Origin of the sequence: Streptomyces cacaoi (assembly GCF_006539165.1) — a bacterium.
GTDB classification, from domain to species: Bacteria; Actinomycetota; Actinomycetes; order Streptomycetales; family Streptomycetaceae; genus Streptomyces; species Streptomyces cacaoi.
In genome coordinates this window covers 1-56,763 of the sequence record NZ_BJMM01000020.1, presented here as the reverse complement: position 1 = coordinate 56,763, position 56,763 = coordinate 1, and the positions used below count along the sequence as shown (strand labels likewise).

General features: G+C 73.3%; 50 protein-coding genes and 2 tRNA genes (1 of these 52 only partly in view). 23 read left to right on the top strand and 29 right to left on the bottom strand.

The annotated features are described in order from the left end of the window. The 4 genes from SCA03_RS19415 to SCA03_RS19400 form a co-directional block, all read right to left on the bottom strand. Positions 1-203 carry the 5' end (the start) of a LacI family DNA-binding transcriptional regulator gene (locus tag SCA03_RS19415; RefSeq protein ID WP_078874900.1) on the bottom strand. Its footprint begins 907 nt before the window's first position, so the window shows 203 of its 1,110 coding nt (coding positions 1-203); its start codon is at positions 201-203; its stop codon lies beyond the left edge, outside the window. Positions 204-549: 346 nt separating this feature from the next. Then, entirely contained in the window at positions 550-1,629 is a 1,080-nt protein-coding gene (locus SCA03_RS19410) for a chitinase (protein ID WP_141275527.1), read from the bottom strand. Between the two features lie 296 nt (positions 1,630-1,925). Then, positions 1,926-3,371 (bottom strand): HAMP domain-containing sensor histidine kinase, encoded by a 1,446-nt coding sequence (locus SCA03_RS19405; RefSeq protein ID WP_086816946.1) that lies wholly within the window; start codon positions 3,369-3,371, stop codon positions 1,926-1,928. Then, positions 3,368-4,057: a response regulator transcription factor gene (locus tag SCA03_RS19400; RefSeq protein ID WP_030877875.1), complete on the bottom strand. Its 690-nt coding sequence runs from the start codon at positions 4,055-4,057 to the stop codon at positions 3,368-3,370. Before SCA03_RS19400 ends, SCA03_RS19405 begins: the two co-directional genes overlap by 4 nt. A gap of 51 nt (positions 4,058-4,108) precedes the next feature. Here SCA03_RS19400 and SCA03_RS19395 point away from each other — a divergent pair, with 51 nt between their 5' ends. Further along, entirely contained in the window at positions 4,109-4,663 is a 555-nt protein-coding gene (locus SCA03_RS19395) for a hypothetical protein (protein WP_030889633.1), read from the top strand. A 16-nt stretch (positions 4,664-4,679) separates the two neighbouring features. On the opposite strand, the gene SCA03_RS19390 is transcribed toward SCA03_RS19395, so the two are convergent. Continuing rightward, a complete protein-coding gene (locus SCA03_RS19390) occupies positions 4,680-5,552 on the bottom strand; it encodes a spermidine synthase (protein ID WP_086816944.1) in 873 nt (290 codons plus the stop codon). Positions 5,553-5,650: 98 nt separating this feature from the next. Then, positions 5,651-6,148 (bottom strand): hypothetical protein, encoded by a 498-nt coding sequence (locus SCA03_RS19385; protein WP_371863961.1) that lies wholly within the window; start codon positions 6,146-6,148, stop codon positions 5,651-5,653. A 171-nt stretch (positions 6,149-6,319) separates the two neighbouring features. Here SCA03_RS19385 and SCA03_RS19380 point away from each other — a divergent pair, with 171 nt between their 5' ends. Next, positions 6,320-8,095, top strand: a complete 1,776-nt coding sequence (locus SCA03_RS19380) for an NsdA family TPR-like regulatory protein (protein WP_141275526.1) — start codon at positions 6,320-6,322, stop codon at positions 8,093-8,095. A gap of 208 nt (positions 8,096-8,303) precedes the next feature. Here SCA03_RS19380 and SCA03_RS19375 read toward each other — a convergent pair whose 3' ends face one another. Next, entirely contained in the window at positions 8,304-8,897 is a 594-nt protein-coding gene (locus SCA03_RS19375; RefSeq protein WP_030877865.1) for a histidine phosphatase family protein, read from the bottom strand. Between the two features lie 350 nt (positions 8,898-9,247). Between SCA03_RS19375 and SCA03_RS19370 the strand changes: the two genes are divergently transcribed. From SCA03_RS19370 to SCA03_RS19350, 5 genes are all read left to right on the top strand, one after another. Further along, complete coding sequence (locus SCA03_RS19370) at positions 9,248-10,438, top strand: hypothetical protein (protein ID WP_141275525.1); 1,191 nt, start codon at positions 9,248-9,250, stop codon at positions 10,436-10,438. Next, on the top strand, positions 10,429-11,970 hold the full coding sequence (locus SCA03_RS19365) for a hypothetical protein (RefSeq protein WP_141275524.1): 1,542 nt from the start codon (positions 10,429-10,431) through the stop codon (positions 11,968-11,970). Before SCA03_RS19370 ends, SCA03_RS19365 begins: the two co-directional genes overlap by 10 nt. A gap of 154 nt (positions 11,971-12,124) precedes the next feature. After that, positions 12,125-13,564: an AAA family ATPase gene (locus tag SCA03_RS19360; RefSeq protein ID WP_174864502.1), complete on the top strand. Its 1,440-nt coding sequence runs from the start codon at positions 12,125-12,127 to the stop codon at positions 13,562-13,564. Between the two features lie 195 nt (positions 13,565-13,759). After that, positions 13,760-14,155, top strand: coding sequence for a DUF8844 domain-containing protein (locus SCA03_RS19355; RefSeq protein ID WP_030877857.1), 396 nt, complete (start codon positions 13,760-13,762; stop codon positions 14,153-14,155). 119 nt (positions 14,156-14,274) lie between these two features. Next, a tRNA-Lys gene (locus SCA03_RS19350) sits at positions 14,275-14,348 on the top strand. A gap of 83 nt (positions 14,349-14,431) precedes the next feature. Here the strand turns inward: SCA03_RS19350 and SCA03_RS19345 are convergent. Then, a complete protein-coding gene (locus tag SCA03_RS19345; RefSeq protein WP_371863962.1) occupies positions 14,432-15,778 on the bottom strand; it encodes a M6 family metalloprotease domain-containing protein in 1,347 nt (448 codons plus the stop codon). Between the two features lie 348 nt (positions 15,779-16,126). Between SCA03_RS19345 and SCA03_RS19340 the strand changes: the two genes are divergently transcribed. After that, positions 16,127-17,977: a putative bifunctional diguanylate cyclase/phosphodiesterase gene (locus tag SCA03_RS19340; protein WP_170297868.1), complete on the top strand. Its 1,851-nt coding sequence runs from the start codon at positions 16,127-16,129 to the stop codon at positions 17,975-17,977. Here SCA03_RS19340 and SCA03_RS19335 read toward each other — a convergent pair. The 3 genes from SCA03_RS19335 to SCA03_RS19325 form a co-directional block, all read right to left on the bottom strand. After that, positions 17,929-19,071, bottom strand: a complete 1,143-nt coding sequence (locus tag SCA03_RS19335) for an LLM class flavin-dependent oxidoreductase (RefSeq protein WP_086814404.1) — start codon at positions 19,069-19,071, stop codon at positions 17,929-17,931. The two genes, SCA03_RS19340 and SCA03_RS19335, sit on opposite strands and share 49 nt — an antisense overlap. 154 nt (positions 19,072-19,225) lie before the next feature. Then, positions 19,226-19,960 (bottom strand): maleate cis-trans isomerase family protein, encoded by a 735-nt coding sequence (locus tag SCA03_RS19330; protein ID WP_030877838.1) that lies wholly within the window; start codon positions 19,958-19,960, stop codon positions 19,226-19,228. A gap of 186 nt (positions 19,961-20,146) precedes the next feature. After that, on the bottom strand, positions 20,147-21,097 hold the full coding sequence (locus SCA03_RS19325; RefSeq protein ID WP_086814405.1) for a maleate cis-trans isomerase family protein: 951 nt from the start codon (positions 21,095-21,097) through the stop codon (positions 20,147-20,149). A gap of 241 nt (positions 21,098-21,338) precedes the next feature. On the opposite strand from SCA03_RS19325, the gene SCA03_RS19320 reads away from it, so the two are divergent. Then, a complete protein-coding gene (locus SCA03_RS19320) occupies positions 21,339-22,328 on the top strand; it encodes a D-2-hydroxyacid dehydrogenase (protein ID WP_030877832.1) in 990 nt (329 codons plus the stop codon). A 248-nt stretch (positions 22,329-22,576) separates the two neighbouring features. Then, positions 22,577-23,989 carry an amidase gene (locus SCA03_RS19315; protein ID WP_030877828.1) on the top strand — a complete coding sequence of 471 codons (1,413 nt, stop codon included), beginning with the start codon at positions 22,577-22,579 and terminating at the stop codon, positions 23,987-23,989. Positions 23,990-24,058: 69 nt separating this feature from the next. Here the strand turns inward: SCA03_RS19315 and SCA03_RS19310 are convergent, their stop codons facing one another. Then, positions 24,059-24,580: a DUF3830 family protein gene (locus tag SCA03_RS19310; RefSeq protein WP_030877825.1), complete on the bottom strand. Its 522-nt coding sequence runs from the start codon at positions 24,578-24,580 to the stop codon at positions 24,059-24,061. A 125-nt stretch (positions 24,581-24,705) separates the two neighbouring features. On the opposite strand from SCA03_RS19310, the gene ehuB reads away from it, so the two are divergent. The 6 genes from ehuB to SCA03_RS19280 all read left to right on the top strand — a co-directional run bounded on the left by ehuB (position 24,706) and on the right by SCA03_RS19280 (position 29,088). Continuing rightward, on the top strand, positions 24,706-25,632 hold the full coding sequence (ehuB, locus tag SCA03_RS19305; protein ID WP_078874898.1) for an ectoine/hydroxyectoine ABC transporter substrate-binding protein EhuB: 927 nt from the start codon (positions 24,706-24,708) through the stop codon (positions 25,630-25,632). Next, positions 25,629-26,375, top strand: coding sequence for an ectoine/hydroxyectoine ABC transporter permease subunit EhuC (gene ehuC, locus SCA03_RS19300; protein ID WP_030877820.1), 747 nt, complete (start codon positions 25,629-25,631; stop codon positions 26,373-26,375). The genes ehuB and ehuC overlap by 4 nt, the downstream gene beginning before the upstream one ends. Beyond that, on the top strand, positions 26,375-27,025 hold the full coding sequence (ehuD, locus tag SCA03_RS19295; protein ID WP_030877818.1) for an ectoine/hydroxyectoine ABC transporter permease subunit EhuD: 651 nt from the start codon (positions 26,375-26,377) through the stop codon (positions 27,023-27,025). Before ehuC ends, ehuD begins: the two co-directional genes overlap by 1 nt. Next, positions 27,015-27,833: an ectoine/hydroxyectoine ABC transporter ATP-binding protein EhuA gene (gene ehuA / locus SCA03_RS19290; RefSeq protein WP_030877817.1), complete on the top strand. Its 819-nt coding sequence runs from the start codon at positions 27,015-27,017 to the stop codon at positions 27,831-27,833. Before ehuD ends, ehuA begins: the two co-directional genes overlap by 11 nt. Positions 27,834-28,090: 257 nt before the next feature. Next, positions 28,091-28,882 carry an IclR family transcriptional regulator gene (locus tag SCA03_RS19285; RefSeq protein WP_030889589.1) on the top strand — a complete coding sequence of 264 codons (792 nt, stop codon included), beginning with the start codon at positions 28,091-28,093 and terminating at the stop codon, positions 28,880-28,882. A gap of 132 nt (positions 28,883-29,014) precedes the next feature. Next, positions 29,015-29,088: transfer RNA gene (locus SCA03_RS19280), tRNA-Lys, on the top strand. Between the two features lie 146 nt (positions 29,089-29,234). On the opposite strand, the gene SCA03_RS19275 is transcribed toward SCA03_RS19280, so the two are convergent. Further along, on the bottom strand, positions 29,235-30,254 hold the full coding sequence (locus SCA03_RS19275; protein ID WP_230988814.1) for an ABC-2 transporter permease: 1,020 nt from the start codon (positions 30,252-30,254) through the stop codon (positions 29,235-29,237). Positions 30,255-30,440: 186 nt separating this feature from the next. On the opposite strand from SCA03_RS19275, the gene SCA03_RS19270 reads away from it, so the two are divergent. The 5 genes from SCA03_RS19270 (at position 30,441) to glxA (ending at position 37,554) form a co-directional block, all read left to right on the top strand. Further along, positions 30,441-31,034 carry a lytic polysaccharide monooxygenase auxiliary activity family 9 protein gene (locus tag SCA03_RS19270; protein ID WP_030877812.1) on the top strand — a complete coding sequence of 198 codons (594 nt, stop codon included), beginning with the start codon at positions 30,441-30,443 and terminating at the stop codon, positions 31,032-31,034. Positions 31,035-31,183: 149 nt separating this feature from the next. Next, complete coding sequence (locus tag SCA03_RS19265; protein WP_030877810.1) at positions 31,184-32,362, top strand: winged helix DNA-binding domain-containing protein; 1,179 nt, start codon at positions 31,184-31,186, stop codon at positions 32,360-32,362. Positions 32,363-32,434: 72 nt separating this feature from the next. Beyond that, a complete protein-coding gene (locus SCA03_RS19260; RefSeq protein ID WP_230988813.1) occupies positions 32,435-33,217 on the top strand; it encodes a FadR/GntR family transcriptional regulator in 783 nt (260 codons plus the stop codon). 309 nt (positions 33,218-33,526) lie between these two features. Continuing rightward, on the top strand, positions 33,527-35,551 hold the full coding sequence (locus tag SCA03_RS19255; protein WP_030877806.1) for a glycosyltransferase family 2 protein: 2,025 nt from the start codon (positions 33,527-33,529) through the stop codon (positions 35,549-35,551). After that, entirely contained in the window at positions 35,548-37,554 is a 2,007-nt protein-coding gene (glxA, locus tag SCA03_RS19250; protein ID WP_086814406.1) for a radical copper oxidase GlxA, read from the top strand. Before SCA03_RS19255 ends, glxA begins: the two co-directional genes overlap by 4 nt. A 90-nt stretch (positions 37,555-37,644) precedes the next feature. Here the strand turns inward: glxA and SCA03_RS19245 are convergent, their stop codons facing one another. The 11 genes from SCA03_RS19245 to SCA03_RS19195 form a co-directional block, all read right to left on the bottom strand. Beyond that, positions 37,645-38,628, bottom strand: coding sequence for an NADPH:quinone reductase (locus SCA03_RS19245; RefSeq protein WP_086814407.1), 984 nt, complete (start codon positions 38,626-38,628; stop codon positions 37,645-37,647). Positions 38,629-38,732: 104 nt separating this feature from the next. Continuing rightward, positions 38,733-39,191 (bottom strand): hypothetical protein, encoded by a 459-nt coding sequence (locus SCA03_RS19240; protein ID WP_086814408.1) that lies wholly within the window; start codon positions 39,189-39,191, stop codon positions 38,733-38,735. 273 nt (positions 39,192-39,464) lie between these two features. Then, the gene (locus tag SCA03_RS19235; protein WP_030889567.1) at positions 39,465-40,514 is read right to left on the bottom strand and encodes a glycoside hydrolase family 6 protein; all 1,050 of its coding nucleotides are present in this window, start codon (positions 40,512-40,514) and stop codon (positions 39,465-39,467) included. A gap of 165 nt (positions 40,515-40,679) precedes the next feature. Continuing rightward, on the bottom strand, positions 40,680-41,459 hold the full coding sequence (locus tag SCA03_RS19230) for an HAD-IIA family hydrolase (protein WP_030877796.1): 780 nt from the start codon (positions 41,457-41,459) through the stop codon (positions 40,680-40,682). A 210-nt stretch (positions 41,460-41,669) separates the two neighbouring features. Continuing rightward, on the bottom strand, positions 41,670-42,737 hold the full coding sequence (locus SCA03_RS19225) for a 2-aminoethylphosphonate ABC transporter substrate-binding protein (RefSeq protein ID WP_086814409.1): 1,068 nt from the start codon (positions 42,735-42,737) through the stop codon (positions 41,670-41,672). A gap of 55 nt (positions 42,738-42,792) precedes the next feature. Continuing rightward, positions 42,793-43,590 carry an ABC transporter permease subunit gene (locus SCA03_RS19220; protein ID WP_086814415.1) on the bottom strand — a complete coding sequence of 266 codons (798 nt, stop codon included), beginning with the start codon at positions 43,588-43,590 and terminating at the stop codon, positions 42,793-42,795. Next, a complete protein-coding gene (locus SCA03_RS19215) occupies positions 43,571-44,443 on the bottom strand; it encodes a 2-aminoethylphosphonate ABC transporter permease subunit (protein ID WP_086814414.1) in 873 nt (290 codons plus the stop codon). The genes SCA03_RS19220 and SCA03_RS19215 overlap by 20 nt, the downstream gene beginning before the upstream one ends. Before the next feature lie 361 nt (positions 44,444-44,804). After that, complete coding sequence (locus SCA03_RS19210) at positions 44,805-45,917, bottom strand: ABC transporter ATP-binding protein (RefSeq protein ID WP_086814410.1); 1,113 nt, start codon at positions 45,915-45,917, stop codon at positions 44,805-44,807. Beyond that, complete coding sequence (locus SCA03_RS19205; protein WP_230988822.1) at positions 45,914-46,693, bottom strand: HAD family hydrolase; 780 nt, start codon at positions 46,691-46,693, stop codon at positions 45,914-45,916. The genes SCA03_RS19210 and SCA03_RS19205 overlap by 4 nt, the downstream gene beginning before the upstream one ends. A gap of 167 nt (positions 46,694-46,860) precedes the next feature. Beyond that, positions 46,861-48,000, bottom strand: coding sequence for a TIGR03364 family FAD-dependent oxidoreductase (locus tag SCA03_RS19200; protein WP_030877780.1), 1,140 nt, complete (start codon positions 47,998-48,000; stop codon positions 46,861-46,863). 257 nt (positions 48,001-48,257) lie between these two features. Then, positions 48,258-49,040: a GntR family transcriptional regulator gene (locus SCA03_RS19195; protein ID WP_230988812.1), complete on the bottom strand. Its 783-nt coding sequence runs from the start codon at positions 49,038-49,040 to the stop codon at positions 48,258-48,260. Between the two features lie 106 nt (positions 49,041-49,146). On the opposite strand from SCA03_RS19195, the gene SCA03_RS19190 reads away from it, so the two are divergent. After that, a complete protein-coding gene (locus tag SCA03_RS19190; RefSeq protein WP_371863960.1) occupies positions 49,147-50,217 on the top strand; it encodes a Gfo/Idh/MocA family protein in 1,071 nt (356 codons plus the stop codon). 128 nt (positions 50,218-50,345) lie between these two features. On the opposite strand, the gene SCA03_RS19185 is transcribed toward SCA03_RS19190, so the two are convergent. From SCA03_RS19185 to SCA03_RS19165, 5 genes are all read right to left on the bottom strand, one after another. Beyond that, on the bottom strand, positions 50,346-51,245 hold the full coding sequence (locus SCA03_RS19185; RefSeq protein WP_141275522.1) for a fumarylacetoacetate hydrolase family protein: 900 nt from the start codon (positions 51,243-51,245) through the stop codon (positions 50,346-50,348). A 66-nt stretch (positions 51,246-51,311) separates the two neighbouring features. Beyond that, a complete protein-coding gene (locus SCA03_RS19180) occupies positions 51,312-52,043 on the bottom strand; it encodes a YidC/Oxa1 family membrane protein insertase (RefSeq protein WP_086816684.1) in 732 nt (243 codons plus the stop codon). Positions 52,044-52,415: 372 nt separating this feature from the next. Next, a complete protein-coding gene (locus SCA03_RS19175) occupies positions 52,416-52,760 on the bottom strand; it encodes a DUF6412 domain-containing protein (protein ID WP_170297869.1) in 345 nt (114 codons plus the stop codon). A gap of 258 nt (positions 52,761-53,018) precedes the next feature. Then, positions 53,019-53,489 carry a hypothetical protein gene (locus tag SCA03_RS19170; protein ID WP_086816686.1) on the bottom strand — a complete coding sequence of 157 codons (471 nt, stop codon included), beginning with the start codon at positions 53,487-53,489 and terminating at the stop codon, positions 53,019-53,021. A 98-nt stretch (positions 53,490-53,587) separates the two neighbouring features. Continuing rightward, complete coding sequence (locus SCA03_RS19165) at positions 53,588-54,943, bottom strand: DUF445 domain-containing protein (RefSeq protein WP_030889546.1); 1,356 nt, start codon at positions 54,941-54,943, stop codon at positions 53,588-53,590. Between the two features lie 395 nt (positions 54,944-55,338). Here SCA03_RS19165 and SCA03_RS19160 point away from each other — a divergent pair, with 395 nt between their 5' ends. Then, positions 55,339-56,649, top strand: coding sequence for an SGNH/GDSL hydrolase family protein (locus tag SCA03_RS19160; protein ID WP_030889542.1), 1,311 nt, complete (start codon positions 55,339-55,341; stop codon positions 56,647-56,649). Positions 56,650-56,763: the final 114 nt, after the last annotated feature.

Below are 56,763 nucleotides of genomic sequence, written 5' to 3'. Positions count from 1 at the left end.
GCCTCCACGGCCGCCCGGGTGCGGTCGCTGACCCGCGGTGAGCCGTTGACGACGCGGGAGACGGTCCCGCGGCCGACCCCCGCCCTGCGGGCGACCTGCTCCAGGGTCGGCCCGCGGCCGTGCCGGGATGCGGCGCCGTCCGGCGCGGGCGGCGGGGCCGCCGGCCGTCCGCTGTCGGGCTGCCCGCCGCGCACTGCTGTCATCGAAGACCTCCCCGTTGTCGCGGGCCGTCGCCGCGCGGTCCGTGCGCCGCTGCGGCAGGCCCCGCGAAGTTGCCGCGAGCCCGGGCGCGGTCGGCGCCCGGAGTGACCGGGGTCATTCAACTACACGGCGCCCGCCCGGTACCGGGCCGTGCGTGCGGGGCCGGTACCGGGCGGGACGGTGGAGGCGAGGGCGGGGCGCCGCGGGTGTGGGGGGATGGAAGGCCGCGGCGCCCCGCCTGCCGGGCCGGGGGATCGGGGGTGACCCCCGGCCGGGGATGCGGCCCGGTGTGCGGCCGGGCCGTCGGGGCCGAGGCGTCCGGCGGGGTGCCGGACGCGGTGGCGCTGGTCAGCCGGCGAACGCCGTGGCGAAGGCGTCGGCGTCCTGCTCGATGCTGGAACAGGTGGGGTCCGCCTCGTTCTTGGGGCCGTCCGGGCAGGGCCTGTCCCGGGTGGCCGACCACATGGAGAGCCCGCCGAGGCCCTTCTTGTCGGCGAACTTCCTGACCTGCTCGGCGTCGGAGGGCTCGAACACCTCCACGGCGACGTCGTTGACGCCGATCATGGGGGTGATCGCCAGGGCGCGCCACGCCTTCGCGTCGTCGAGCCCGAGCGCGCTGCCGACCTGCTTGTGGGCAGCGGTGGCCGCCTGGATCGCGTAGTCGCCCATGTCGCCGTCGTAGGAGGTGCCGTAGTCCATGGCCATGAGGTTCACGGTGGACACCTGTACGCCGTTCTTCTTGGCGTTCTCCAGCAGTGCGGTGCCCGGCGCGGTGAGCCCCTCGGGCATGACCGGCAGGGTGTAGGAGACGTCGAGGCCCTTGTGGCTCTTCTGGAGGGCGGCGACAGCCTTGGCGCGGCGGTCGTTGGCCTGTGTGTCGGGGAGCGCGGCGCCCTCGATGTCCAGGTCGATCTTCTTCAGGTCGAAGGCGTCGACGACCTTGCCGTAGGCCGCGGCGAGATCGTCGGCGGAGTTGCAGGCCAGGCCCAGTTCGGAGCCGTTGGCGCCGCCGAAGGAGACCCGGACGTCGCCGCCCTTCTCGCGCAGCTTCGGGATCTGCGCGGCGACCGGGTTGCCGGTCAGCTCCTGGCTGCCGCCCCACTTGGGGACGCAGGCGCCGTCCGCGCTGGTGACGAAGGCGAGGGTGTACTCCTTGACGCCGGTCCTGCCGGCGGCCTCCACCAGGTCGTAGGAGGGCTGGAGCGAGGTGTCGACGTACGGCGCGAACTCCGTGCCCGCTCCCGCGGTGCCCGCGCCGCCGCCCGCCGCCGCCTCCTCGCCCGCGCTCGCGTTGCCCGCGAGGAGGAATCCGCCGCCCGCCACGAGCGCCGCCGCTGCCGCGCCCGTGATCAGCTTGGTTCCGTGGCCGGCGCGGCGGCGGTGGCCCGGGCGGGCGCCGCCTGCTGGGGAGTTCGTCATCGTGCTCATGGCCTCGATCCGGTGGGGGGAGGGACGCGCAGCACGGTACTGGTCCTGATTCCGGCAAAAGCCGCACAACGGGCGGCGAGCGCGCTCCTTATGGTGCGCTTAAGGAAGCCAAAAGGGCCCGCTCAGCCGGGAGTTCACCGCCGCCTCCCGGGCGCCCCTCCCGCACCTCTCGCCCCTCCCGCGTCACTCCGACCTCCCGCCACTCCCGCCCCTCACACCTCTGTCGCCCCGTGCCGGGTTCTCCCGCCGCCCCGCACACTCCGGCGCGTGCCGCGGACCTGCCGTGCGCCTGCCGCTCATGCCTCGCGCTTGCCGCGCGCACCCGGGCGCGGGCGGACGAGGCGCGCCCCGCGGCGGCGCAGCCGGTGGCTCACCCGGCCACCGCGCCCGCCCGGCCGCTCCCCCAGCGCCAGCCACACCCGCACCTCGGTCCCGCCGAGCACGGAGCGGCCCAGCCGCACATCGCCCCCGGTGGACTCGGCGACCCGGCGCACGATGTCCAGCCCGAGCCCCGTCGAGCCGGGACCGCCGTCGCCGTGGCCGCGGCGCAGCGCGGCGCCCGGGTCCGGGATGCCGGGCCCGGCGTCCGACACCAGGACGATCACCGCCTCGCTGGCCGGGCCCGCGCTGTACAGGTCGACGGAGAACGCCGTGCCCTCCGGGGTGTGCCGGAAGACGTTGCCGAGCAACGCGTCCACGGCGGCGGCCAGTTCGGCCCGCGCCACCGGCACCCGCAGCGGCCGGTCGGCCCCGGCCACCCGCGCCTCACGGCCCTCGTCCTCCGCGAGCGCCGACCAGAACGCCATACGCTCGCGCACCACCTCGGCCGCGTCGCAGGCCGTGCCGGGCGCGGCGCCCTGCTGCTGGCTCTTCTGGTCCCGCGCCGTACGGATGATCGCGTCGACCTCGCCCTCCAGCTGGGCCACGGCCTGCCGGGTCTGCTCCGCCGCGTCGCCCTCGCCGAGCGACGCGGCGTTCAGCCGCAGCACGGTCAGCGGGGTGCGCAGCCGGTGCGAGAGGTCGGCGGCCAGCTCCCGCTCGTTGGCCAGGAGTTGGACGACCTGGTCGGCCATGGAATTGAACGCCGTCGCCGCCGACCGCAGTTCGGTGGGGCCCTCCTCCGGCACCCGCACCCCGAGCCGCCCCTCGCCCAGATCGTGCGCGGCGTCCGCGAGCCGCCGCGCCGGGCGCACCATCCGGGTGCCGAGCCGGTCCGCCACCGCGACGGAGCCCACGATCAGCGCGACGCCCACCCCGGCCAGCACGAACCAGGAGGTCGCGACCCCGTTGGTGACCTCCGCGTCCGGGACGAACACCTCCACGACGGCGACCTTCCCGCCCGCCACCGCCGTCGGCCCGAGCAGCGCGAAACCGCCCGGCACCGTGACCGTCCGCCCCCGCTGCCGGGCCCGCGCCACCTCCTCGCGCGGGGCCCGCGCGTGCCCCACCCGCAGCGGGCCGCGCCGCCGCGCCCCGGTGCCGCCGGCCCGGTCGCCGGAGGCCGGCACATGGACGGCGATCCGGCCCTGCGCCCCGGCCTGCGTGGTGGCGACGGCCCGTTGCAGCTCCCTGCGGTCGGTGGTGATGGCCAACGCCGGGCCGATGGCGGAGACCTGGCGCTCGGCGTTGGCGAACGCCCGGTCGCGCGCGGTCTCCTTGACGACGAGCGCCAGCGGAATGGCGAAAGCCACCACCACCATCACCGTCACGGCGAGGCAGACCTTCACCAGCGCCCATCTCATCGGGGCGGCTCCAGCTTCACCCCGACCCCGCGCAGCGTGTGCAGATAGCGCGGGCTGGCCGCCGTCTCGCCCAACTTCCGGCGCAGCCAGGACAGATGGACGTCGATCGTCTGGTCGTCGCCGTAGGACTGCTGCCACACCTCGGCCAGCAGCTCCCGGCGCGCGACGACGACCCCGGGCCGCTGCGCGAGGAAGGCCAGCAGGTCGAACTCCCGCCGGGTGAGGTCGAGGACGACCCCGTCCAGCTCGGCCTGGCGCCGCAGCGGGTCGATGGCCAGTCCGCCGACCCGCAGGACCCCCTCCCCGCCGTCCGCCGGTCCGCCGCTGCGCGCCCTGCGCAGCACCGCCGCCATCCGCGCCGAGAGGTGCTCGACGGAGAACGGCTTGACGAGGTAGTCGTCGGCGCCGGCGTGCAACAGCCGTACGATCTCCGCCTCGTCGTCCCGCGCCGTGGCGATGATCACCGGGACGTCGGTGATCCCGCGCAGCATCTTCAGCGCCTCCGCCCCGTCGAGGTCCGGCAGTCCGAGGTCGAGCACGACGACGTCGAATCCGACCTGGGCGACCTCGCGCAGCGCCTCCAGGGCCGTGCCCACGCTGCGCACGGTGTGCGCGGCCTCCGTGAGATGCCGGATGAGGGCGGTGCGTACGAACTGGTCGTCCTCGACAACGAGCACACGTGGCATGGGCGGAACCGTACGGCATCGCGACGCGGCGTGAACCTCTAGGCTGCGGGGATGCAACGGCTCCTGCGACCGGGATGGGTGCACGCGGGCGCGTGGACGCTCGCCACGGGTGCCGCCGTCACGCTCTCCTGGTTCGGCGTGCACACCGTCCTCGCCGGCACCGCCTACGATCCGCCCCGCGCGCTGCCCGTCCACGACGTGCCCTCGCCGCGCGCCGACCCGCAGTCCTCCTCCACCCACCGCCCGAAACCGCCCTCGCCCACGCCCACACCGACCCGCGAACAGCCGCGGAAACCGGCCGGGGACGAGAAGAAGAACCGCACGCACGAGGCCGCACCGCCGCCGTCCCGCTCGCCCTCGCCGAGCCGGACGCCACCCTCCTCGGGCTCGGTCCGGGGCGCGACGGTGCCCGGCGGGCGGGCCGTGTTCGACCTCGGCAGCAGCTCGGCGAGCCTGGTGTCCGCCACCCCGGACGAGGGCTGGAACATGCGGATCTGGAACACCCCGGACTGGATCCGGGTCACCTTCACCAACGGGGACACCCAGTCCTCCGTCTTCTGCCGCTGGGACGCGTCGCAGCCGCGCATCGAGACGTTCACCGGCTGACCCGGCCGGCCGCCGCTCAGCCGAACGTGCCGGGCGGCGGCTGCGGTGAGGGCCGCGCCGTCGCGTCGGTCACCGGGCGGGCGCCGCCGGTCCAGTCGTCCAGGTCCCGGCCGTGCACGACCCGGCCGGCGTGCGGATCCCCTGCCGTGCGCCGGGTCAGCTCGTCGACGGGCAGCGGGACGGCGGCGCCCAGCAGCACGCTGTTGCCGAACCGGCGGCCGCGCAGCACGGCCGGGTCGGACAGCACACAGCGTTCCGCGAACACCGCGGCCGCCGTGGCGATCTGGGCACGCAGATGGTGCAGCGGAGGGCCGTCGGCGATGTTGGCCGCGTACCAGCCCTCCGGGCGCAGCACCCTGCGCACCTGGGCGAGGAACTCCGTGCTCGTCAGGTGCGCCGGGGTGCGCGCTCCGGCGAAGACGTCCGCGATGACGAGGTCGGCCCACCCGTCCGGGATCCTCGCCAGCCCCTCCCGGGCGTCGGCGCCGCGCACCCGCAGCCGCGCGTTCCGGTCCCAGGGCAGATGGGCGCGCACGAACCGCGTCAGTTCCGTGTCGGCCTCGACCGCCTGCTGGGTGGAGCGGGGCCGGGTGGCGGCGGTGTACCGGGCGAGGGTGAGCGCCCCGCCGCCGAGGTGCACGGCGTGCACCGGACGGCCCGGCGGTGCGACGAGATCGACGACGTGGCCGAGCCGGCGCTGGTAGGGGAAGGCGAGACGGGCGGGGTCGTCGAGGTCGACGTGCGACTGGGGTGCCTCGTCGAGCAACAGGGCCCAGGCGTGCGGCCGGTCCGGGTCGGGCTCCAGGCGCGCGGTGCCGCCCGCGACCGGCGCGGTCACGGACTCGCGCACCATGCGCCGCCCCGCGCGCCGCTTTCCGTCCCGTGCCATACGCCCAGTATCCGGCACGGGAGCGGACGACGGCGCGGCGAGGGGGGGCCGCCGACGGCCGCGAACGGTGGGGAGACAGCGGAAAACGAGGGGCGCCGCTACAGGCGGCGGCCGGCGGCCTCGATGGTGCGGGCCGCCTCGCCGAGGGCCGCGCGGAGTTCGGCGGGCTCGGTGGCCCGCGCGTAGGCGACCTCGGGCGGTACGAGCCAGCCGGTCCCGGCGACGGGCGGCTCGGCGCCGGCGGAGCGGCGCGGGTGGGTCTGGGTGCAGGCGCTGCCGGGCAGATCCCAGCAGGCGGCGGTGCCGGGCGGTACGAGGAAGCCGAGGGTGACGCCCTCGTGGTCGTGCAGGACGGGGCCGATGCCGTCGCGGAGGCGGAGGATGTCCAGGGCCTCCAGACCGTGCCGGGCCGGGACGGTGACCAGATCGCAGGGGGGTTCGTCGGGGTCCTGCGCGGCGCCGTGGCCCTCGGCCGGTGCGCCGTCCTGCGGGAGGCGGGAAGCGGCGGCGTGGGAAGCGGTTCCCGGCTGCGCCGTGTGCGCTGCCGGGTGTGTGCTGCCTGCCGGGGTGCCGGTTCCTGCTCCGGTGTCCAACAACTCAGACCCCTCCTCCGCGGTGGCTGTGCCGGGTCCAACGGACGGGCCGGTCACCGGCTACGGCGGCGGACCACCGCGCGGGATGGCGGTTCATGGCAGAAGGGGGGTGAGATATCCCGTTTGTAAGCAAACCCAGGGTGTTGGCGCCGTCACGGACGGTACGTTTCCGCCATGGCGTCATCTTCACGGTCACGCTCAACACCTCCCGGAACACAACTCCCCCCGCACGCACCGAACACGGCGTTCCGCGCCCTCAGAGGGCTCCTGTCGCCGGGCGAGTTCGCGGCAGCCGTACGCCGCTCGGCGCGGGAGATCGGCGAGCAGGTCTCCTGCGACGCGCGCTACATCGGCCGCGTCGAGTCCGGGGAGATCCGGTGCCCCAACTACGCCTATGAGCGCGTGTTCCTGCACATGTTCCCCGGCTATTCGCTGACGGACATGGGGTTCGCACCGCGGGAAACCGTGCGGGGTCGCGCGGCGCGCTCCCGCGGGGCGCACGCCAAGAGCGAGGCGCCGCACCAGACTTCGATGCGCTGCGGGGACCCGGTGCTCCCCCGCGGACTCCAGGAGCCCGAGGAACCGGCGCCGGCCGCACGGGCCGTGCGCCCCCTCGTCCCCGGCGGCGCCGGACACCTGGAGCGCTACCGCCCCCCGACGACCGTGCGGCCCCGGCCCCTCGGCCCCGCGGCACCACCCGCTCCGTACACGCCGGACCCGCCCGACTCCCCGAACTCCCCCGACTCCCCGACCGTCCCGTCCGCCGCCCCGGCCGACACGGCGTCCGACCCGGGCGGGCTCGCGGACCTCACCGAACTCGCGGGGCTCGCCGCCGCGGCGGGCCTCGTCCAGCTCACCGAACTCACCGAGCCCCCAGACCGACCGGACAGCCGCGGACCCGCCGGGACGCTCCGCTGTCCCGAGCACCACGAGGAGAGCGACGTGCTCCGTCGTGCTTTCATGACCGCAGGGCCCGCAACGGCGGCGACCGCCTCCTTCGGCGGCGCCTTCGCCGCGGCCGCGCCCCGCGCATCCGCCCGCTCCCGCGGCCGGTCGGCCGGCGACGCCGAGGCCCGCGCCGTGGAACACGCCGTACGCCACATCCGGCTGCTCGACGACCGGCAGGGCGGCGGCGGCCTCTACCGCCGTGCCACCGCGGCGTTGCAGGCCGCCTACGCACTGCTGGACGGCGGCGCCAGGCGCCGGTCCGTCGCCGAGCGGCTGCACACCGGCGCCGGTGAACTGGCCATCTCCGTGGGCTGGTTGGCACACGACTCAGGCCGGTTCCAGGACGCGCGCTCGCACTACGCCGAGGCCCTGGCGACCGCCCGCGTCGCGGGCGACACCGCGCTGGAGGCACACGCCTTCTGCAACACCTCGTTCCTCGCCCGCGACGCCGGGCGGCCCCGCGAGGCCGTCCGCGCCGCACAGGCCGGCCAGCAGGCCGCCCGGCACCTGGGCTCGGACCATCTGCTGGCGCTGCTCGCGCTGCGCGAGGCCGGCGGCTGGGCCGGCCTCGGCGACCACACCGGCTGCCGCCAGGCACTGGCCCGCGCACACCGGCTGTTCGGGCGCGGCCCCCGCGACACGGACCCGGAGTGGATGAGCTTCTTCGGCGAGGCCGAACTGGAGGGCCTGGAGGCGCAGTGCTGGTCGGCGCTGGAGGACTGGGACCGCGCCGCCGGGCACGCCGGGCGCGCCGTCCGGCTCCAGGACCCCCATTTCACCCGCAACCGGGCCCTGTTCACGGCGGAGCTGGCCGGCGATCTGGCCGCGCGCGGCCGTGCCGACGAGGCCGCCGCCGCCGGCTCGCGCGCGCTGGACTTCCTCGGGCCCGTGCAGTCGCCGCGCATCCGCTCGATGCTGGACACCACGGCGGCGCGGCTGCACCGGCACCGCCGCGAACCGGTCGTCGCGGGCTTCCTCGCCCGGCACGCGGCCAACTCCTGACCCCCGCCCACCGGTTGCCCACCGGCCTCCTGCCCGGCCCGCCCCGGTGCCGCCCGGTTCCGGTTCCTCCGGGCGGCCGGCCTCCGCTGCCGGCCGCCCGGACCACCGGCCTCCCGCGGCCCCGCCGCACGCACGGCGGACACCGGCAGACCGCCCGGGGGACGGGAGCGGGAACGGGGGCGGGAACGCGCCGGTACGGCCGCCCGGTTCAGTCCAGGTGCCCGGTGTCGTTCCAGCGTTCGACGGCAGGGGCGCCGTAGGCCCAGCCGAGGACGGAGAGAGAGGCCGGGTCCAGCTTCAGCCGGGCGGCGAAGTCCGGCTCGTAGCCCAGCCAGCGGGCGCCCAGGACGCGCAGGATGTGCCCGTGCGCGAACACCAGCACATCGCGGTCGGCGGAGCGCGCCCAGCTGACGACCTCGTCGGCGCGGGCCGCGACCTCGTCGAGCCGCTCACCGCCGCGCACACCGTCCCGCCAGATGAACCAGTCGTCGCCGGCGATCTCCCGGATCCGGTCGGGCGCCAGGCCCTCGTAGTCCCCGTAGTCCCACTCCAGCAGCGCGTCCCACGTCTCGGCCCCGGCGAAGCCCGCCAGCTCGCAGGTCTCCTTCGCACGGGACAGCGGGCTGGTGCGGACCTCCACGCCGGGCAGCCCGGACCACGGCGCCCGGTGCAGCCGCTCCCCCAGCAGCTTCGCCATCCGACGGCCGTCGTCCAGCAACGGGATGTCCGTCCGGCCGGTGTGCTGTCCGGTGACCGACCACTCGGTCTGACCGTGCCGGACCAACAGGATGCGCGCTGCCATGGGGTACCTCTCGACCGTGATCTCCGGGTGCTCCCGCCGCGCGGAAGGCCCGGTGTGTGCTGTTGTCCGCGCCGGCCCGCGCCCGCACCGCGCCGCCGCTCTCCGGGGCCCCGGGCTCGTCGGCTCACCGCGGGCCTCGGGTCCCGCGGGCCCGGCGGAGTGCTGCCGCGCTCCGGTCGCCCGCGGTCCGGGCTCCTTCGTCCGGTGTCCGCCCCTCCATCTTCGCCCCACTTCCCGAACGCCTGCTCGCCGGGGCGGGGCGGCGAGCAGTCGGGGACGGGGCTCGGCCGGTGTCGGACGGGGGTGCCAGACTGCGGCGGGTACCGCACCCTCCCTTGAGGCCACAGCCCATGACACCCTCCCCGCCCCCCGGGGCCCCCTCGACGGCGGCCCCGCCCCGCAGCCGGCGGCTCGACGCGCTGCGCGGCGGACCCGAAGTGCCGCAGCGCCCCCTCGACGCCCGTGCGCTGTCCGCGCTCGCCGCGAACCCCGGCTGCCGCCGCCGCGCGCTGCTCGACGGCGCCGGTGTGGACAAGGCAGCCGTCGCCCAGGCGCTCGGCGCCCCCGCGCCCTTCGGCCAGTCGCAGTTCGCCTTCGTCCGCGGCAACGCCTTCGAGGCCCGGGTGAAGGCGGACGGCGGCGAGGCCCTGCTCGCGCTGCTGTGCGAGAGCACCGGCGAGGAGCGCCCGGAGCCCTCCGCCGTGCTCGTCCCCGATCTGACGGCCGACGGCCCCGCCGGCCGCGCGGCCCGCACCGGCCTCGCGCTGGCCGAGGTCCCCGCCGGGCAGTGGGCCCTGCTGGACCATCCGCTGCTCACCCTGGAGGTCGCCGGGGCGACGGCGTATCTGGAGCCGGACGCGCTGGCGGTGCATCCGGACGGCGGCGTCACGGTGATCGAGATCAAGTCCTTCCCCGTCCTGGACGGCACCGTCGACCCGACGAAGGCCGGGGGCGCCGCCCGGCAGGCCGCCGTCTACGCCCTCGCGCTGACCGGCAGCGTCCCCGTCCGCGAACAGGCCCTGCTGGTGTGCCCGAAGGACTTCGGCAACCAGCCCGCCGGCGGCCTGCTCGACCTGCGCAAACCGCTCGCCGCCTGCCGCCGCCAGCTCGCCCGGCTCACCGACCTCGACGCGATCGCCGACCTGCTGCCCGAGGGCGCCCACTTCGGCACCGAGCAGGACCGCGCCGCGCTCACCGCCGCCGTCGAGTCCGTGCCCGCCGCCTACGCGCCGGAGTGCCTGGCCACCTGCGAGCTGGCGTTCCACTGCCGCGAGCGGGCCCGCGAGGCCGGCGCCGTCGAGGCGCTCGGCCGCTCGGTGCGCGGCGAGCTGGGCGGACTGCGGACGGTGCACGAGGTGCTGGCCGCCGCCCGTGCCGACGCCGACGACCCCGCCGCCCGGGACCCGGCCGCCGAAGCGCTGCGGCGCGCGGCGGCACTGCGCGCCGAGGCGCTCGCCACCGCTGCGCCGGCCCCCGCACAGGCCGGGACCCCCGCGCCGCCCGCGGGCGGCGGCACCGAGGGAGGCCTCGCATGTCGCTGATCGACGCCCTGGCCCGGATGGAGGCCGCGGCCACCGGCGCGGCACGCCCGCTGGCGACGGTCCGCCACCGGCATCTGGCCGCGCGCCCCCTCGTCCTCGTCCCGCTCACGACGGCGGGCGAGACCGGCGCGCCGCTCGGCGCGATGCTGGGCACCGACCGGGCGGCGCCCGAGCTGTTCACCGTGCCGCAGCCGCGCGACCGCGACCTGCGGTTCACCTTCCTGGAACGGCTCGCCGAGGCGCTGCTGCCGCACCTGGAGTCCTGCCAGGACGAGGTGGAGTTCGTCGAGCGCAAGGAGACCGACCCGGACACCGGCAAGCGCGTCACGGTGCAGGCCGAACTGTGCACGGACGCGCCGCAGGTGCTCGTGCCGACCGGCCCCGGCATCGACGTCGTACGGCTGCTCGGCCGCTCGATGCGGTTCCGCCGCACGGCCGAGGAGGACCCCGAAGCACCGCACCCCGCCCCGCCCCGGGTGCCGCTGCTGGGCCGCTGGCTGACGCACTACGCCGAGCGCGCACGGGTGCCCGGCTCGTCCCTGCTGCTGTCGATGACGGACCTGCTCACCCGGCACTGGGCGACCGGCCAGAGCCGGCTGGAGGACCAGCACCTGGGCGCACTGCTGGCCTGGATCGCCCCGCCGGACGGCATCCCCGGGGCCGAGGCGGCCCGCCGCGCCGAGCTGGCACGGGACGAGCACGGGCAGCTGCTGGTGCCGCCGGCCGGGCCCGCCACCGATCCCGCGTTCGACAACCGGCTGCTCGCGCCGGCCCTCGCCCGCCACGACAAGGGCGTCCCCGGCGCGGCCGAGGAGGTCCACGAGCTGATCGCCTCGCAGCTGCGGCCCACCTGGGAGGCCATGTGGCAGGGCGTCGACCTGCTGCGCTCCCTGCCCGAGGGCGCCCATACCGCGGACCGCTGGCGGCGCGACCGCCAGTCCTACACCCACCACAGGGACCGGCTGCGCTCGGCGGAACCCCCGCAGCCGCGCCGGGACGACGCGGTGACGGCGGCACGCAAGCTCGCCATGCGCGAGCAGCGCCAGGCGGAGCTGGACGCCCAGGAGGCGCTGGACGATCCGCTGGTGATGGCCGTACGGCGGCTGGCGGGCGAGGCGTTCGCGGCACGTGCGGCACACGTCGAACCGGCCGTGTCGGAGGGCAAGCGGCCCACCCCGCGCCCGCTGGTGACGGTCCGCGCCGAGGAGCACGACCGGCCGCTGCTCGCCGAGGGCGACGCGGTGTACCGGGCGCTGCCCGAGGGCGGCGGGCAGCGCGCCGAGGTGGTCGGCGCCCCCGAGCCGGGAGTGTACGTGCTGCGCCTGGTCAACGGCATGGGGCGGGGCAAGGAGCCGGCGCCGGGGACGGTGCCGGAGCCCGGCGACCGCGACTGCTGGACGCTGTTCGAACACGCGCCGCGCGGCGGGCCCGCGCTGCCGGAGCCGGAGGAGACGCCGTGGACCCACGGCGGCCCCCCGCCGGAGGCCACCGCCGAGCCCCCGGACCCGACCACCCCGGAGGACCTCCTGTGACACCCGCCCACCTGCCGGCCGGAGGACCGGCACCACCGGCTCCGTCCCCGCCGGGAACCGGGGCCGGGCCCGCACCGGAGGCCGACCCGCCCGCACCGGAAACCGAGGACGAGCCCGCGGCGGGAGCCGTGTGCGTCCCGGAAGGAGCCGCAGCGTGACCGCGTCCGTACATCTCCCGCGCCAGGCGGAGGCCGCCGTCGGCGATCCCGGTGCCGCGGCCGCGCTGGCCACCGAACGGATCCTGGCCGACACACTGGACGAGAGCGTCCCGGGCGTCGTCGTGGACTCGCCGCCGGGCGCCGGCAAGTCCACGCTGGTGGTCCGCGCTGCCCGCGAACTGGCCGCCGCGGGCCGGCCGCTGATGGTGATCGCACAGACGAACGCGCAGGTCGACGATCTGGTGGACCGGCTCGCCAGCGCCGACCCCGACCTGCCCGTCGGCCGGCTGCACAGCAGCGACGCACACGCCTACGACCCGGCGCTCGACCGGCACCCGGCGGTCCGCACCTCGGCGAAGTCGGCCGATCTGGCGGGCATGGACATCGTCGTCTCGACGGCGGCGAAGTGGGCGTGGGTCAAGCCGGGCGAGCAGTGGCGCTGCGCGATCGTCGACGAGGCGTACCAGATGCGCTCGGACGCGCTGCTCGCCGTCGCCGGGCTGTTCGAGCGCGCCCTGTTCGTGGGCGACCCCGGGCAGCTGGACCCGTTCAGCCAGGCGGACGCCACCCAGTGGGCGGGCCAGGCACACGATCCGGCGGCCAGCGCGGTCAGCACGCTCCTGGCGCACAACCCGGGCCTGCCGCAGCACCGGCTGCCCGTCTCCTGGCGGCTTCCCGCCTCCGCTGCACCGCTGGTCTCCGAGGCGTTCTACCCGTACACCCCGTTCCGCAGCGGCACCGGGCCGGGCGACAGGAGTCTGGAGTTCACCGGGCCCGCGGACGGCTCCGCCGTGGACGAGGTGCTGGATGTCGCCGCCGCCTCGGGCTGGGGCCTGCTGGAGCTGCCGGCGGCCCGTACGCCCCGCACCGACCCGGAGGCCGTGGCCGCCGTGGCCGCGCTGGTGCGCCGGCTGCTGGAGCGCGAGGGCGTCACCCGCAGCGAGCGCGGCGACGGACCGGCGCCGCTGACCGCGGACCGCGTCGCGGTGGGCACCGCGCACCGCGATCAGGCCGCCGCCGTCCGCGCCGCACTCGGTCCCCTCGCCGAGGGCGGCCCGGGGGCCGGGCGGTCCGGCGACCACGAGGGCGACCGGGAGAGCGGTGAAAGCGGGGAGGGCGGCGGGCCCGGGGTCACGGTGGACACCGCGAACCGGCTCCAGGGCCGGGAGTTCGACGTCACGGTGATGCTGCACCCGCTCTCCGGCCGCCCGGACGCCACCGAGTTCCATCTGGAGACGGGCCGGCTGTGCGTGCTCACCTCCCGGCACCGGCACGCCTGTCTGGTGGTGTGCCGGGCGGGTGTGCCCGAACTGCTGGACGACCACCCGGCGACCGAGCCGGCCCGGCTGGGCACCTGGTCCCCGGCGCCGGACGGCTGGGAGGCCCACCAGGCGGTACTCGCCCGGCTGGCCGGCCATACCGTGCGCCTGCGCTGAACCCCGGCGCCCGCGCCGGACCCCGCGCCCCCGCTCTCCCGGTGTCACCGCGGTCCACGGCCCGCGCACCCCCGGGTACCCGGGCGTCCGCGCCCCCGCGCCCGGCTCCGGGCGCCGGTGCGGCCGCACGGGCCGTGCGGCACCGGGGCGCCCGGGCGCACAATGGGGGCGGCCGACGACTTTGGAGGTACCTGCATGTCCGAGCCGCACGCGGCTTCCGGCCCGTCCGGCGGACACGGCGACGGAGCACCGCGCCCCAAGCGGCCGGCACCGCTGCTGTTCGAGCCCACCGAGGCCCAGCCCGACGACGAGCACTTCTTCGGTCTGGAGTCCCTCACCGACCCCCGTGAACTGCTGGACCGCTCCACGGAGCTGGTCCTGGCCTTCCGCGCCGCCGCCGACCGGGCCATGGAGTTCCAGGCGATGGCCGCGGCACAGCTGGCCGACCCGGGCCGCTTCGACAAGCTGGACGACGCCGCCATCGCCGACCGCGGGCGGTGGAGCGAGGACTACACCCGCAAGATGGTCGAGTTCGGCCGGAGCCTGCTGAAGGACCGGCGGACGGACGGTGAGCCCCCGCACACCCCCTGACAGCGCCCCTTCCCCGGAGGGGCGTGGCGGCCGACGGCGCAGGTCCGGGCGGGTTCCCCGCTCGTACGGTCGATTTCCGGTGGGGCCGACCGGGGTGCTAAGGTCTACGACGTCAGCAGGCGCCGCTAGCTCAGTTGGTTAGAGCAGCTGACTCTTAATCAGCGGGTCCGGGGTTCGAGTCCCTGGCGGCGCACAGACAACCGGAGGCCCCTCGCGCGAGCGGGGGGCCTCCGGCGTTTCCGTGCTCTTGTGCGCTCCTTCGGGCCCGGCGCTCCCTCACCCCGGCTCCGTCGTCCCCCGGGTGATCTCGATGTTCCAGTCCCCCTCCGCGGTGCGCCCCAGCACCTCGACGCGCAGTGCGTTGCGCGGGTCCGCGTAGCTCTCGCCGACGCCCAGCGGCGCGTCCGCCAGTTCGGCGTGCACGGAGCGGTCGAGGCAGCCGGAGGTGCCGGGGTGGGCGTCGACCACCTCCACGGGCCCCTCGGTGGAGGCGGTGTCGCTGCGCACCCGGTACAGCAGCACGCCCTGCCGGCAGAGCGTCTCGTCGTTGCCCTCCCGGTCCCGGGCCTCGATCGCGAGCGCCTCGTTCTCCCCGGTGCGCAGCACCAGCAGTCGCTTGTCCCCGGCGGTGCCAGCGGTGCCACCGGAGGCCCCGGCGCCCCCGGCCCCCGCGCCGCCGCGTGGTGGCGCGGCGAGGGGGCGCAGGGTGTGGACGGACTGCGCGGGCGTGCTGTCGGTGTTGCTCAGGCAGGTCACCTGGGCGCGATCCAGCCATCCCAGCTTCCACTTGTGCCAGGCGAACGGTTCGGGCGCCAGTCCGAACTGGCTGCCCATGAGGTCCCAGTCGCCGACCCTGGTGTCCCAGTCGGCCCCGCCGTCCGTCGGACGTTGGTACAGGTCGGGGAGGTCGAAGAGGTGTCCGGTCTCGTGCGCGAGGACGTTCCGGTCCGGTGGGCTCTGCTCGAACACCGTGACCAGCCGCTTGATGTCCGTCCCGTCGGCCTTGATCGGGTCTTCGAGGTTGACCACCTTTGTCGCGTCCGAGTTCACCCCGGGAGCGTCCGGATCGGCGACGACATAGACGACGTCGTAGGCGCCGAAGTCCACATACGGATCGGCCGCCGCGACGGCGTCCCGCAGGTAGGACGTGCGATGCCCGGAGTCCCAGTCCCGCTGGATCCGGTAGCTGCCGGCCGGTGACGGCATCTCGATCCAGCGGTCCACCGTGTGCGGCCGAAGCCGGAACTTTCCGTACGAGGCGCGCTCGAAGAAGTCGGATGTGGCCGGGAAATGGTCCTTTGTGAGCTCCCGCGGAGTGGCCATGGGCTCCGCATCGGGGAAAGAGAGAAAGAGAAGGGCGGCATCCAGCGTCCCTTCGGGGCGCGGATAGGAGGCGTTCCAGGTGTCCAGACCCAGCGAGTGGTGGGCGTCGGTGCGCGGCAGCGCACAGGGCGTTCCCGTCGCCGCGGCCCGCAGCGGGCCCGCGACCAGCCCCACACTCATGAAGGCGGCGAGCGCCGCCAGCACGGCGCCCACCCGGTGCCGCGTCCGAAGCCCGAGCGGGCTCACGCCACGCCCGGTGCGCCGGTCGTCCACCCCGTCGGGTACAGACGGCTGCGCCACCATGCGACCTCACCGGAAAAGGAGTGCGGACCGTCTCCACCCTGTGGCGATCAGTGCGCATTTGTCCTGTTCTGCTGAGCCGGCCGAGGCAAGCGCAATATGACTACTCTTTGTAATGCTTGGTCGTAAGCGGTCAGCGCGTTCTCAGCCCCGGTGCAGAAACGGTCACCCTCGCACCCGCACCCGCACCCCGGGCGGCACAGTGACCGGCAACGGCAGCGGAGACACTGGCTCCGCTCTTGCGCCAACCTCTATGATCGGCACATTTCCAGCGCGGATCCCCCCTTGGGCGGCCCACAGGCAGCCCGCCGCCCGATCCGCACGAGACGAGCCCCCGCGGAGCGATCGGTGAACGGACCCCTCGAAGGACCGGGCAAAGACTCCGGCGAAGCCCTCGTAACGCAACCGCAGATCTTCACGGAAAGTAACCACAAGCGCTGGCGACGCCGCGCACACCACGGGCACAGCGAGAGCGACTTCCGCGCCGCCTTCCACGCGGCCCAACTGCCGATGGCCATCGTCGACCGCAACGGCCGGATCCTCACGGCCAACCGCGCGCTGGGCGCCCTGCTCGGGATCGACCCGCGCCGGCTCACCGCCCGTCCCCTCGCCGAACTCGCCGGGCTCGGGCTGGACGGACGCGTACGCAGCGCCTACCACGAGGCCCTCCAGGGCCGCGCCGACCGGATGTCCTGCACCCGGCGCCTCAAGCACGCCGACGGGCACACCCTCTGGGCCGAGATCACCGTGACGCCGACCGCGCGCGGCGGCGAGGCGCTGCTGTCCGTCTCCGACATCAGCGAACGGCGCGACCTCCAGGAACGGCTGCGGCACCTCCAGATGCACGACCCGGTCACCCGGCTCCCCAACCGCACCCTGTTCTTCGAGCGGCTGGCCGGGGCGCTCGCCGACTCCGCGACGGGCCGGACCGGGCTGTGCTACATCGACCTCGACGGCTTCAAGGCCGTCAACGACACCCTCGGCCACCGCGTCGGCGACAGCCTGCTGGACGCCGTCGCCCAACGGCTCACCCAGTGCGCCGAGACGGGCTCACCGGAGTGCGGCGGACATCTGGTGGCCCGGCTCGGCGGGGACGAGTTCGCGGTGCTCGTGGAGTCCTCCACCGGCACCGACCAGCTCACCGAACTCGCCCAGTCCGTGCTCTCCGCGCTCCAGCGGCCGTTCGACCTGGCCGGGCAGCGGCTGACGGTCTCCGCCAGCATCGGCGTCGTCGAACGCGAGACCGCCGGCACCGGCCCGACCGAGCTGATGCAGGACGCCGACACCACGCTCTACTGGGCCAAGGCCGACGGCAAGGCCCGCTGGACGCTCTTCGACCCCGAGCGCAACGCGCACCGCATGACCCGCCAGGCCCTCTCCAGCACCCTGCGCCGCGCGGTCGAACGCGGCGAGTTCGTGCTGGAGTACCAGCCCATCGTGGGCTTCGCCGACGACGCGCTGCGCGGCGTCGAGGCCCTGGTGCGCTGGCGGCACCCGCAGTTCGGGACGCTGGGGCCCGACCGGTTCATCGGGCTGGCCGAGGAGAACGGCGCCATCGTCCCGCTCGGCCGCTGGGTCCTCCAGGAGTCCTGCCGGCAGGCCCGGCGCTGGATGGACCAGCACACCGGGCCCCCGCTGTATGTGAGCGTCAACGTCGCGGTGCGCCAGGTGTGGGACTCCGACCTCGTGCGCGACGTCGCCGAGATCCTGGAGGAGACCGGGCTGCCGTCCGGACTGCTTCAGCTGGAGCTGACCGAATCCGCCGTGATGGGCTCCGCCGGACGCCCCCTCCAGGCGCTCCAGGCGCTCTCGGAGATGGGCGTGCGCATCGCCATCGACGACTTCGGCACCGGCTACTCCAACCTCGCCTACCTCAGCCGGCTCCCCGTGCGGGCGCTCAAGCTCGACGGCACGTTCGTCCGCGGCTTCCGCACGGCACGGCACCAGAACCCGGCCGACGAGACGATCGTGGCCGCGCTGGTGCAGCTGGCGCACAAGCTCGGCCTCACCGTGACCGCCGAGTGCGTCGAGGGCCCGGCGCAGGCCGAACGGCTCCGCAGGATCGGCTGCGACACCGGCCAGGGCTGGCACTACGCCAAGCCCATGCCGGCCGAACGCATCACCGAACTGCTCTCCTGGCCCCCGGCGGGTCAGTCCGTCCCGTCGCCCGCGTCCGCGCCCTCCCGCGGGAGCGCGTAGGCGTCGGCGATCAGCTCGTAGGAGCGGACCCGGACCTCGGGCGTGTGCGCGTTCGCGGTGAGCATCAGCTCGTCGGCCCCGGTCCGCTTCACCAGGGCGTCCAGCCCCTCACGCACGGCGTCCGGCGTCCCGTAGGTGACATTGCCGAGCCAACTGTCCACGAAGTCCCGCTCCACCGGGCTGAAGGAGTACGCCTCGGCCTCCTCCGGTGTCGGTATCAGACCCGGGCGGCCCGTGCGCAGCCGCAGCATCGACAGGGCGCCCGTCAGCACCTGACGGTGCGCCTCCTTCTCGTCCTCGGCGGCCAGCGCCGCCGCACCGATCAGCGCATACGGCTCGTCCAGCACGGCCGACGGGCGGAACGTCTCGCGGTACAGCTCCAGCGCCGGCAGCGTGTTCGCGGCCGAGAAGTGGTGCGCGAAGGCGAAGGGCAGGCCCAGCTGACCGGCCAGCTGCGCGCTGAAGCCGGAGGAGCCCAGCAGCCACACCGACGGGCGGTGCACGGCCGCGCGGTCCGCCTCGGCGTCCTGGCTGCGGGCCTGCACCGGGCCGGGCACGGCGTGGATCCGGGAGTACCGGTGCCCCTCGGGGAAGTCGTCGTCCAGGAACCGGATCAACTCGGCGAGCTGCTGCGGGAAGTCCTCGGCGCCCTCCCGCAGACGGTCCGTCCGGCGCAGGGCCGCGGCCGTCGCGCCGTCGGTGCCGGGGGCGCGGCCCAGGCCCAGATCGATACGGCCCGGCGCGAGGGCCTCCAGCGTGCCGAACTGCTCCGCGATCACCAGCGGGGCGTGGTTGGGCAGCATCACACCGCCCGAGCCCAGCCGGAGGCGGGTGGTGTGGTGCGCCAGATGGGCGAGGATCACCGCCGGGGAGCTGCTGGCCACGCCCGGCATCGAGTGGTGCTCGGCCACCCAGTACCGGGTGAAGCCGCGGGCGTCGGCCAGTGCCGCGGTGCGGGCGGCGGCCGTCAGGGCGTCCGTCGCCGTGTAGCCCTGGCCGACGTTGACCAGATCCAGCACCGACAGGGGAACCGGGGCCGTGCCCCTGGCCTCGCCCCTGATCCGCGTACCGGTTGCCTTCTCGTCCTCGCTCACGGGTGCCGCCCTTGCTGCCGGTTTCTCGCTTCCGGCTCGGTCCAACACCGTGCGCCCCGGCTTTCTTCCTTCCCGGCCCCGGCCCTTCCCTCCGGGCCGGGGAACGAGCGCCCCGGCCCGGAGGGAAGGTGGAACGCGGAAGGGGGAGCGGGGGTCAGCGGGTGAAGAGCGCTCCCAGTGCCGGGCAGTGGGCAGGCAGTCCGAGTAGGCGCAGCCCCTCCCGCACCGTCACCTGGTTCGCGGTGAGGACCGGCTTGCCCAGCTCCGCCTCCAGCGCGGGAAGGTACGCGGCGGTGTGCAGCGCGGTGTCGGGCAGCAGCACGGCCTGGGCCTCGGGGTGGTCGCCGCCGCGCGCGAGCGCCAGCACCTCGGCCTCGCCCCAGGTGCCGACCTCGGCGGCGGTGATGATGCCGCTGCCGCGCATACCGACGACCTCGGCGCCCGCCGCCTTGAGGAACCCGGTGAACAGTTCGGCGACGTCCTCGGGGTAGGTGGCGGCGATGCTGACCCGCTCGACGCCGAGTTCCCGCACGGCGGCGGCGAACGCGAACGACGTGCTGGAGGCGGGCAGCCCGGCGGTGGCGGACAGCTCGCGGACCTGCCGCTGTGCGCCGTCCCAGCCGTAGACGAAGCTGGCGCTGGTGCAGGCCCAGACGACGGCCTGGACGCCGTGCTGCTTCACCTCGTCGACCTTGGCGGCGAGCCGTGCGGCCGAGCCCATCTCCAGGAGGGCGTCGACGCGGTGGGCGTCCTCGCCGATGTCGGTGTGGACGAGCGGCAGCCGGACGTCGACTCCCGCGTCGGCCAGGATCCGCTCCAGCCGCGGGTAGTCGTCCTCGGCCGAGTGGCCGGGGTAGAGGAATCCGGCCGCGGGTGCCGCCTGTGCCATCTGGGTCTCCTGTCGTGCGTGGGGGTGCTGGGCCGTCCGGTACCGGTGCACGCCGGTACCGCTGCGTTCCGCCGTGCGCCCGCGCGGGCGTGCGGGCGTGCGGGCGTGCGGGCGCACGGCGGAACACGGGGATCGCGGGGATCGCGGGAATCGCGGAACGTCGTCTCAGGTGGGGTGTGCGGTGGCTCAGAGCGGGGGCTGGCCGCCCCATTCGTCGGCGGCGGGCGGCCCCGCGCCGAGTTCGCCGGCGCTCTCCAGCGGCTCGGCCGCCTCGGTGCCCGCGCCGGCCAGCGCGGCCTCGGGCTCGGGGCCGGGTTCGGAGCCGCCCGGCTCGTGCAGGCCGCCGGTCTCGTCGGCCGTCGGCGGCGGCGGGGAGGGCGTCATCGCGGCGGGGCCGCGTCTGGCGACGGGGTCGAGCAGCGCCTGGTACGGCCCGACGGCCTCCTTGCCGACGGCACGCAGCGCGGCCCACATGGTGACCTGGTTCGCCGAGAGCACGGGCATCCGCAGCTCGGCCTCCAGCTGGGGGATGACGTCGTAGGTGGGCAGGTTGGTGCAGGAGATGAACAGGGCGTCGGGTGCGTCGCCGGCCGCTTCCCTGGCCATGTCGACGACGTCCCGGTAGGGGACGCGCCAGATCTCCCGGGTGAGGCCGAGATAGCTGCGTCCGGTGATGGTGATGCCGGACTCGTCGAGGTAGTCCTCCAGCGAGTCGGTGACCGACTTGGTGTACGGGGTGACGATGGCGACGCGGCGGGCCTCGATCTCGTGCAGGGCGTCGAGGAGCGCGCCCGAGGTCGTCAGCGAGGGCACCTCGCCGGCCTGGGCCATGGCGGCGACCATGGCCCGTTCACCGGCGCCCCCGCCCACGAAGCTTCCGGAGGTGCAGGCGTAGGCCACCACTTCGGGCGCCACGGCCGACAGCGCCCGTACCGCCTCGCGCAGCGTCTCGTGCTCACTGACCAGGCGTGCGAGGTCGAGGCTGACCTCGACGGGCACGAAGGGGGTGCGCGTCACGTGCAGCGACACGTCGTCCGGCACCCAGCGCCACAGCTCTCGGTCCAGCGCGAAGTCGAAGGGCGCGACGATTCCCACGCCGTGTTGCGGCAGCGGTCCGCCGAGGAAGGAGACGTCCATTTCGGGCCCCAAAGAACGGAGGGGAAGGCTCATGGCCAGAAGGCCCCTGAGTCGAGGGAAGGCAGAGGAACTCAAGAACTGCAAAGCCGGTCAGAAGCCGGGACGCCGGGGCAGATGTCTTTGTTGACGAAGGTAGTTTCTGCTCCCTACCGTGGTCAATCCTTCCATCTGAGGCATGCGCGCCCGGTCCGCCGACCGCTCCCAGCCAACCGTCCCCACGTTGCGAAACGGTTTCCTGCCTATGTCCGAGACCTGCGTCCTCGTCCTCGATGCGGAGCCGCTGCCCCGGCTCGACCGGCTGGCGGGCCGGGCCCGGGTGCGCCATGCCGACGCGCGCACGCTCAAAGATCAACTCCCCTACGCCGACGTCCTGTTGGCGTGGGACTTCCTCTCGGACGCGGTCCGCCTGGCGTGGCCCGGCGAGGGCCCGCGCCCGCGCTGGGTGCACACGCCGAGCGCGGGTGTCGACCGGCTGCTCCCGGAGCTGGACGACGGGCGCGGAACGGTCGTCACGAATGCCCGCGGAATCTTCGACCGGCCCATCGCGGAATACGTCGTGGGACTCGTACTGGCCATGGCCAAGGATTTTCACGGAACCTGGGAATTGCAACGACAGCGCCGTTGGCGGCACCGGGAGACATTCCGTTTGAGTGGAAGTCGAGCGACCGTTGTGGGGTCCGGTCCAATCGGCCGGGAAATCAGCCGGGCACTCCTGGCACTCGGTGTCAGGATCGATCTCGTGGGGCGTACCGCACGGGATAGCGACGCGGAATTCGGAAGGGTGCATTCCATCGACGCGTTGCCCGTCCTGGTGCCGGACGCCGACTGGGTCGTGTGCGTCGCCCCGCTCACCGCCGAATCCGCCGGCATGTTCGATGCGGAGATGTTCGCGCGGATGAAGCGCACGGCGCACTTCGTGAACGTCGGCCGGGGGCAGCACGTCGTCGAGGACGATCTGGTCGACGCGCTGCTGGCACACCGGATCAAGGGCGCCGCGCTGGACGTCCTGGAGGAGGAGCCGCTGCCCACCACCAGCCGCCTGTGGGACGTCCCCGGCCTGCTGATCTCCCCGCACATGAGCGGGGACACGGTCGGCTGGCGGGACGATCTGGCGGAGCAGTTCCTGGACAACTTCGACCGCTGGGAGGCAGGCGAACCGCTGGTCAACGTCGTCGACAAACGGCTCGGTTACGTGCCGACCGCCCCGCGCGAGCCCGCGCCCGGCGCCTGACGGGCAGGCCGGACGCCCGCCGCACCGGCCCCGCCGACGGCTCCCCGGCGCACCTCCCGCAACCACCGCACCCGCGCCCGCCGCGTCCACCGCGGTCCCGGCGGCCGTGGCGTTCCGCCGCTGCCGCACCCGCTCACCGTCCCGGCCCCGCCGCCGGGCCGTTCACCACCCCGGCCGCGGGTACCGCGGCGGGGGCCTCCGGTTCCGCTCCGCAGGTCCGCAACGGACCGTCCTCGGGAGGTTTCGCCATGGCCGATCTCACCGCCCTCACCGCAGCCCAGCTCGTCGCCGGCTACGGGGCGGGCGATTTCACCCCGCTGGAAGTCACCCGCGCGGCACTGGAGCGTGCGGCGGCTGCGCAGGAGCGCACCGGCGCCTTCGTCCGGATCGACGAGGAGGACGCGCTGCGCCGGGCGGACGCCTCCGCCGGGCGGTGGCGGCGCGGCGAGCCGGCGGGGCCCGTGGACGGCGTGCCCGTCACGGTGAAGGACATCCTGCTCCAGCGCGGCGGCCCCTCGTTCAAGGGCTCCTGGACGGTGGACGAGGCCGGGCCCTGGGACGAGGACTCGCCCTCGGTGGCCCGGCTGCGGGAGAGCGGCGCGGTCTTCCTCGGCAAGACGACCACCCCGGAGTTCGGCTGGAAGGGCGTCACCGACAGCCCCCGGCACGGGACGACCGGCAATCCGCACGCGCCCGGCCGGACGGCGGGCGGCTCCAGCGGCGGCAGCGCGGCGGCGGTCGCGCTCGGCGCCGGGCCGCTGTCGCTGGGCACCGACGGCGGCGGCTCGGTGCGGATCCCGGCCGCGTTCAGCGGGATCTACGCGCTGAAGCCGACGTACGGGCGGGTGCCGCTGTACCCGGCGAGCGCGTTCGGCACGCTCGCCCACGTCGGCCCGATGACGCGGGACGCGCGGGACGCGGCGCTGCTGCTGGATGTGATCAGCGGGCCGGACGCGCGGGACTGGTCGCAACTGGCGCCGGTGGCCGACAGCTTCCGCGCCGCGCTGGCCGCGGGCACGGAGGGGGTGCGGGGGCTGCGGATCGGCTTCTCGCCGGACCTCGGCGGCCGCGTCGCGGTGGACGGGCAGGTGGCGGCGGCCGTGCGCGCCGCGGTCGCGCTGCTGGAGGAGCTGGGCGCGCACGTCGAGGAGGTGGACCCGGGCTTCGACGATCCCGTGGAGTCCTTCCACGTCCTGTGGTTCAGCGGCGCGGCCCGGGTCACCCAGTCCCTGCGGCCGGAGCAGCGCGAGCGGCTGGACCCCGGGCTGCGCGAGGTGTGCGAACAGGGCGCCGCCTACAGCGCGTTGGACTATCTGGCGGCCGTCGACGACCGGATGGCGCTCGGCCGGCGGATGGGCGCGCTGCACGAGCGCTACGACCTGCTGGCCACGCCGACGATGCCGATCACCGCGTTCGAGGCGGGCGCCGAGGTGCCGGCGGGTTCGGCACACACCCGCTGGACGGGCTGGACGCCGTTCACCTATCCGTTCAATCTGACGCAGCAGCCGGCGGCCTCGGTGCCCTGCGGGGTGGACGGCGACGGGCTGCCGGTGGGGCTGCAACTCGTCGGCCCCCGGCACGCGGACGCCCGCGTCCTGGCCGCCTCGCACGCTCTGTTCGAGGCGGGCGTCGCCAACCGCGTTCCCTCGCCGGTGAGTTGACCGTGCGCACGCGCCCCGCCCGCGCGGCCGGTGCCCCGCCCGCGCGGGTGGGGCGGGGCACCGGACGGTTCACGCCCTGCGGAAGCTGAGGCTCTCGCCGAGCGCTCCCGCGCGCCACAGGTCCTGGCACGCCTCGGCCATGGCGTCGAGCCCCTCCACGACCTGGCCCCACACGATGCCGGGCACCCAGCCGGCGTCCCCGTTGATGAGCAGGTTGTTGCGCTCGTAGAACAGCGCGAGGTCGACGACGGTGGAGCGTTCGGCGTGCGCGGCCGCTGTGCCCTGCTGTTCGGCCGCCGCCTCGTACCCGTAGGACGCGGTGCTCAACTGCGTGTCGGAGAAGGTGAAATAGCAGAGGTCTCCGGGAATGGGCGTGATGGTGGGATTCTCCAGCGGCGGCTCCTGGGGAGCGAACGGCGGAACAAGCGCATAGATCTCGTTGCGCGCGTACTTCGCGTGATACACGTCGCCGCCGAGCGGAAGCGCGTCCCACACGGCGGCACAGGTGATCGGGGCCCGGTCGTCGAGCAGCTTGGCGGTGCAGCGCACTCCGCGCTTGTCCAACGAGACGTGAATGAAGCGATCAGCCATCGTGCCTCCGCACACCGATTGGTCATTTGCCTGTCAATGGTGGCGCAGAGGACAGTACGGACGCGACCCCGTAAGGGCCGGAATCGATCCGCATAACTTGACTGGACCTGGGTAGCGGCGCGCCCATGGCTCCACCACAAAGGAACAACACCGGAACTACCGGAAGACGTTTCAGCCGCCGCTCGATGCTCGCCGGTGCGGCATCTTTCGGCGCGCTCGGTGCGCTCGGGGCGACCACCGCGTGCAGCCGGGTGTCCAGCGCCGGAACCTCCGACGGCGGTGATCTGCTGGAGCGGTTGAGGGCCCAGGGCACCGTCCGGCTCGGCCTCGCCGGGGAGCAGCCGTACAGCTACATCGACAAGAACGGTGAGCTCACGGGGAGTTCACCGGCGATCGCCCGCGTCATCTTCAAGCGGCTCGGTGTACCGAATGTGCAGCCCTTCCCGACCGAGTTCAACTCGCTCATCGCGGGCTTGAATTCGATGCAGTTCGACGTCGTCGCGGCCGGCATGTACATCAACGCGGACCGGTGCCGCCAGGTGCTCTTCGCCGACCCCGAGTACGAGATGCGGGACGCCTTCATCGTACGCAAGGGAAATCCCAAGAACCTGCACACCTACGAGGACATCAAGAAGAGCGGCGCGAAGCTGGCGACCGGTACGGGGTACGCCGAGATCGGCTATGCGGAGGAAGTCGGGATCTCGGAGAAGGAGATGCTGCTCCTGCCCGACCAGCTCGCCGGACTGCTGGCGGTCGAGCAGGGACGTGCCGACGTGTTCACGGGCACGGCGGTCACCGTCCGCAATGTCGTTCGGCAGACGAAGAGCAAGAAGGTGGAGTACACCAAGTCCCTCATACCCGAGGTGGACGGAAAGCCCGAACTGGGCACCGGCGCCTTCGCCTTCCGCAAGAGCGAGGAAAGGCTGCGGGACGCCTTCAACCGTGAACTGCACAAGATGAAGAAGAGCGGTGAACTGTTGCGCGTCATGCGGCCGTTCGGATTCCTGGAGCAGGAGATGACCACGATCACCGCGAAGGAGCGCTGCAAATGACAGAGCTCACCGGGGGTCTGTGGGAACTCCTCTTCAAAGGCGTCTGGGTGACGGTGCAGTTGACCGTCTTCGGCGCGGCACTCGGCGCTTTCGTCGCCTTCGTCGTCGGCGTCGCCCGGACCAACCGGTTGTGGGTGGTCCGGTTCCTCTCCGGGCTCTACATGGAGATATTCCGGGGAACCTCGGCGCTGGTGCTGATGTTCTGGGTGTTCTTCGTGCTGCCCGTCGCCTTCGGCTGGCAGTTGGTGCCGATGTGGGCGGCGGTCCTCGCACTCGGACTGACCTACGGCGCCTACGGCTCGGAGATCGTGCGCGGTGCCATCGCGGCGGTACCCGCCGCGCAGCACGAGGCGGGTATCGCGCTGAGCTTCTCCCCCTGGCAGCGACTGGTGAAGATCACCCTGCCGCAGGCGTGGCCCGGGATGATCCCGCCGGCCAACAACCTGCTGATCGAGCTGCTGAAGGGCACCGCGCTGGTGTCCGTGCTCGGCGTCGGCGACATCGCCTTCGGTGCCTCGCTGGTGCGCAACGCGCTCGGTGACAGCGCCCCCGTCTACACGATCATCCTCGTCATGTACTTCGTCCTGGCGTTCCTGATCACCCGCGGGATGCGGGCCCTGGAGCGGCAGGCCAAGGCGGGCCTGGGGCAGAAGCCCGAGAAGGGTGCCGGCGTGCTGCGCAAGCTCTCCGGCCGTCAGCAGTCCGAGGTCTCGCGTGACCTCTCCAGCGCCGGGGGTGCCTGATGCAGTGGGACTGGTCCGCAGTCGGTGACTTCATGCCCCGCTTCTGGGACGGGGTGCTCACCACGCTCCAGGCGCTGGTGTTCGGTTCGCTGATCGCCTTCGCGCTCGGCCTGGTGTGGGCCCTGGCGCAGCGCTCCTCGCTGAAGGTGGTGCGCTGGCCGGTCACGGCCGTCACCGAGTTCATCCGCAACACCCCGCTGCTGGTGCAGCTGTTCTTCCTCTACTTCGTGCTGCCGGAGTGGAACGTCACCTTCTCCGCGCTGACGACCGGCATCATCGGGCTCGGCCTGCACTACTCGACGTACACGGCCGAGGTGTACCGCGCCGGTATCGACGGTGTGCCCGCGGGGCAGTGGGAGGCGTGCACGGCGCTCAGCCTGCCGCGTGCGCGTACCTGGCTCGCCGTGATCCTGCCGCAGGCGATCCGCCGTGTGGTGCCGGCGCTGGGCAACTACGTGATCGCGATGCTGAAGGACTCTCCGATGATCGCGACGATCGGCGCCCTCGACATGCTGGGCCAGGCCCGGCAGTTCAGCGCCATCACCTTCCTGCCCACCGAGCCGATCACCGTGGTCGGCATCGCCTTCATCCTCATCGCCTACCCCGCGTCCCTGCTGATGCGAGCACTGGAGCGTCGTCTTGTCCGCTGAGAGCACACCGAACGGAAACGAGCACGTGAACCCGGCCGTGGACGGCAGCGAGCTGATCAGGTTCGACAAGGTCACCAAGCGCTACGGCAGCAACGTGGTGCTGGACAACCTGTGTTTCGACGTGGCGTCCGGCAAGCACGTGACCCTCATAGGCCCGTCCGGCTCCGGCAAGACGACGATCCTGCGGCTGCTGATGACGCTGGTGAAGCCGGACGAGGGCACCATCAAGGTGGCGGGCGACTACCTCTCGCACGAGGAGCGCGGCGGCAAGCTCGTCCCGGCGGGCGAGAAGCACTCGCGCGAGGTCCGCAAGAACATCGGCATGGTCTTCCAGCAGTTCAACCTGTTCCCCAACATGAAGGTGCTGCGGAACATCACCGAGGCCCCGGTGCACGTGCTCGGCCTGTCCAAGGACGAGGCGGAGCAGCGGGCCAGGGAGCTGCTGGAGCTGGTGGGCCTGACCGACCACCTCGACAAGTACCCCAGCCAGCTCTCCGGCGGCCAGCAGCAGCGGGTGGCCATAGCCCGCGCGCTGGCCATGCGCCCCCAGGTGCTGCTGCTGGACGAGGTCACCTCGGCGCTCGACCCGGAGCTGGTGGCCGGGGTGCTGGACGTGCTGCGGGACATCGCGCACAGCACGGACATCACCATGCTGTGCGTCACGCACGAGATGAACTTCGCCCGGGACATCTCGGACGACGTCCTGATGTTCGACGCCGGCCGGGTCATCGAGTCGGGTGCGCCGGAGAAGATCTTCAGCGACCCCGAGCACGAGCGCACCAGGGAGTTCCTCAGCGCGGTGCTGTGAACGGCGGCGCGGTGTGCGCCCGTGGAGGCCGGTGCCGTGCACGGTCGGGTGCGGTCGCATGCCCGGCGCACCCGGCGAGCCCGCGCCACCCGGCGCGGGCTCGCGCGCGCCCAGGGGCGCACGCCACACACCCGGCATATGCCGATCACAGCGATCGCCCGGTTCCGGCAGCGCCCCGACGGCTATCGTGATAGGCACTGCCGTGGTCACCCCGGGGTATCCACGGCGCAGATGGTCACGACCTTCAGGGGGACACCGTGGCGTTGTTCCAACCACCCGGAGACCCCTCTCCGGAGTCCGGTCGAGAACCGACCGCGCCGTTCCACTCCGTGCAGTACGCGCTGCGCGTGCTGGAGTCGGTCGCCCGGCACCGGGACGGCGCGCAGGAGGACGCGATCTCGCGGGACACCGGGCTCCCGCCCGGGCAGCTGAACCATCTGCTGCGCATGCTGTGCCGCGAGCAGTACCTCCAGCGCCTCACCGACGGCGCCTATGTCGTCGGCGAGGCCCTGATGCTGCTCAGCTCGGGCACCAACCGTGACCACGCGCTCCAGGACAAGCTCCAGCGCACCCTCGGCGAGCTGCGCGACACCGTCGGCGCGGCCGTCTACTTCAGCCGGTACCACAACGGCGAGCTGGAGACGACGCAGGTCGCCGACGGTCCGCGCACCCCGGCCGTCAACCAGTGGGTGGACTTCCGGTCCGCCGTGCACGCCACGGCCATCGGAAAGTGCCTGCTCAGCCAGCTGGACCACGACGGCCGGATGGATCACCTCACCCGGCACAAGACGGCCCGGCTCACCTCCCGGACGATCACCGACGAGCGGCTGCTGCTCAACGCGCTGGACCGCCAGCCGCCGACGGTGCCCACGCTCGATCTCCAGGAGTACGCGGTCGGCACGGTGTGCGCCGCGGTGCCCGTCACGGCGGGCTCGGCGGTCAGCTGCCTGGGGCTGTCGCTGCCGGTCGACCAGGCCCACCGGCTGCGCCGGGCCGCCGAGACGCTGAGCAAGAAGGCCGCTCCCGTGATGCTCTCGCTGGCGCTCTGAGGCCGTCAGCCCCGCGCCGACCTGGGCTTTTCCCTCCTGGAGCGGGCCGGGGCCGAGCAGCGTCCCCGGGTGGTCACGAGCACCCCCGGAAAGGGGGTAGTATTTCTGTCGTCAGCCGGAAACGGCAGACGGGCGCCGCTAGCTCAGTTGGTTAGAGCAGCTGACTCTTAATCAGCGGGTCCGGGGTTCGAGTCCCTGGCGGCGTACAGCACAGGCCGAGGCCCTCGGAGAAATCCGAGGGCCTCGGTCTTTTCGTGTGCCCACACCGCGTCCGCCCCACCGCGCCCGTGCCGTGCGCCCCCGGGCCCGTGCCCGTGCGCCCCCGGGCGCACGCACAGCGGGAGGCGGGCGCTCACAGCGGCAGCGGCATGACCGGCTCGCGGCGGCGGACCGACCCGGCCAGCAGCAGGAGGGTCCCGGCGGCGGCCCAGACGGCGAGGACGACGAGCGGGGTCGCCAGGGCGTTGCCGGAGAAGTAGACGATGTTGCGGACGGCGGTGGTGCCGGCTCCGGTCGGGATCCAGTCCCCGATGGCGCGCCAGAACGGTGGCACGAGGTGCTTCTGGAAGGCGCCGCCCGCGCTCGGGTTGCCGAGGACGACGAACAGGACGACGGCCAGCCCGATGCCGACGATGCCGAAGAACGCCTCCAGCGCCATCGTGACGGCCGCCGTGCCGAAGACGAGGAGCGCCCCGAGCCACCACAGCTGGACGAAGTGCCCCGGCAGCGCGCCGAGCACGGTGTCCACGATGATCGCTCCGCCCAGCCCGGAGAGCACCGAGTACAGCGCGATACCCGCCAGCCGCAGCCCGGCCCTGCCGGTGGAGGCGGGGCGGGTGCCGGCCGTCACGCCCAGCAGGGAGGCCACGAGGTAGCCGCCGACGAGCCAGCCGACGATGAGGTAGAAGGCGGTGAGGCTCTCGTAGTCCTGATCGCCCGACGGGGCGACGTCCCGCACCCGCACCGTGCGGTCCTCCTCGGCGGCGACCCGTTCGCCGGCCCTGCGCAGCGCCTGGGCCTGCGGGCCGCCGGCGCCGGAGGCGACGAGGAGGGTGTCCGTGGAGCCGCGGGGGTCCATGACGTAGGCGCCCTCGGCGTCCCGCTCCATGATGCGTTTCCGGGCGGCGGCCTCGTCCTTGACGACCGTGGTCCGTACGGGCTCGCCGGGCAGCGCGTCGAGCTTCTGGGCGGCCTGCTGCGGTCCGGCGACGGCGAGCGGGATGCGCTGCGGCTCGGGGTGGTGGAAGGAGCCGATGTAGCTGAGCAGGAAGCCGAGTTGGACGAGCAGCACGCCGACGACGAGGACCAGCATGCCGGTACGGCCCGGGGTGCGCGGGCCGCGGTCCGGAGTGCCGAGGCTGGAGTGATACATGGCTCCCGTCCCTTTTGTGCGGGTTTCCTCATCCATACCGCATGCCGGACCCCCTCGCGATCGGACTGCCGCCCGAGAGGCAGAAGTTCTCCTTGCATTGGTCTGGACATGACCGGGAGGCAGCACTAGATTCCCCGCATGGTCTAGACCGCACGGCACCTCCTTCCCCCCACTTCCAGGAGCACCATGCGCAAGAAGATCGCCGCTGCCGCCGTCGGACTCGGACTCGGCGGGGCGGCCATACTGTTCACCGGCGGTACCGCCCAGGGCCACGGCTACAGCCAGGACCCGATGAGCCGGCAGGCGTACTGCGCCGAGGGCACCGTCAAGGACTGCGGCGCCATCCAGCACGAGCCGCAGAGCGTCGAGGGCCCCAAGGGCTTCCCCGAGGCCGGGCCGAAGGACGGCGCCATCTGCTCCGGCGGCAACGAGGGCTTCAAGCAGCTCGACGACCCGCGCGACGGCAAGTGGCCCACGACCAAGCTCCAGGCCGGGCAGAACTTCACCTTCAAGTGGAACCTGACGGCCCGGCACGCGACGACGGACTTCTCGTACTACATCACCAAGGACGGCTGGGACCCGAGCAAGCCGCTCACCCGCGCCGACCTGGAGTCCGAGCCGTTCCTCACGGTGCCGATGAACGGCGAGCAGCCGCCCGCCGAGTGGACGGCCGACGGCAAGCTGCCCGAGGGCAAGAGCGGGCGCCACCTGATCGTCGGCGTCTGGACGATCGACGACACCGCCAACGCCTTCTACTCCTGCGCCGACGTGGAGTTCTGACCCCGGACGCGCCACCCCCCACACACCGAGGGCCGGGCCGTGCCACCTGCGGCCCGGCCCTCGCGCGCCCGAGCAGGGCACGCCCCGCACCTCGACCGGGCCCGTACGTCCCGTGGCGCGGGGCCGCCCCATCGGCCAGACTCCTGGCCATGGCTCCCGCACCGCTGACCTCCCGTGCCCTGGGGCGCGCCCTGCTCGCCCGGCAGCTGCTCGTCCGGCGCGCCCGGATGCCCGTACGGGACGCCCTCGAACACCTCGTCGGGCTCCAGGCGCAGGCGCCGCTTCCGCCGTACGTGGCGCTGTGGACCCGGCTGGACGGCTTCGCCCCGCACGCCCTCTCCGCGCTGGTGGAGGGGTACGGAGCGGTCCGGATCGGGCTGATGCGCGGGACCCTCCATCTGGTCACCGACCGGGACGCCGTCCAGCTGCGCCCGCTGACGCAGCCGGTGTTCGAGCGGACGCTCCGCGCGAACTACGGGGCACGGCTGGCGGATACGGACGTCGCGGCGGTCGTCCGCGCGGCCCGCGAGGTGCTCGCCGACGGGCCGCGCACCCCGGGCGAGCTGGGCGCGGCGCTCCACGAGCGGTGGCCGGGGACGGATCCGCACGCGCTGTCCATGGCGGCGCGGTATCTGCTGCCGCTGGTGCAGCTGCCGCCGCGGGGGCTGTGGGGGCGCTCGGGCCGGCCCGTCCTCGACGACGTCGAACGCCGGATCGGCCGGAGCCTGACGTCCGAACCGTGTGTCGAGACGCTCCTTCTGCGCTATCTCGGCGCCTTCGGGCCGGCCTCCGTCCAGGACGCGCAGACCTGGTCGGGGCTGACCCGGCTGGCCGAGGTGGTGGAGCGGCTCCGTCCGCAGCTGCGGGTCTTCACGGACGAGGCGGGCCGGGAGCTGTTCGACCTGCCGGACGCGCCCCGGCCGGACGCGGATCTGCCGCTCCCCGCCCGGTTCCTCGCCGAGTACGACAGCCTCGTCCTCGCACACGCCGACCGCACCCGGCTCATGGACGAGGCCACCCGCCGCGCGCTGGTCTCCCGCAACGGGCAGGTGCCGGGGACCTTTCTGCTGGACGGCCGGGTCAGCGGGACCTGGCGGACGCTCCCGCCGGTCAAGGGGCGGAAGAAGGGGAAGGCGCCCGCCGGGCTGGAGCTGTCCCCGCTGCGGACGCTGACCGACGAGGAGCAGCGGGAGCTGTCCGTCGAGGGCGAGCGGCTGCTGGCGTTCCTGTCGGACGGCGCACCGGGGCCGCACACGGTGACCTTCGCACCGCCGGCGGCACCGTCCGCGACGGCGGCGGCCGGGCCCCGCGCGTCGTACGCTGACTGACCGCGCGCCGCCGCCGGTTCCGGTACGGACCAGGGGCCGGGGCGGGAGCCGAGGCCGGGAGGAGGCACAGGGGTGCGCAGCCAGGACGGACTGGGGATCCAGGGCAGGCAGCGGGAGCTCCAGGAGCGGATCAAGCGGCTGATCATCGATCAACGGCTGCCTCCGGGCGCGGCGTTGCCGACGGAGTCGGAGCTGATGGAGCGGCTGGGGGTGAGCCGCAACTCCGTCCGGGAGGCGCTCAAGGCCCTGCAAGCCATGGGCATCGTGGAGATCCGGCACGGCTTCGGCACCTATGTGGGGGCGATGTCGCTGGCGCCGATGACCGAGGGGCTGTCCTTCCGTACGGTCGCGGGCCACTACCGGGGCGAGGACAGCCTGTTGCAGCTCCTCCAGCTGCGCGAGGCGATCGAGACGGGGCTGATGGCGCGGGTCGTCGCCGGTTCGCGGGAGCGCTCGGCCGAACTGTCCGCGCTGGTCGCACAGATGAGGGAGGAGGCGGCGGAGGGCGAGGTACGTGCCGAGACCGACCGGGCGTTCCACGCCGCGCTCTACGCCGGCCTCGGCAACGGGCTGCTGAGCGAGGTGCTGGACGCGTTCTGGGACGCCTTCCACCGGGTGCGCACGGATCTGGCCGAACCGCTCCAGGACCCGATGACGACCTGGCGCCAGCACGCGGAGATCCTCGCGGCCCTGGAGGCGGGCGATGCGCACCGCGCTGAGCAGGCCGTTCGCCGGCACTTCGACAACGTCAGGGAGCGGCTGCGCTCGACCGCCCCCGAAGTGTCCACACAAACCCCGCACTTCGATGACGCATCTGTCACATCCGTATCGCCCATACCGCCACAACGGAGCTGAACCCGTCCCAATCGGTCTTGCGATCACGCCGGGAGTCCGGGAACCTGTCGTGGTTGCGGCTCCGCGACGGTGAGGCGAACACCACCTGCACACGGTGTGCACGGGTGCACGGGCACCGCCTCGTGGCGGCCGTGCCCCACGCGACGGGGGGCTCCAGGGCGTGGGGAACCAGTGACCGTCATCATGGAACCGGATGTCGGCCGGTGCCTGTCTAGGACTCCGGCGGAGGAGTATGCCGCGCCCGCGTCGGGGGCAGGTCGCGGGTCAGCACGAGGTCACGCAGTGCGCTGCGTGCGGGGGGATGGACACATGACGTCGACGCCACCGACGGGCGCACGACAGCCGTACGAACAGCCCGGCCAGGACCCGACGCAGACGACGCAGCTGCGCATCCCCCGGCAGGGCCGCAGGCGCGAGACGGGAGCCCGGGGCGAGAGGGGCAACCGCTGGACGCGCAAGAACCTGCCCCGGTACGACTACGAGCACTACAGCAGGCTGGCCGGCCCGCTCACCCAGCCGGAGCCCGGCAAGCCCTACCGCGTGCGCTACCGCAGCCTCCTGGCGGACGAACCGCACCGAATACGGGCGGGGTTCCTGCTCTGCCTGGCGCCGGTGCTCTCCGCCGGACTGCTCATCTGGCTGATGCAGCCGCAGCACTGGACCCAGCGGGACGACGGCGAGGTCTCCGACCTGGTCCTCAAGCTGGACATCGTGATGCTCGTCGCCATCGGGCTCATCGAGCTGTTCCGCACCCTGAACGTCATCTCGAACGCCCATGCCACGCTCGTCGCCCGGGACCCGGTTCCCGTGGTGCCCGAAGCCGGCACCCGCGTCGCCTTCCTCACCTCGTTCGTGCCCGGCAAGGAGCCGATCGGGATGGTCACCAAGACCCTGGAAGCGGCCGTGAAGATCCGGCACCGCGGCACCATGCACGTGTGGCTGCTGGACGAGGGCGACGACCCCGAGGTCAAGGAGGTGTGCCGCCGGCTGGGGGTGCACCACTTCTCCCGTAAGGGCGTCGCCCGGTGGAACACCAAGAAGGGCGCGTTCCGGGCCAAGACCAAGCACGGCAACTACAACGCCTGGCTGGACGCGCACGGCGACGACTACGACTTCTTCGCCGGGGTCGACACCGACCATGTACCGCTGCCCAACTACCTGGAGCGGATGCTCGGTTACTTCCGCGACCCGGATGTCGGGTTCGTCATCGGCCCGCAGGTCTACGGCAACTACGACAACTTCGTCACGAAGGCGGCCGAGAGCCAGCAGTTCCTCTTCCACGCGCTGATCCAGCGCGCCGGCAACCGCTACGACGCACCGATGTTCGTCGGCACCAGCAACGCCGTCCGGATCAAGGCGATCAAGGCCATCGGCGGCCTGTACGACTCCATCACGGAGGACATGGCCACCGGCTTCGAGATGCACCGCGCCAGGAACCCGGAGACCGGCCGCAAGTGGCGCTCGGTCTACACCCCGGACGTGCTCGCGGTGGGCGAGGGCCCGAACGCCTGGACGGACTTCTTCACCCAGCAGCTGCGCTGGTCGCGCGGCACCTACGAGACGATCCTCAAGCAGTACTGGCGGGGCCTGTTCACGCTGCCCGTCGGGAAGCTCTTCAACTACACGATGTTGATGATCTTCTACCCGATCTCGGCGCTGAACTGGATCCTGGCCGCGCTCTCCTGCGCGCTCTTCCTCGGTATGGGCGCCTCCGGTGTCCAGATCGACCCCACCATCTGGATGGCGCTGTACGGCAACGCCTCGGCCCTCCAGATCGGCCTGTACATCTGGAACCGCCGGCACAACGTCTCCCCCCACGAGCCCGAGGGCTCCGGCGGACTGGCCGGCATGCTGATGTCCGCGCTCTCCGCACCGATCTACGCCCGTTCCCTGTTCGACACCGTGCTGCGCCGCAAGAGCAAGTTCGTGGTCACCCCGAAGGGCAACTCGGCGAGCCCGGACACCCTCTTCGGCACCTTCCGGGTGCACCTCTTCTTCATCCTCGTCTTCGGCGGATCCTTCGTCGGCTCGCTCTTCCTCGGGCACGACCACCCGGCCATGCTCACCTGGGCCGCGCTGGCTCTGCTGATCACGGCGGCGCCCATCATCGGATGGCGCTTCACCGTCCGCGCGGAGAAGAAGAAGCGCAAGCAGCAAAGGAAACACCGTGGTTCCGTACAGGAGCCGCCGGCCGCGGGGCCCGGCACGGGCGATGCGGCAGGCGCCGCCACCGCCGTGCTCCCCGTGACTCCGGCCCCGGGTCAGGGCCGTGGGCACCGGTCCGGCTCGCCTGACGAGACCATGCAGATCGCCCTTGGGGGACGGAAACAATGAGCTACCGACCGAGCCGTCGTGCCCGGCGCATAGCCATCGGTACGGCGGTCGTGCTCGTGATCGCGGGCTTCAACGGGCCCGCGCTGTACGGCTACGCCTCGGAGACGTACCACGACTACAAGATCAATCAGCCGGAGTACAAGGCCGAGAAGGGCCACTGGCAGATCGTCGACATCCCGAAGGAATACCGGATCAACACGATCCACGCGGCGCTGCTGAACACCGGCAAGGTGCTGCTGGTCGCCGGTTCGGGCAACGACGCGAAGAACTTCGAGGCGAAGAGCTTCCGCACCGTGCTGTGGGACCCGGTCGAGAACACCTTCAAGAACATCCCGACCCCCAACGACCTGTTCTGCTCGGGGCACAACCAGCTCCCGGACGGCAAGCTCCTGGTCGCGGGCGGCACCCAGCGCTACGAGACGCTCAAGGGTGACGTCAAGAAGGCCGGCGGGCTGATGTTCGTCTACAACGAGAACCCCGACAAGGCCATGACGATCAAGAAGGGGACGCGGTTCACCGGCCGGAAGACCGGCAAGACCTTCGTCGCCCAGAACACCACCCTCGTCAAGCGGGCCAAGAAGAAGAAGGATCCGGCGACCGGCGAGGTGACCACCGAGCCGAGCCTGGCACGGGTGTACTCCGAGGCCGACCGGAAGGGCCGCAAGTACGCGACCGGCACCCAGGACCAGTACACGGTGTCCGGGCTGACCGGCCAGGACAAGGAGAACGTCTACGGCATCGCCCAGAAGATGTCCTTCGACAAGAAGGACTTCCAGGGCATCAAGGACGCCTACGAGTTCGACCCGGTCGCCGAGCGCTACATCACCGTCGACCCGATGCACGAGGCCCGCTGGTACCCGACGCAGGTGACGCTCCAGGACGGCCGGGTGCTCACCGTCTCCGGGCTGGACGACATCGGCCAGGTCGTGCCGGGCAAGAACGAGATCTTCGACCCGCGGACCAAGAAGTGGCACTACCTGCCCAGGACGCGCTTCTTCCCGACGTATCCGGGGCTGCACCTGATCGGCGAGAACAAGATCTTCTTCAGCGGCACCACGGCCGGCTACGGACCGGCCGACAAGGGCCGGGTGCCGGGCGTGTGGAACATCGAGACCAACGAGTTCACCAAGATCCCCGGCATGAGCGACCCGGACACCCTGGAGACCTCGATGTCGGTGCCGCTGCCGCCGACCCAGTCGCGCAAGTACATGGTCCAGGGCGGCGGCGGTGTCGGTGAGTCGGAGAAGTCCACCGAGAAGACCCGCATCGTCGACCTCAAGCAGGACCAGCCGCGCTTCTACGACGGCCCCGACCTGTACGACAAGGTCCGCTACCCCAGCAGCGTCATCCTGCCCGACGACACCGTGCTGACCACCAACGGCTCCGCGCGCTACCGCGGCAAGGACGACAGCAACATCCTCAAGGCGGCCCTCTACGACCCGAAGAAGAACGCGTACAAGGACGCCGCCGAACCGCTGGTCGGCCGCAACTACCACTCCGGCGGGCTGCTGCTGCCCGACGGACGCGTGATGACCTTCGGCTCGGACTCGCTCTTCGCGGACAAGGCCAACACCAAGCCGGGCGAGTTCGAACAGCGCATCGAGATCTACACCCCGCCCTATCTGAACAAGGACAAGAAACAGCCCGATCTGAAGGACGTCGGCCAGAGCCGTAAGACGCTCTCGCTGGGCGACCGGGTGTCCTTCCGGAGCCAGGACGCCGACAGGATCGAGAAGCTGCGGCTGGTGCGGCCCGGCTCCTTCACCCACGTCACCAACGTCGAACAGTCCTCGGTGGCGCTGAAGATGAAGAAGTCCGCCGACGGCACGCTCAGCACCGCCATCCCGGACGACGCCTCGCTGGTCACCCCCGGCTGGTGGATGGTCTTCGCCGTCGACAAGGACGGCATCCCCTCCAAGGCCAAGTGGGTCAAGGTGAACGTCGACCCCGGCGCCCAGCACACCACCGTCACCACGCAGGACCCGAAGGTCGGACCCGACTGAGCCGTCCCCGGCTCCCGGCAGACGGCGCGGACCCCCGGCACGCCCGCTCGGCGGCGGCCGGGGGTCCGCGCCGTCACACCGCTCTGCCGGCTAGGGGCCGGAGGGCCGCAGCAGCACCCGCTTCCCGTGCAGCCGGCCCTCCTCCAGCCACCGGTGCGCCTCGGCGGCCTCGCTCAGCGGCAGCTCCTCCACCTGTCGGGGCCGCAGCCGCCCGGCGGCCAACTGGCGGTTCAACGCCTGTGCGGCCTCGGCCAGTTCGGACGAGGTGGCCCGCGAGATGACGAAGCCCCGCAGCGAGCCGTTCTTCATGTAGAGCGGCCCGACCGGCAGCTCAGGACGCGCCGCCACCCCGGCGAGCAGCACGATCCGGCCGCGCGGCGCGAGCAGCTCGACATCCGCCGCGAGGTCGTTGCGGCCCGAGGTGTCGACACACACGTCCACGCCCCCGGGCGCCACCCGGCGTATCCGCTCCGTCAGTTCCGGCGCGTGGTGGTCGAGCACCTCGGCGGCGCCCAGCTCCCGCACCCGGCCCGTGTCCCGCGCGGAGGCGGTGGCCACCACCGTCGCACCGGCCTGCGCGGCGAACACCGTCACGGCGCTGCCGACGTTGCCGGCCGCGCCCCGCACCAGCACCGTCTCGCCGGGCCGCAGCCCGCCGTGGGTGAACAGCGCCAGATAGGCGGTCGCGCCCGGGTGGACGACGGCGACCGCGTCCTCGGGCCGGACGCCGTCGGGCAGCCGGTAGAGCCGGTCCGCCGGCACGACGGCCGACTCGGCCGCCGCGCCCTGCCGCCCCGCGTGCCCCAGGCTGTTGCACCACACCCGGTCCCCCGGCCGGAACTCCGCCGCACCGGGCCCCGCTTCCACGACCGTGCCCACGAGATCCCTGCCGAGCACGAAGGGAAAGGGCAACGGCGTGCGGTACACGCCCGAACGCACAAAGGTGTCCACGGGGTTGACGGCCGTCACCACGGTGCGCACCAGCACATCCGAGGGCCCCGGCCGCGGCTCGGGGAGGCACCCGTACCGGATACCCTCCACCGGCCCACGCTCTTCGATGTAGGCGGCATACATACCACCATTCTCACGCCGGACCCCGAGAGCCGTGCGACCGCCCGGAATTCCCCCGGGCGGGATGGGCCCCGTCCCACCGAGCGATCCGCACCGGCGCGCACGGCTCAGTGCTGCTGCTGTTGCCTGCCGTGAGGCAGCAGGCACGGCGTCATCACGGTGAGGACCATCTCGTCCCGCTTCCTGAAACCGTCGACGGCCACGGTGAACCTCTTCGTGGGGCCCTTCGCGGTGAGCGTGACGGTCGCATCGGGGCCCTTGGCCACCTGGTGGGTGCCGATGTCGTAACCGCGTCTTTCCAGGGCCGCTCTGATCCGCCGGACGGCACGCTCGTGCTGGGCCCCGTCGAGCGGAGCCCGCGCGTCGTACTGGAGGACGAAGCGGCCGTCATCGGACACCTCGTCGTTCTTTCCCACGCATTTGGTGTAGTTCGGCTTCACGGTCTTCTCGTCGATCTCCACCTGCGCGCTCCGCGCCATGGAGTGCGTGACATCCCGGGCTCGGCTCTCTGCTTCCTCTTTACTCATCTTCGGCAGCGGCTTGTTGATCTCCGCCTTCTCCGACATGCAACCTCCTGCACCAAGTGCCGTCGCACAGGCAGCAATCGCCATGAGACGGCCGGTCGTCGTGAGCTGGAAACGCACCCGCAGCACTGCCTTCCGGTTCGGTCCTCGACGGTCGAGTCGCCAGCATGCAGGCAGCCTCGGTGCCGGCGCCTCCCCCCGGACGGCCCGGAACAGCGGAACTGCCGGACCACCGGCGCGCGGCACAACAGAAAGCCCCCGCCCCGGCGGCTGTTGCCACGGCAGGGGCGGGGGACGGTACGGGCGCGGAACGGGTCAGTGTTTGGTGTTGTGGGCCAGTTCCAGGGCGTACTTGGGCCACCACTGGCCGGCCTTCGGGCCGCCCTTGCACTCGCCGTCGGACTCGCCGGGCCGTTTGATCCACAGGTAGGCGTCCACCTGCTCGTCCCCCGTCTTCGTCGTCGGGGGCTCGCCGAGTGCCCGGCCGGAGGGGTTGCACCACGCCTCCTCGTCGGCGTGTGCGCCCTCCACCGGGCCGTTGCCGTTCCGGCTGGTGTCGATCACGAACGGCTTGTTGCCCACCATCGGCGAGACCTTCTTGCCGTAGGCGATGTTCGACTTCGTCGTCTGGTAGTTGGAGACGTTCAGCGCGAAGCCGTCGGCCTTCGCGATGCCCGCCCGGTTCAGCGGCTCCACGAGGCCGCCCGGGTCGCGCACCCAGTCGGGGTTGCCGGCGTCCAGGTACACCTTCGTCTCCGGGAGTTCCTTGAGCTTGGTGACGGCCTCGTTCAGCAGCGCGTACCGCTCGTCGTGGAACTCCTTCGGGGTGCAGCCCTCGGCCAGCAGGTGCGGGATGGCGTCCGGTTCGACGACGACGGTCGCCGCGCGGTCACCGATGCCCTTGACGACCTTGTCCAGCCAGGCCCGGTAGGCGTTCGCGTCCGCCGCGCCGCCCTTGCTGTACTGGCCGCAGTCGCGGTGCGGCAGGTTGTAGAGCACGAGCAGGGCGCTGCGGTCCGCCTTGTCGGCGGCCCGGGTGAGCTTCTCCGTCTGGCCCTGCGGGTCCTCGGTGCCGATCCACTCGGCGACCGGCTGGCCGGCGATCTTCTTGATCTGCTCGGCCTGGGCGGACTTGTCGTCCTTGCGGTACTCGGCCATCTGCCGGGCCGCGTTGCCCTCCGGGTTCACCCAGTACGGGGTCTGCGACTTGGGGCGCTGCCGGATGGCCGCGCCGGCGTCCCCGCCGTCCTTGCCATCGTCCGACGACGAGAAACAACCGGCGAGCAACAGCATCGCGCCCACGGTCGCGCCGCCCGCTGCGAGGCGGGCAGCGGTCCGGCCGCGGCCGTCGTGACTGCCGTACATCCACTCCCCCTTGGCTGTACTCCGGGCCGGGCCCGGACCCCCCGATGGGACAAATCCGCTGACCATCGTGTCACACGGCCGCCCTCGCCCCGCCGAGCTGTCGATGTACTGTTACGCCCCGGCACCGGGCCTCCGCGCCCCCGCCGGGGCCCGGGAAAGGGCGGGTCAGACGCGTTCGACGAGGTCCGCGATCGAGTCGACGACGGTCGTGGGGCGGTACGGATACCGGTCGATCTCGTCCGGTGTCGTCAGCCCGGTGAGGACCAGGAACGTCTCCAGGCCGGCCTCCATGCCAGCCCGCACATCGGTGTCCATCCGGTCCCCGATCATGGCGCTCGTCTCCGAGTGCGCCCCGATCGCGTTCAGTCCGGCCCGCATCATCAGCGGGTTCGGCTTTCCGACGAAGTACGGCTTGCGCCCGGTGGCCTTGGTGATGAGCGCGGCGACGGACCCGGTGGCGGGCAGCGCCCCCTCGGTGGAGGGCCCCGTCTCGTCGGGGTTGGTGGCGATGAACCGGGCCCCGTCGTTGATGAGCCGGATGGCCCGGGTCAGCGCCTCGAAGCTGTAGGTGCGGGTCTCGCCGAGGACGACGTAGTCCGGGTCGGAGTCGGACAGGACGTAGCCGATGTCGTGCAGCGCCGTGGTGAGCCCGGCCTCGCCGATGACGTAGGCGGTGCCGCCGGGCCGCTGGTCGTCGAGGAACTGGGCGGTGGCCAGCGCGGAGGTCCAGATGTTCTCCGTGGGCACCTCCAGCCCGATGCGTGCGAGCCGGGCGTGCAGGTCGCGGGGCGTGTACATCGAGTTGTTGGTGAGCACCAGGAAGGGGCGGCCGGACTCCTTGAGCCGCTTGATGAAGGCGTCCGCTCCGGGGACCGGGATCCCCTCGTGCATCAGCACACCGTCCATGTCGGTGAGCCAGGACTCGATGGGCTTGCGCTCTGCCACGTGACAGCTCCTGCCAGGGGTCGTGTATCCGGCCGGCGGGGCCGTGGCCATGCAGCGGTGCACGGCACCGGCCGCCGCCGTCAGCCTAACCGGAGGTGGGCGGCTGGTCAGCCGGAGCGTACGGCGTCGAGGGCCCGGCTGACCGCCCCGGAGGGCGCCGCCCGTTGCCGGCCGGGGCAGCCGGAGCGGCCGTACAGGCGTACGCCCGGGTCAGCTCCCGGTGGCCTTCTTCCAGTCGTCGATGTAGGAGTCGAGGTTCCGGGCGACCTCGCTCCAGTCGGGCCGGAAGACCTTCACACCCTTCATCAGCTTGCGGAGGTCCTGGGCGTTCGCGTCGTCCGCCGTGATGTCCTCGCGCACGGTGAAGCCGCCGCCCACGGACGAGACCTGTTCCTGGGCCCGCCTGCTGAGCAGGAAGTCCAGCAGCTTCTTGCCGTTCTCGCCGTGCGGGGCGCCCTTGACCAGCCCGGCGGTGTACGGCAGCGCGAAGGTGGAGGGCGCGGCGCCCTTCTTCGCCGCCGGGAACCAGAGCCCGAGGTGCGGCATGGTCCGGGACTGGGCGTAGTTCATCTGGACATCGCCGTTGGCCGCGAGCAGCTCGCCCTTGTCGACCTTGGGTGCGAGCTTGCTGGTCGAGGACGAGGGCCCGACGTTGTTCTTCTGGAGCTTGCCGAGGTACTCCATGGCGGCCTCGCGCCCGCCGAAGTCGTGGATCGCCTGGATCACCAGCGCGGTGCCGTCCCCGGCGACGCCGGGCGTCGAGTACTGCACCTTGTCGCGGTAGCGGGGCTTCAGCAGGTCCTGCCAGGCGGTGGGCGCGGGCGGCTGCGCGGTGTTGTGCACGAACCCGAAGTAGTTGTTGACGACCGGCGTCCAGTGGGCGTTCCCGGGGCGCTCCCCGGCGGGGATGTGCTCGGCGTGTTCGGGCCGGTAGGCGGTCAGCAGTCCCTTGCTGTCGGCCTGCTGGATGAAGGGCGGCAGCGTGACGAGGACGTCGGCCTGGGTGTTGGCCTTCTCGCGTTCGGTGCGCTGCACCATCTCGCCGGAGCCGCCCTCGACGTACTCGACCTTGATTCCGGTCTTGCGTTCGAAGGCGGCGAACTGTTCGTCGTACCAGCCGTCGCCGTTCTCGCCCTTGAGGCCGTCGGCGCTGTAGACGGTGACGACCTCGTCGCCGGAGGACGCGGTTCCGGTACCGCCGCAGCCGGTGAGGACGAGCGCCAGAACGAGCGCACCGGCGGCGGCGACGGCGGAGCGCCCGCGGTGGGAGGAGGACATGACGGGGACCTTTCGCAGTGCAGGAAGAGAGGGGAAGAAGGGGGAGGGGCGGGGCTCAGCGGTAGGCGGCTCTCGTCCGGACGCGCGCGACGGCGAGCAGCACGCACAGGGTGGCCGCCATCAGGACGACCGCGAGCGCGGAGCCGACGAACAGCGAGCCCCGGTCGGTCGCGGCGAAGATCTTCACCGGGAGCGGCATCCAGTCCGGCGGGTAGAGCATCATCGTCGCGCTCAGCTCCCCCATGGACAGGGCGAAGCAGAGCCCGGCCGCGGCCGTGAGCGAGGGCAGCAGCAGCGGCAGCTTGACCCGCCACAGGACGTACCAGGGGCGGGCGCCGAGTGAGGCGGCCATCTGTGCGTAGGCGGGGTCGAGCCGGGTGAGCGCGGCCGAGACCGACTGGTAGGCGAACGCGGTGACCAGCACCGTGTGCGCCACGAAGACGATCCACCGGGTGCCGTTGAGCAGCAGCGGCGGCCGGCTGAAGGCGACCAGTACCGCGAGCCCGACCACGACGGACGGCACGGCGACGGGCAGCACGAACAGCGCGTCCAGCACCCGTTTCAGCCGTGGCCCGAGCGAGGCGGCGGCCAGCGCGGCCCAGGTACCCAGGGCCAGCGCGAGCAGCCCCGCGCCGACGGCGGTCTGGAGGCTGACGCTCAGCGCGGCGAGGGATTCGCCGCGGGTGGCGGCGGCGTAGTGCTCCACCGTCGGCCCGGAGGGGAACGCTCCGCTCCAGTGGGTGGACAGCGAGGCGACGGCGATCACCAGCAGCGGCAGCGCGAACAGCGGCACGAACAGCACCGCGAAGACGGCCCACGCCGCCCAGCGCCCCTTACACGTGTGCACCAGCACGGGCACTCTCCTTTCCGCCGGTCCCCGCGCGCCCGGGCGCGCGCCCGCGGTGCCGCCGCGCCGGTGCGGCCCGGGCGGTCAGCACCCGGTAGAGCCCGTACAGGCCGACCGAGAGGACGATGTTGACGGTCGCGACGACGCACGCCGTGCCGTAGTCCGATTCGAGGATCGCCGTGCTGTAGATGAGCATCGGCAGGGTCACGACGTCCTTCGCGCCGGTGAACAGGACGATCGCGAACTCGTTCAGGCACAGCACCAGGACGAGGCTGCCGCCGGCCATCAGCGCCGGGTACGCCTCCGGCAGCACCACCTGCCGCACGATCCGCGCCGGACGGGCGCCCAACGACGAGGCCACCTCCAGCTGTGCGGTCTCCAGCTGTCCGAAAGCGGCCAGCAGGGGCCGCATCACGAAGGGCGTGAAGTAGGTGATCTCCGCGAGGAGCACCCCCCACGGCGTGGTGAGGAAGTCGAACGGCCCGTGCGCGGCGCCCGTCACATCCGTCCACAGCCCGTTGGCCATGCCGACCGTGCCGTAGACGAACAGCAGGGCCAGCGTGATCAGGAAGGACGGGAAGGAGAGGAAGACGTCGATGAAGCGGGCGACGCCCCTGCTGCCGGGGAACGGCACGAAGGCCACGATCAGCGCCAGCACGAACCCCAGCACCACACAGCCGACGGTCGCGCCGACCGCGAGCAGCACGGTGGTGGTCAGCGCCTCCCGGAACGCCGCCGAGCCGAACACCTCGGCGTACGCGCCCACTCCGGCCTCGCCGGTGAGGCTCTGGGCCACCACGAGGCCCAGCGGATAGAGGAAGACGACGCCGAGCACGGCCACCGGCGGCAGCGCCCACAGCCACGCGGCACCCCGGCGTCCGCGCCCGGCCGCGCGGGCCTTCCCGGTCTCCCCGGTCTCCTCGGTCTTCCCGGCCTCCCCGGTCTCCTCGGTCTTTCCGGTTTCCCCGGTCTCCCCGGCGGACGCGGCCGCACCGGGCGGGCCGGAACCGGACGAGGCCGCCCCCGGCCGGACGGCCCCCGGCCGGACGCCACCGGGCTCGCCCCCACCGGATCCGGCGGCACCGGATCCGGCGGCACCGGGCTCGCGCGCACCGGGCGCGGCGGAACGAGCCTCCGGCGCACCCGGCGCGGAAGAACGGGCCTCGGTCGCACCGGCCGCACCGGTCGCGGGCGGGTGCGGCGGCGTCCGGGTGTCGGGCTCAGTCATGGTCCTGCGCTCCGTTCGCTCCGGTCCGGGCGGGCAGCAGCGCGGCGTCACCGGGGGCGAAGCTCAGTGCGAGCCGCTCGCCGGGCGCGGGGACCGTGTCCAGTTCGGGCACGTCCGCGCGCACCTCGTGCCCCTCCGCCTCGATCGCGACGCGGTGGGTGGCGCCCCGCCACTGCACGGCGGTGACGGTGCCCCGCAGCACGTTCGGCCCGTCCTCGCCGAGGACGATCCGGTGCGGCCGGACGCACAGCGTGCGCTCCTCCCCCGCGCGGGAAGCCCCGGCCGCACCGAGCCCGACGGTCAGCGCCGTCCCGCCGAACCGGACGGTGCCCTCGGCCGCGCAGGTCACCGGGAGCAGATTGGCGCTGCCCACGAACGAGGCGGTGAAGGTGTCGGCCGGGCTGCGGTACAGCTCCCGCGGGGTGCCCAGCGCACGCAGCCGCGCCCGGTCCATGACGGCCACCCGGTCGGCCAGGGTGAGCGCCTCCACCTGGTCGTGGGTGACGTACACCATCGGCACCTCGGGCAACTCCCGGTGCAGCCGGGCGAGTTCGGCCAGCATGCCGGAGCGCAGCCGGGCGTCCAGCGCGGACAGCGGCTCGTCCAGCAGCAGCACGCCGGGCCGCACGGCCAGCGCCCGCGCGATGGCGACCCGCTGCTGCTGGCCGCCGGACAGCTCGCGCGGGTAGCGGCGCGCGTAGCCGCTCATCCCGGTCGTCTCCAGCGCCTCGCCGACCCGCGCCGCGATCTCGGCCCGCGGCATCTTCGGCGCCTTCCGCGCCTTCAGGCCGAACGCGACGTTGTCCTCGACGCGCATGTGCGGGAAGAGCGCATAGCTCTGCACGACCATGCCCACGTCCCGCGCGTGCGGCGGCAGATCCGTCACGTCCCGCCCGCCGATCCACACCCGGCCGCCGGTGGGCCGGACGAAGCCGGCGACGGTACGCAGCGCGGTCGTCTTGCCGGACCCGGAGGGGCCCAGCAGCGCCAGCACCTCGCCCGGCCGGACGGTGAGATCCAGGGTGTCGAGGGCGACGGTGCCGCCGTAGGCGACGGTCACCTCGTCGAACCGTATGCCCGTGCCGGGGCCGCGTCCGCCCGTCACGACGGCGTCACCGGACCGCCCGGCCCCGACCCGCCCGGCTCCGGACGCCCCGCCCCGGCCCCGCCGGACTGCCGCTCGTCCGAACCCGGTTCGCCCGGCTGCGGCCCGTCCGTCTCCAGACCGTTCAGCAGGGCGGGCAGCCCGGCCACCGAGTCCAGTACCGCGCTCGCGCCCGCGCCGCGCAGCTCCCGCGCGCCGTGCGCCCCGGTCAGCACCCCCACGACCGCGCCGGCGCCGGCACGCACCCCGGTCCGCATGTCGTACGCGGTGTCCCCGGCCACCGCGACCCGGCGTACGTCGTCCACGGCGCCGGTCCGCAGCAGCGCCGCCAGCACCAGGTCCGGGTAGGGGCGGCCCCGCCCGGCCGGGCCGGTGTCCACCGGGCACAGCGTGAGCGCGACGAGCGCACGCCAGCCCAGCGCGTCCAGGATCGCGTCCTGGGTGGCCCGGGCGAAGCCGGTGGTGAGCACCACCGTGCGGCCGGCCGCGCACAGTTCCTCGACGGCCTCGCGGGCGCCCGGCACCGGCGCGCAGTGCCCCTGCGCCACCAGCTCCCCGTACTCGCGCTCGAACGCGGCGTTCGCGTGCCGGGCCAACTCCTCGTCGCCGTCGGCCAGATGCCGGAACACGGAGATCTTGGACTCGCCCATCGTGGCGCGCACATGCTCCAGCATCCGGTGGTGCGCCGGGGTGCCGGGCCCGGCGCCCAGCACCCGGGCCGCGCCCGCGAACGCCCGCTCGACGAGCCCGTCGTCCGCGACGGTCGTGCCCGCCATGTCCAGCACCACCAGCCCGAAGTGCGGCTCGCCGGCGGGCGGTTCGCCCCCGCCGTGCCTTCCGACGCGCCCCACGTCACGCCTTCCGTGCGTCCCGTCGTGCGTCCCGACGCGGTGCGCACCGTCGCGCTCCGCTGTGTGCATCCCGTCGTGCCGTGTCACTCCGCTCACCAGCCCAGCTCGTCCGCCGTCGCCTCGGCGATCGCGGGAGAACACGTCATCCCGCGCCCGCCCGGGCCCGTCACCAGCCACACGCCGTCGCGCCCGGCCGCCTCCTGCCGCAGCACGACCCGGCCCGGCTCGGTGCACTGCGCGTACACCCCCGCCCAGCGACGGCGCACCGGCGGCAGCTCCCGGCCCAGCAACCCGCTCGCCACCCGCTCCAGATGGCCGTACGGCTCCTCGTCCACGTCGAAGGCGAAGGGGGTCTCGTACGCGTGGGTGTCGCCGATCGTCAGCGAACCGTCGAGACGCTGCGCCATCAGCAGCTGCATACCGTGCGCCCGCGCCACCGGCGGCTGCGGCTGCTCCGCGGCCAGCGCGTCCAGGGCCGCGCCCCGGTACGCCGGGTAGTAGCGGAAGCTGTCGGCGTCGGCGACCGACGTGGTCAACCGCTCGCCCAGCGGCTCGGTCTGCATCATCTGCAACCGCACCCGCCGCACCGGCATCTCCGGCACCAGCTCGCGCGCCAGCCCGCCCAGCCAGGCGCCCGTGCACAGCACGACCACGTCGCCCTCGTGCACCTCGCCCGTCTCGTCCCGGACGGCCGGGCGCCCCGTGGGCACCTCGCGCACCTCGCGCCCGCCCAGGAACGTGTACCGGCCGCCGGCGCGGGCCCGCAGCGCCGACTGCAACTCCCGCTGCGCCGTGCGCGGTTCGACGAGCGCGTCCCGCTCACACCACAGGCCGCCCAGCAGCGCCTCGCCGCGCAGCGCCGGATTGAGGTCCCGCACCTCGTCCCGGTCCAGCAGCCGGTAGCCGCGGATCGCGGCGTCCGGGCGGGCCGCCGCCTCGCGGGCCACCGCCAGCTCCGCCTCCGTCGTGACCGCGGTGAGCGAACCGCCCGCCCGGAAGCCGAGGCCCGGCACCCGGTCGCCGATCTCCTCCCACAACTCCCGTGCGCGCAGGGCCGCCCGCAGCTCCGGGCCGTCCGCCCGGCCGCCCACCCAGACCAGGCCGAAATTGCGTACCGAGGCGCCGCGCGCCTGCTCCTCGCGCTCGATGTGGAGGACCTCGTGGCCCCGCTCCACCGCGTGCCAGGCGTGCATCGTGCCCAGCACGCCTGCTCCGACAACTATGACTCGCATGCCCCGCACCTTCGCGGTGGGCGATGTCCCCTCGGCAACGCCCAGGTGAACCCGGGCTCAACTCTGGCCCAGACCCGTTACACTTCCGTGATCCTTTTTTCTTTTCCGCCGTCGCGGGGTATCGCTCGCGCTCGTCCTCAAGTGCCGGACGGGCTGGGGTTCGGCCCGTCCGGCGCTTGAGGCGAGCGCTCCGGTGCCGGCCTGAACAGGAAGGCAGGGGAGTCCGAGGCAGGGGAGGCAGAGCAGGTCAGGGGGCGTCAGCCGTCCAGGTGGACGGTGAAGCTGAAGCGGTCGCCGCGGTACAGCACCCGCACCCGCTCCAGCGGCACCCCGTCCCCGTCCCGCGACGCCCGGTGGATCAACAGCATCGGCAGCCCCGGCGGCGTCCCCACGAGCAACGCCTCCCGTGGCGTGGCCAGCACGGTCTCCAGCCGCTCGGTGGCCTCCCCGAACCGCACCCCCAACCGCTCCCGCAGATACGCGTAGAACGACGAGTCCGGCTCGAACTCCCGGTCGAGGGCGGGCGCCCGCTCCACCGCGAGGTACGTGCTCTCCAGACCGACCCGCTCGTCGTCGGCGAACAGCACCCGCTCCAGATGCCACATCGGCTCCCCGGCGGCGACACCGAGGTCCGCCGCGAGCCCGGCGGGCGCGGGATGCCGGGTCAGCCCGATGAGCGTGCGCCCCGGCACCCGCCCCTGCCGCCGCACGCCCTCGGTGTAACTGGCCAGCGCGAGCGGCTGTTCCAGCTTCGGCCCGGCGACGACCGTGCCCCGCCCGGACCTGCGCAGCCGCCCTTCGAGCAGCAGTTCCCGCAGGGCCTGCCGCACGGTCTCGCGGGACACCGAGTACCGCTCGGCGAGTTCACGTTCGGTCGGCAGCGCCCCGCCCTCGCCCAGCCCCTCCAGGAGCGGGACGAGTCGCGCCTTGAGCCAGTAGTAGCGGGGCACCCGGCCGTGCTCGGGGATGCCGGCGCGCACGGGCGCCGCCCCGTCGTCGGGGATCTCGTAGGGCACGCTGCTTTCGCGGGAGGTAGCCACCTCGGCATCCTGCCAGGGCTTCGGGCCGCGGCGGACCGGCACCGGTACGCGACCCGTTCGGACCGGCTGTGTGACCCGGCAACACCGTTTTGCGAGGCTGTCCCCCATGACCACCCCCATGAACCGTATGGACTCCCCCGCGGACCCGGTACGCGTCGGCCTGCTCGGCTACGGCCTGGCCGGATCCGTCTTCCACGCCCCGTTGATCGCCACCACGCCGGGGCTCACGCTCGACACCGTCGTCACCTCCGACCCCGGGCGCCAGGAGCAGGCACGCGCCGCCGCGGGACCGGGCGGCGGCGAGGTCCGTACGGTCGCCACGGCGGACGAGCTGTTCGCCGAGCCCGAACGGATCGACCTCGTCGTCGTCGCCACCCCGAACCGCACCCATGTGCCGCTCGCCCGGCGGGCCTTGGAGGCCGGGCTGCCCGTGGTCGTCGACAAGCCGCTGGCCGGCACCGCCGCCGAGGCCCGCGAACTGGCCCGGCTCGCCGACGAGCGCGGCCTGCTGCTCGTGCCGTTCCAGAACCGCCGCTGGGACAACGACTTCCTCACCCTCCGCTCGCTGCTCGCCGAGGACCGCCTCGGCACGGTCCACCGCTTCGAGTCCCGCTTCGAGCGGTGGCGTCCCACGCCCAAGGGCGGCTGGCGCGAGTCCGGCGACCCGGAGCAGATCGGCGGCCTCCTCTACGACCTGGGCAGCCACCTGGTCGACCAGGCGCTCACCCTCTTCGGACCCGCCGCCTCCGTCTACGCCGAGCACGATGTGCGGCGCGCCGGTGCCGAGGCCGACGACGACACCTTCATCGCCATCACCCACGAGAGCGGCGTCCGCTCACATCTGTGGATGAGCGCCACCGCCGCCCAACTCGGCCCGCGCTTCCGGGTGCTGGGCAGCGAGGCCGCCTACGTCAAATACGGGCTCGACCCCCAGGAGGCCGCGCTGCGGCAGGGGTCCCGGCCGGCGGAGGGCGTGCGCTGGGGCGTGGAGCCGGAGTCCGCCTGGGGCAGACTCGGCGCCCTGGAGGACACCCGGCCCGTGCCCACCCTGGACGGCGACTACCCCGCCTTCTACGACGCCGTCGCCCTCGCCCTCCGCGAGGGCACCCCGCCCCCGGTCACCGCCCACGAGGCCGCCGCCACCCTCCAGGTCCTGGAAACCGCCCGCTCCCTCTGACCCGGGCCCAGGAGCAACCCACTCCCCTGGCACCCCGAGCTGGGGCGGTCCGCCCCCAGCGGCACACCGCCGAAGGGCCGGGCACAAGGAGAAACCTCCCGGTGCCCGGCCCATCGAAACCGCGCTGCTCAGGCGGACTTCAGCACCTGCCGCTGCCGCCCCAACCCGGCGACCTCCAGCTCGACCACGTCCCCGTCCCGCAGATACGGCTTCGGCTCCGCCATCCCCATGGCGACCCCGGCCGGCGTCCCGGTGCAGACGACGTCACCGGGCCGCAGCGTCACGAACCGGCTGAGGTACCGCACGACGTGGGCGACGGAGAAGATCTGGTCGGCCGTGCTCCCGTCCTGCCGCACCTGGCCGTTGACCCACAGCCGCAGCGGCAGCGCCTGCGGGTCGGGCACCTCGTCGGCGGTGACGAGCCAGGGGCCGAGCGGGCTGAACGTCTCGCAGTTCTTGCCCTTGTCCCACTGGCCGCCGCGCTCGATCTGGAACTCCCGCTCGGAGACGTCGTTGGCGACGGTGTAGCCGGCGACGGCGGCGAGCGCCTCCTCCTCGGTCTCCAGATACCGCGCGGTCCGCCCGATGACGACGGCGAGTTCGACCTCCCAGTCGGTCTTGGTGCTGCCGCGCGGGATGAGCACCGTGTCGTGCGGGCCGACGACGGTGTCCGGCGCCTTGAGGAAGACGATGGGCTCCTCGGGGACGGCGGCGCCGGTCTCCCGCGCGTGGTCGTGGTAGTTCAGCCCGATGCACACGATCTTGCCGATCCGGGCGACGGGCGGGCCGATGCGCAGGCTCTCCGGCTCGGCGCCGGCGCCGGTGGTTCCGGCGTCCGCCGCCGCGCGGGGCAGCGCGGGCAGCGCGCCGTCCGCGGCGGCCCGGCGGACGCGGTCGAGCAGGGCGGCGTTCCCGAGCAGGTCACCGTCGATGTCGGGGACGATCTCCGACAGGTCGCGCAGTGTCCCGGACTCGTCGAGCAGTGCGGGTCGTTCAGCTCCTACCGATCCGACGCGCAGCAGTTTCACGTCGCTCTCCCTCCAGCCGAATTCAGATGATCCTCCAAGAGCGTGTTCAGAATCACAAGACCTGGTTCACCTGGTGGACCGCGCCCCGCGCCGGGGCGGCTGTCCGGCCTCGGGGCGCGGCGGCAGCCCGGCACCGAGTGCGGCCCGCTCGACGGCCGTCCAGGTCGTGGAGGTCACCACGTACAGCGCGGCGGCCAGCGGCACCACGGCCACGGTGACCAGCGTTCCGAAGGACAGCAGCGGCAGGAACCGCATCATCGGCGGCTGCCCGGAGGCGGCGGGGGTGCGGGCGGCGTTGCGGCGGTTCCGCAGACAGGTCCAGGTGGCGACGGCGCCGGTCAGCGCGAACAGCGCCAGGTACACCAGCCCGTGGCCGCCGAGCAGCCCGCCGTGTGCGAGGGCGTCCGTCCACCGCCCGCCGAGCGGGGCACCGAGCAGGGTGTGCCCCAGCAGCCCGTCGTCGGTGGTGAACAGGTGGTACACCATGAAGAAGACGGGGAGTTGGAGCAGCATCGGCGCACAGCCGGCGGCCGGCGAGGCCCCCTCCTTCGTGTAGAGCTGCTGCATCTCGCGCCGCAGCCGCTCGGGGTCGCCCCGGTACTTGCGCTGCAACTCGCCCATCCGCGGCGCCAGTTCGGCGCGGGTCCGCTCGCCCCGTACGGCGGCCCGCGCCAGGGGGTGCAGGGCGAGGCGGACGCACAGGGTGAGCAGGACGATGGCGGCGGCGGTGGCCGAGTGCTGGAAGACGGGTTCGAGGACGTCGGAGACGGACGCCACGACTGTCGCGGGTACGGACATGGTTGCTGAGCCCTCCACGGGTCTCGTCGAGCCGGGTGGCCCCCTGGCGAGGAGGGGGCGCGGTGAACGGTCGGCGTGACGAGGCACACGGGCACGGCGGGCGCATACGGCAGCGGTGCGCAGACAGCGGCAGATCCCTGCGGCGGCAGCTCACCTGCGGCGGCTCACCCGGGGCAGCAACTCGCCCTCGACGGAAGCGCGTCGGCACACGGCGCGTCCGTCACGACGGCGGGAAGGCGGCCGGCGAGGGCCCGGGGGCTGCCGACGGCGTGGCGCGGCAGCACCGCGGTCACGGCACGGCACAGCGCGTCGCAGCAGGAGCGTCGCGGCAGGAGAGCCACGCCCGGGTTCGCGGGCCGCTCGGCCGTCGGGTCAGCTCACGGCGGCGGGTATGCGTATGCGGGGCACCCGTGTGGTCGTCCGTGGCGGGTGGCCGGGCGCTCGGGGGCGCGGGCGGCCCGCGGCGTCGGGATCCCGTTGCGGCAGGAAGGCGGTGCGCCGCTCACGATCACGTATCGCCGTGCGGACGCGCCCGGGAGCGAGCCCGGGGGCGGCGTCGGAGCAGGCGAGCAGCAGGGAGAGCGCGGCGACGGCGGCGGTCGCGGCGACCACGACGAAGCCGGAGTTCGCCCCCGTGTACGCCAACAGCGCCCCGGCGGCGAGCAGGAGAAGCGAGACGAGGTACATCCGCCAGGTGCTGACGGTGCGGTACAGCATGCCGGTGCTTCCCCCCTCTTCCCCTCCGTGTTCGTCCTCCGTGTGCGCTCCGCGGGAGCCGGAGCGCGCCCGGTGGCTGCGCGGTGGCAGTCCGGCGGCAGTGCACTCGCTGGTGCTGGTGCAGTGACAGCGCACTGGCAGCGCACTGGCAGTGTCCGTCCTGCGCACCGTCCGGCCGCCCGACGGTGCACACCACCGTAACGTGCGCCACCGACACGGGAGTTCCCGGGCGCGGCGGCGGGATCGGTCGTCGCGGGGTCAGGAGATGTCGGTGCGCCCCAGCCAGGACGGCTTCACGGGGATGCCGTCCTCGTCCAGCTCCGGGGCGGCGCCCGCGCCCGTGCCACCGCCGGCTCCGTCCGCCTCGCCGGGCCCGTCCCCGGCGAGCGGCTCGGACGCCAACCACCGCTCGGTGGGGTCGTCTTCCGGCTGCGGCACCGGCTCGGGGGCGGGCGCGTCGGAGTCCTCCAGGAGTTCGGCGAGCGTGAACCGGGAGCTGTAGGACTCCCAACTGCCGTCCAGGACGAGCAGGAAGCCGTCGCCGTGCCGGAAGAGCCGGCGGCGCCGCCGGGTACGCGGATGCTCGGGCTGCGCGACCTTGGCCCGGCGTTCGAGTTCCGCCATCGCCTCCTCGCGGTCGCCCGTCATATGGGCCAGCACATACGTTTCGGTGCGCTTGCGCTGTCCGATGCCCACCGTGGTCTCGACGATCAGCCCCCACGTCGGCATGCCGTCACCCGCCCCCCTTCGCCCGGTGGGTGCCGAGCCTAGGACCGGCGCGGGACACCGGGAAACCCGGCCCCCGGTGGCGGGGCGGTGCCGGCCCGTCAGGCGCCCGAGAGCCGGGCCACCGTGTGGATGGCGAGGCCGGCGAGCGCGCCGACGACGGTGCCGTTGATGCGGATGAACTGGAGATCCCTGCCGATGTGCGCCTCGATCTTGCGGGAGGTGTGCTCGGCGTCCCAGGAGGCGACGGTCTCGGTGATCAGCGAGGTGATCTCGTCCCGGTAGGTCGTCACCAGATAGCCGGCCGCGCCCTCGGCCCAGCCGTCGACCTTGCCCTGGAGCCGGTCGTCCTCGGACATCCGGCGGCCCAGGGACAGCAGCGCTTCACGGGCGCGCCGCCGCAGCTGGCTGTGTTCGTCCTCCGCCGCCGCGACCAGCATCGCGCGCACCGCGCCCCAGGCGGAGGCGATCAGGTCCTGGACCTCGGGCCGGTCGAGGAGGTCGTTCTTCAGCCGCTCGACGCGGCCCCGGGTGGCCGGGTCGGAGCGCAGTTCGGCGGCGAAGTCCGTGAGGAAACGGTCGACGGCACCGCGCGCCGGGTGATCCGGCATGTCGCGCATCTCGGTGACGAAGCGCAGCAGTTCGCGGTAGACGCGCTCGCCCACCTTGCGGTCGACGAACCGGGGCGTCCACCCGGGCGCGCCCCCGGCGACCGCGTCCATGACCGCGTCCCGGTGCTCGTCGAGCCAGTCGGCGGCGCGCACGCACACCAGGTCCACGACCCTCCGGTGGCCGCCGTCGGCGACGACCTTCTCCAGCATCGTCCCGAGCCCCGGCGCGACCTCCTGCGCGTGCGCGCGACGGGTGATGGCCTCGCCGACGACGGCCTGCACATCGGAGTCGCGCAGCACGGTGAGCGTGCCGCGCAGCGCGGTGGCGAGTTCGGCGGTGACCCGGTCGGCGTGTGCGGGCTCCGCGAGCCAGGCGCCCAGCCGCTGTCCGATGCCGACGGCCTTGAGCCGGGAGCGCACCACGTCGGCGGCGAGGAAGTTCTCCCCCACGAAGTCGCCCAGGCTGCGGCCGAGTTGGTTCTTCTTCGTCGGGATGATGGCCGTGTGCGGGATCGGCAGGCCCAGCGGATGCCGGAACAGCGCCGTGACGGCGAACCAGTCGGCCAGCGCGCCCACCATCCCGGCCTCGGCCGCTGCCGCGACATAGGACGTCCAGGCCCCGGCCCCGGCGTGCTCGCCCCAGGTGGCCAGTGCGAAGACGACGGCCATGAACAGCAGGGCGCCGGTCGCGATGGCCTTCATCCGGCGCACCCCGCGCCGCCGCTCCTCGTCGGCCGCCGTGAACACGCCCGGCCCCCCGGGCCCGGCCGGGCCCGCGCCGGATGTGATCGCTCTCACGCGCCGGGCCCCGCGACGGGGGTTTTCACCCTCGTTTGTCCGTTCCATCCGCTCCCACCGCTCCCTGGACGCCGCCCCCGCCCCGGCCGCGCAGCACCGGGAAACACCTCGCACGACGCTCCGCGAACCCGGGTGAAGCACCAGGTCAACCGCGTGACCGCGGGCCGGCTCACACCGCTTTCGACCCCGTGCGCCCGCTCGTGAGGAGCATCAGTGGCCATTGTCCCTCGCGGCACCCCGAGTGGAACGGATCATGCCGTGGGGACGTCTGTGTGTGAGGGCGGCACAGATGTTCCTCGCGGCACGGTCGGACCGGGCCGCACCATCGTCCGCCCCGCTTCCCGCGAAGCCCCCGAGGACGGCCCGCACCTCGATCGTGGGATCATGAGATCGCCGACCACTCGGAGCCCCGGGCTCCGTCAGCCCGAGGAGAAACAACCCGCATGACCAGGAACATGGGTTATGCCCTGCTCGCCGGTCTAGCGGCGATCGTGGTCCTCGTCTCCACCGCCATATTCATCGGCGTGGGCAGCGGCGACAGCGGCTTCGACGACGGAGCCCCGCAGGCACGCAACTCGGCCGCGCCCGCCTCCTCGGGCAACTGGGTCGGCACCTGGTCGGCGTCCCCGGCGGCGGCGGAACCGCACACCTCCGACGGCTTCTCCAACATGTCGATACGGAACGTGGTGCACACCTCGGTCGGCGGCACCGGCGCCCGTATCCAGCTGTCCAACCTGTTCGGCAACCGCCCGCTGACGATCTCGCACGCGACGATCGCGCTCGCCGCCGCGCCCAGCAACCCCACGGCGGCGGCCGGCACCATGCGCAGGCTGACCTTCGGCAACAAGCCGACCGTCACCATCCCGGCCGGCGGCGAGGTCACCAGCGACTCCGTCCGGCTGAACGTCCCGCACGCCGCCGACCTGCTGATCACCACCTACTCCCCCACCCCGTCCGGGCCCGTCACGTACCACCCGTACGCACGCCAGACCAGCTACGTCGCCGAGGGCGACCGCGCCGAGGACACCTCGGGCACCGCCTTCAACAAGCAGAGCCCGTACTGGCGTTACCTCAGCGGTGTCGACGTGTGGAGCGCCGAGACCGAGGGCGCCGTCGCCGTGCTCGGCGACTCGATCACGGACGGCATCACCTCCAGCCCCGGCGCCAACCGCCGCTGGACGGACTTCCTCGCCGAACGGCTGCGCACCGAGCGGGACGCGCCGCGGCTGAGCGTGCTCAACGGCGGCATCAGCGGCAACCGCGTCCTCGTCGACGGCAGCAAGTTCTCGCCCAACAACGGCCCCAGCGCGCTCGGCCGGATGAACCGCGACGTGCTCTCCAGGACGGGTGTGAAGAGCGTCATCATCGAGATGGGGCTCAACGACATCATCAAGCCGCCGCGGCAGCGCGACCCGCAGAAGATCGTGAAGGGCCTGCGGGACCTGGTGCGGCAGGCGCACGCGCGCGGGCTGAAGGTCGTCGGCTCCACGCTCACCCCGTTCGGCGGGCACCGCGGCTACACACCGCGGATGGACGCCGTACGGCAGGGCGTGAACGAACAGATCCGCTCCGGCAAGGTCTTCGACGCCTACGTCGACTTCGACGCGGCCCTCCGCGACCCGGCGCACCCCGAACGGCTGCTCGCCGCCTACGACTCCGGCGACCATCTGCACCCCAGCGACAACGGCTACCGCGCGATGGCCCAGGCCCTCGACCTCAAGATGCTGAAGGGCTCGGGGCCCGCCAAGCTGTGACCTGCCCGGTCGGGGGTCCCTCGCGTTCCGGCTCGCGCCGGGCGCTCGTCCTCACGATGCTCACGGCCTCGCGCCCCGCCTGTGACCTGCCCGGTCCGGGGCCCCTCACGTTCC

Excerpts from the sequence above, each read along its gene's own strand:
- SCA03_RS19410 (WP_141275527.1), bottom strand. The coding sequence starts at position 1,629 with ATGAGCACGATGACGAACTCCCCAGCAGGCGGCGCCCGCCCGGGCCAC.
- SCA03_RS19405 (WP_086816946.1), bottom strand. The coding sequence starts at position 3,371 with ATGAGATGGGCGCTGGTGAAGGTCTGCCTCGCCGTGACGGTGATGGTG.
- SCA03_RS19400 (WP_030877875.1), bottom strand. The coding sequence starts at position 4,057 with ATGCCACGTGTGCTCGTTGTCGAGGACGACCAGTTCGTACGCACCGCC.
- SCA03_RS19395 (WP_030889633.1), top strand. The coding sequence starts at position 4,109 with ATGCAACGGCTCCTGCGACCGGGATGGGTGCACGCGGGCGCGTGGACG.
- SCA03_RS19390 (WP_086816944.1), bottom strand. The coding sequence starts at position 5,552 with ATGGCACGGGACGGAAAGCGGCGCGCGGGGCGGCGCATGGTGCGCGAG.
- SCA03_RS19380 (WP_141275526.1), top strand. The coding sequence starts at position 6,320 with ATGGCGTCATCTTCACGGTCACGCTCAACACCTCCCGGAACACAACTC.
- SCA03_RS19375 (WP_030877865.1), bottom strand. The coding sequence starts at position 8,897 with ATGGCAGCGCGCATCCTGTTGGTCCGGCACGGTCAGACCGAGTGGTCG.
- SCA03_RS19370 (WP_141275525.1), top strand. The coding sequence starts at position 9,248 with ATGACACCCTCCCCGCCCCCCGGGGCCCCCTCGACGGCGGCCCCGCCC.
- SCA03_RS19365 (WP_141275524.1), top strand. The coding sequence starts at position 10,429 with ATGTCGCTGATCGACGCCCTGGCCCGGATGGAGGCCGCGGCCACCGGC.
- SCA03_RS19355 (WP_030877857.1), top strand. The coding sequence starts at position 13,760 with ATGTCCGAGCCGCACGCGGCTTCCGGCCCGTCCGGCGGACACGGCGAC.
- SCA03_RS19330 (WP_030877838.1), bottom strand. The coding sequence starts at position 19,960 with ATGGCACAGGCGGCACCCGCGGCCGGATTCCTCTACCCCGGCCACTCG.
- SCA03_RS19325 (WP_086814405.1), bottom strand. The coding sequence starts at position 21,097 with ATGGACGTCTCCTTCCTCGGCGGACCGCTGCCGCAACACGGCGTGGGA.
- SCA03_RS19320 (WP_030877832.1), top strand. The coding sequence starts at position 21,339 with ATGTCCGAGACCTGCGTCCTCGTCCTCGATGCGGAGCCGCTGCCCCGG.
- SCA03_RS19315 (WP_030877828.1), top strand. The coding sequence starts at position 22,577 with ATGGCCGATCTCACCGCCCTCACCGCAGCCCAGCTCGTCGCCGGCTAC.
- SCA03_RS19310 (WP_030877825.1), bottom strand. The coding sequence starts at position 24,580 with ATGGCTGATCGCTTCATTCACGTCTCGTTGGACAAGCGCGGAGTGCGC.
- ehuB (WP_078874898.1), top strand. The coding sequence starts at position 24,706 with ATGGCTCCACCACAAAGGAACAACACCGGAACTACCGGAAGACGTTTC.
- ehuC (WP_030877820.1), top strand. The coding sequence starts at position 25,629 with ATGACAGAGCTCACCGGGGGTCTGTGGGAACTCCTCTTCAAAGGCGTC.
- ehuD (WP_030877818.1), top strand. The coding sequence starts at position 26,375 with ATGCAGTGGGACTGGTCCGCAGTCGGTGACTTCATGCCCCGCTTCTGG.
- SCA03_RS19275 (WP_230988814.1), bottom strand. The coding sequence starts at position 30,254 with ATGTATCACTCCAGCCTCGGCACTCCGGACCGCGGCCCGCGCACCCCG.
- SCA03_RS19270 (WP_030877812.1), top strand. The coding sequence starts at position 30,441 with ATGCGCAAGAAGATCGCCGCTGCCGCCGTCGGACTCGGACTCGGCGGG.
- SCA03_RS19265 (WP_030877810.1), top strand. The coding sequence starts at position 31,184 with ATGGCTCCCGCACCGCTGACCTCCCGTGCCCTGGGGCGCGCCCTGCTC.
- SCA03_RS19255 (WP_030877806.1), top strand. The coding sequence starts at position 33,527 with ATGACGTCGACGCCACCGACGGGCGCACGACAGCCGTACGAACAGCCC.
- glxA (WP_086814406.1), top strand. The coding sequence starts at position 35,548 with ATGAGCTACCGACCGAGCCGTCGTGCCCGGCGCATAGCCATCGGTACG.
- SCA03_RS19245 (WP_086814407.1), bottom strand. The coding sequence starts at position 38,628 with ATGTATGCCGCCTACATCGAAGAGCGTGGGCCGGTGGAGGGTATCCGG.
- SCA03_RS19240 (WP_086814408.1), bottom strand. The coding sequence starts at position 39,191 with ATGTCGGAGAAGGCGGAGATCAACAAGCCGCTGCCGAAGATGAGTAAA.
- SCA03_RS19235 (WP_030889567.1), bottom strand. The coding sequence starts at position 40,514 with ATGTACGGCAGTCACGACGGCCGCGGCCGGACCGCTGCCCGCCTCGCA.
- SCA03_RS19225 (WP_086814409.1), bottom strand. The coding sequence starts at position 42,737 with ATGTCCTCCTCCCACCGCGGGCGCTCCGCCGTCGCCGCCGCCGGTGCG.
- SCA03_RS19205 (WP_230988822.1), bottom strand. The coding sequence starts at position 46,693 with ATGGCGGGCACGACCGTCGCGGACGACGGGCTCGTCGAGCGGGCGTTC.
- SCA03_RS19200 (WP_030877780.1), bottom strand. The coding sequence starts at position 48,000 with ATGCGAGTCATAGTTGTCGGAGCAGGCGTGCTGGGCACGATGCACGCC.
- SCA03_RS19190 (WP_371863960.1), top strand. The coding sequence starts at position 49,147 with ATGACCACCCCCATGAACCGTATGGACTCCCCCGCGGACCCGGTACGC.
- SCA03_RS19180 (WP_086816684.1), bottom strand. The coding sequence starts at position 52,043 with ATGTCCGTACCCGCGACAGTCGTGGCGTCCGTCTCCGACGTCCTCGAA.
- SCA03_RS19175 (WP_170297869.1), bottom strand. The coding sequence starts at position 52,760 with ATGCTGTACCGCACCGTCAGCACCTGGCGGATGTACCTCGTCTCGCTT.
- SCA03_RS19170 (WP_086816686.1), bottom strand. The coding sequence starts at position 53,489 with ATGCCGACGTGGGGGCTGATCGTCGAGACCACGGTGGGCATCGGACAG.
- SCA03_RS19165 (WP_030889546.1), bottom strand. The coding sequence starts at position 54,943 with ATGGAACGGACAAACGAGGGTGAAAACCCCCGTCGCGGGGCCCGGCGC.
- SCA03_RS19160 (WP_030889542.1), top strand. The coding sequence starts at position 55,339 with ATGACCAGGAACATGGGTTATGCCCTGCTCGCCGGTCTAGCGGCGATC.